This window comes from Ruegeria sp. BC5 (assembly GCF_056539205.1).
The window spans coordinates 1-57,671 of the sequence record NZ_JBQFUN010000006.1 but is presented as its reverse complement, the minus strand read 5'-3'; the positions used below and the strand labels follow the sequence as shown (position 1 = coordinate 57,671).

50 protein-coding genes (1 of these 50 running past the window's edge) are annotated in these 57,671 nt (G+C 58.3%); 20 read left to right on the top strand and 30 right to left on the bottom strand.

Features of this window, described 5'->3' with window-relative positions; translation table 11 throughout:
• The 3 genes in view from glcF to ACR0LY_RS14440 are tightly spaced (at most 25 nt apart) and all read right to left on the bottom strand, a layout consistent with a single transcriptional unit that may run on beyond the window.
• On the bottom strand, window positions 1-29 hold the 5' end (the start) of the coding sequence (gene glcF / locus ACR0LY_RS14450; protein WP_170351867.1) for a glycolate oxidase subunit GlcF. 1,288 nt of this gene lie to the left of the window's left edge; only the first 29 of its 1,317 coding nucleotides appear in the window; the start codon lies at window positions 27-29; its stop codon lies off the left edge, out of view.
• A 4-nt stretch (window positions 30-33) separates the two neighbouring features.
• Window positions 34-1,134 (bottom strand): FAD-binding protein, encoded by a 1,101-nt coding sequence (locus tag ACR0LY_RS14445; protein WP_170351866.1) that lies wholly within the window; start codon window positions 1,132-1,134, stop codon window positions 34-36.
• A 25-nt stretch (window positions 1,135-1,159) separates the two neighbouring features.
• Window positions 1,160-2,608, bottom strand: coding sequence for an FAD-linked oxidase C-terminal domain-containing protein (locus ACR0LY_RS14440; RefSeq protein ID WP_480567500.1), 1,449 nt, complete (start codon window positions 2,606-2,608; stop codon window positions 1,160-1,162).
• Window positions 2,609-2,690: 82 nt separating this feature from the next.
• On the opposite strand from ACR0LY_RS14440, the gene ACR0LY_RS14435 reads away from it, so the two are divergent.
• Both ACR0LY_RS14435 and ACR0LY_RS14430 read left to right on the top strand, forming a co-directional pair.
• Window positions 2,691-3,401 (top strand): DUF599 domain-containing protein, encoded by a 711-nt coding sequence (locus ACR0LY_RS14435; RefSeq protein ID WP_170351864.1) that lies wholly within the window; start codon window positions 2,691-2,693, stop codon window positions 3,399-3,401.
• Between the two features lie 35 nt (window positions 3,402-3,436).
• The gene (locus ACR0LY_RS14430; protein WP_170351863.1) at window positions 3,437-3,784 is read left to right on the top strand and encodes a hypothetical protein; all 348 of its coding nucleotides are present in this window, start codon (window positions 3,437-3,439) and stop codon (window positions 3,782-3,784) included.
• Window positions 3,785-3,787: 3 nt separating this feature from the next.
• On the opposite strand, the gene ACR0LY_RS14425 is transcribed toward ACR0LY_RS14430, so the two are convergent.
• The 4 genes from ACR0LY_RS14425 to ACR0LY_RS14410 all read right to left on the bottom strand — a co-directional run bounded on the left by ACR0LY_RS14425 (window position 3,788) and on the right by ACR0LY_RS14410 (window position 6,663).
• Window positions 3,788-4,273, bottom strand: coding sequence for a flavodoxin family protein (locus tag ACR0LY_RS14425; RefSeq protein ID WP_170351862.1), 486 nt, complete (start codon window positions 4,271-4,273; stop codon window positions 3,788-3,790).
• 1 nt (window position 4,274) lies between these two features.
• A complete protein-coding gene (gene rlmH / locus ACR0LY_RS14420) occupies window positions 4,275-4,745 on the bottom strand; it encodes a 23S rRNA (pseudouridine(1915)-N(3))-methyltransferase RlmH (RefSeq protein WP_170351861.1) in 471 nt (156 codons plus the stop codon).
• Window positions 4,746-4,789: 44 nt separating this feature from the next.
• Complete coding sequence (rsfS, locus tag ACR0LY_RS14415; RefSeq protein WP_058276550.1) at window positions 4,790-5,149, bottom strand: ribosome silencing factor; 360 nt, start codon at window positions 5,147-5,149, stop codon at window positions 4,790-4,792.
• A gap of 164 nt (window positions 5,150-5,313) precedes the next feature.
• Window positions 5,314-6,663: a mechanosensitive ion channel family protein gene (locus ACR0LY_RS14410; protein WP_170351860.1), complete on the bottom strand. Its 1,350-nt coding sequence runs from the start codon at window positions 6,661-6,663 to the stop codon at window positions 5,314-5,316.
• 90 nt (window positions 6,664-6,753) lie between these two features.
• Between ACR0LY_RS14410 and ACR0LY_RS14405 the strand changes: the two genes are divergently transcribed.
• From ACR0LY_RS14405 to ACR0LY_RS14375, 7 genes are all read left to right on the top strand, one after another.
• Window positions 6,754-6,852, top strand: a complete 99-nt coding sequence (locus tag ACR0LY_RS14405; RefSeq protein WP_170351859.1) for an isopropylmalate isomerase — start codon at window positions 6,754-6,756, stop codon at window positions 6,850-6,852.
• 53 nt (window positions 6,853-6,905) lie between these two features.
• Window positions 6,906-8,309, top strand: coding sequence for a 3-isopropylmalate dehydratase large subunit (gene leuC, locus ACR0LY_RS14400; protein WP_170351858.1), 1,404 nt, complete (start codon window positions 6,906-6,908; stop codon window positions 8,307-8,309).
• A 37-nt stretch (window positions 8,310-8,346) separates the two neighbouring features.
• Complete coding sequence (locus tag ACR0LY_RS14395) at window positions 8,347-8,901, top strand: HdeD family acid-resistance protein (RefSeq protein ID WP_170351857.1); 555 nt, start codon at window positions 8,347-8,349, stop codon at window positions 8,899-8,901.
• A gap of 42 nt (window positions 8,902-8,943) precedes the next feature.
• On the top strand, window positions 8,944-9,549 hold the full coding sequence (leuD, locus tag ACR0LY_RS14390) for a 3-isopropylmalate dehydratase small subunit (protein WP_170351856.1): 606 nt from the start codon (window positions 8,944-8,946) through the stop codon (window positions 9,547-9,549).
• Window positions 9,550-9,880: 331 nt separating this feature from the next.
• Window positions 9,881-10,711, top strand: a complete 831-nt coding sequence (locus ACR0LY_RS14385) for a hypothetical protein (RefSeq protein ID WP_170351855.1) — start codon at window positions 9,881-9,883, stop codon at window positions 10,709-10,711.
• Entirely contained in the window at window positions 10,708-11,751 is a 1,044-nt protein-coding gene (locus tag ACR0LY_RS14380) for an endonuclease/exonuclease/phosphatase family protein (protein WP_170351854.1), read from the top strand. The genes ACR0LY_RS14385 and ACR0LY_RS14380 overlap by 4 nt, the downstream gene beginning before the upstream one ends.
• Window positions 11,752-11,808: 57 nt before the next feature.
• Window positions 11,809-12,702 (top strand): LysR family transcriptional regulator, encoded by an 894-nt coding sequence (locus tag ACR0LY_RS14375; RefSeq protein ID WP_170351853.1) that lies wholly within the window; start codon window positions 11,809-11,811, stop codon window positions 12,700-12,702.
• Here the strand turns inward: ACR0LY_RS14375 and ACR0LY_RS14370 are convergent.
• Entirely contained in the window at window positions 12,699-13,226 is a 528-nt protein-coding gene (locus tag ACR0LY_RS14370; RefSeq protein ID WP_170351852.1) for a redoxin domain-containing protein, read from the bottom strand. The two genes, ACR0LY_RS14375 and ACR0LY_RS14370, sit on opposite strands and share 4 nt — an antisense overlap.
• Window positions 13,227-13,317: 91 nt before the next feature.
• Between ACR0LY_RS14370 and leuB the strand changes: the two genes are divergently transcribed.
• Window positions 13,318-14,421, top strand: coding sequence for a 3-isopropylmalate dehydrogenase (leuB, locus tag ACR0LY_RS14365; RefSeq protein WP_170351851.1), 1,104 nt, complete (start codon window positions 13,318-13,320; stop codon window positions 14,419-14,421).
• Window positions 14,422-14,483: 62 nt separating this feature from the next.
• Here the strand turns inward: leuB and ACR0LY_RS14360 are convergent, their stop codons facing one another.
• Entirely contained in the window at window positions 14,484-16,667 is a 2,184-nt protein-coding gene (locus ACR0LY_RS14360; RefSeq protein ID WP_170351850.1) for a transglycosylase domain-containing protein, read from the bottom strand.
• A 250-nt stretch (window positions 16,668-16,917) separates the two neighbouring features.
• Here ACR0LY_RS14360 and ACR0LY_RS14355 point away from each other — a divergent pair, with 250 nt between their 5' ends.
• Both ACR0LY_RS14355 and ACR0LY_RS14350 read left to right on the top strand, forming a co-directional pair.
• On the top strand, window positions 16,918-17,256 hold the full coding sequence (locus tag ACR0LY_RS14355; protein WP_170351849.1) for a P-II family nitrogen regulator: 339 nt from the start codon (window positions 16,918-16,920) through the stop codon (window positions 17,254-17,256).
• Window positions 17,257-17,289: 33 nt separating this feature from the next.
• Window positions 17,290-18,618, top strand: coding sequence for an ammonium transporter (locus ACR0LY_RS14350; RefSeq protein WP_170351848.1), 1,329 nt, complete (start codon window positions 17,290-17,292; stop codon window positions 18,616-18,618).
• Window positions 18,619-18,689: 71 nt separating this feature from the next.
• Here ACR0LY_RS14350 and ACR0LY_RS14345 read toward each other — a convergent pair whose 3' ends face one another.
• The 4 genes from ACR0LY_RS14345 to ACR0LY_RS14330 form a co-directional block, all read right to left on the bottom strand.
• Complete coding sequence (locus ACR0LY_RS14345; RefSeq protein WP_170351847.1) at window positions 18,690-19,874, bottom strand: amino acid aminotransferase; 1,185 nt, start codon at window positions 19,872-19,874, stop codon at window positions 18,690-18,692.
• On the bottom strand, window positions 19,874-20,728 hold the full coding sequence (sseA, locus tag ACR0LY_RS14340; protein ID WP_170351846.1) for a 3-mercaptopyruvate sulfurtransferase: 855 nt from the start codon (window positions 20,726-20,728) through the stop codon (window positions 19,874-19,876). The genes ACR0LY_RS14345 and sseA overlap by 1 nt, the downstream gene beginning before the upstream one ends.
• Before the next feature lie 80 nt (window positions 20,729-20,808).
• Window positions 20,809-21,078: a CBU_0592 family membrane protein gene (locus ACR0LY_RS14335; protein WP_170351845.1), complete on the bottom strand. Its 270-nt coding sequence runs from the start codon at window positions 21,076-21,078 to the stop codon at window positions 20,809-20,811.
• A 29-nt stretch (window positions 21,079-21,107) separates the two neighbouring features.
• A complete protein-coding gene (locus tag ACR0LY_RS14330; protein ID WP_170351940.1) occupies window positions 21,108-21,671 on the bottom strand; it encodes a helix-turn-helix domain-containing protein in 564 nt (187 codons plus the stop codon).
• Window positions 21,672-21,777: 106 nt separating this feature from the next.
• On the opposite strand from ACR0LY_RS14330, the gene ilvD reads away from it, so the two are divergent.
• Both ilvD and ACR0LY_RS14320 read left to right on the top strand, forming a co-directional pair.
• Entirely contained in the window at window positions 21,778-23,610 is a 1,833-nt protein-coding gene (ilvD, locus tag ACR0LY_RS14325; protein WP_170351844.1) for a dihydroxy-acid dehydratase, read from the top strand.
• Window positions 23,611-23,702: 92 nt separating this feature from the next.
• The gene (locus ACR0LY_RS14320; protein WP_170351843.1) at window positions 23,703-24,155 is read left to right on the top strand and encodes an NUDIX hydrolase; all 453 of its coding nucleotides are present in this window, start codon (window positions 23,703-23,705) and stop codon (window positions 24,153-24,155) included.
• A gap of 164 nt (window positions 24,156-24,319) precedes the next feature.
• Here the strand turns inward: ACR0LY_RS14320 and ACR0LY_RS14315 are convergent, their stop codons facing one another.
• On the bottom strand, window positions 24,320-25,138 hold the full coding sequence (locus ACR0LY_RS14315; protein ID WP_170351842.1) for a sulfotransferase family protein: 819 nt from the start codon (window positions 25,136-25,138) through the stop codon (window positions 24,320-24,322).
• Window positions 25,139-25,278: 140 nt separating this feature from the next.
• On the opposite strand from ACR0LY_RS14315, the gene ACR0LY_RS14310 reads away from it, so the two are divergent.
• Window positions 25,279-26,856 (top strand): DUF5928 domain-containing protein, encoded by a 1,578-nt coding sequence (locus ACR0LY_RS14310; protein ID WP_170351841.1) that lies wholly within the window; start codon window positions 25,279-25,281, stop codon window positions 26,854-26,856.
• Window positions 26,857-26,892: 36 nt separating this feature from the next.
• Here ACR0LY_RS14310 and amaB read toward each other — a convergent pair whose 3' ends face one another.
• Together amaB and ACR0LY_RS14300 are read right to left on the bottom strand one after the other, a co-directional pair.
• Window positions 26,893-28,404: an L-piperidine-6-carboxylate dehydrogenase gene (gene amaB / locus ACR0LY_RS14305; RefSeq protein WP_170351840.1), complete on the bottom strand. Its 1,512-nt coding sequence runs from the start codon at window positions 28,402-28,404 to the stop codon at window positions 26,893-26,895.
• A 3-nt stretch (window positions 28,405-28,407) separates the two neighbouring features.
• Window positions 28,408-29,514 (bottom strand): saccharopine dehydrogenase family protein, encoded by a 1,107-nt coding sequence (locus ACR0LY_RS14300; protein WP_170351839.1) that lies wholly within the window; start codon window positions 29,512-29,514, stop codon window positions 28,408-28,410.
• A gap of 401 nt (window positions 29,515-29,915) precedes the next feature.
• Between ACR0LY_RS14300 and ACR0LY_RS14295 the strand changes: the two genes are divergently transcribed.
• Window positions 29,916-33,506 (top strand): flavoprotein, encoded by a 3,591-nt coding sequence (locus tag ACR0LY_RS14295; RefSeq protein ID WP_170351838.1) that lies wholly within the window; start codon window positions 29,916-29,918, stop codon window positions 33,504-33,506.
• On the opposite strand, the gene ACR0LY_RS14290 is transcribed toward ACR0LY_RS14295, so the two are convergent.
• The 8 genes from ACR0LY_RS14290 to ACR0LY_RS14255 form a co-directional block, all read right to left on the bottom strand.
• Window positions 33,503-34,666: a hypothetical protein gene (locus ACR0LY_RS14290; RefSeq protein WP_170351837.1), complete on the bottom strand. Its 1,164-nt coding sequence runs from the start codon at window positions 34,664-34,666 to the stop codon at window positions 33,503-33,505. The two genes, ACR0LY_RS14295 and ACR0LY_RS14290, sit on opposite strands and share 4 nt — an antisense overlap.
• A gap of 16 nt (window positions 34,667-34,682) precedes the next feature.
• Window positions 34,683-37,946: an adenylate/guanylate cyclase domain-containing protein gene (locus tag ACR0LY_RS14285; RefSeq protein ID WP_170351836.1), complete on the bottom strand. Its 3,264-nt coding sequence runs from the start codon at window positions 37,944-37,946 to the stop codon at window positions 34,683-34,685.
• 196 nt (window positions 37,947-38,142) lie between these two features.
• Window positions 38,143-39,429: an amidohydrolase family protein gene (locus ACR0LY_RS14280; RefSeq protein ID WP_170351835.1), complete on the bottom strand. Its 1,287-nt coding sequence runs from the start codon at window positions 39,427-39,429 to the stop codon at window positions 38,143-38,145.
• Between the two features lie 8 nt (window positions 39,430-39,437).
• Window positions 39,438-40,379, bottom strand: a complete 942-nt coding sequence (locus ACR0LY_RS14275) for an ABC transporter permease (RefSeq protein ID WP_170351939.1) — start codon at window positions 40,377-40,379, stop codon at window positions 39,438-39,440.
• Complete coding sequence (locus ACR0LY_RS14270; RefSeq protein WP_170351834.1) at window positions 40,379-41,452, bottom strand: ABC transporter permease; 1,074 nt, start codon at window positions 41,450-41,452, stop codon at window positions 40,379-40,381. Before ACR0LY_RS14270 ends, ACR0LY_RS14275 begins: the two co-directional genes overlap by 1 nt.
• A complete protein-coding gene (locus tag ACR0LY_RS14265) occupies window positions 41,449-42,966 on the bottom strand; it encodes an ABC transporter ATP-binding protein (protein ID WP_170351833.1) in 1,518 nt (505 codons plus the stop codon). The genes ACR0LY_RS14270 and ACR0LY_RS14265 overlap by 4 nt, the downstream gene beginning before the upstream one ends.
• A 39-nt stretch (window positions 42,967-43,005) precedes the next feature.
• The gene (locus ACR0LY_RS14260) at window positions 43,006-43,995 is read right to left on the bottom strand and encodes a BMP family protein (RefSeq protein ID WP_170351832.1); all 990 of its coding nucleotides are present in this window, start codon (window positions 43,993-43,995) and stop codon (window positions 43,006-43,008) included.
• Between the two features lie 351 nt (window positions 43,996-44,346).
• A complete protein-coding gene (locus tag ACR0LY_RS14255) occupies window positions 44,347-44,622 on the bottom strand; it encodes a hypothetical protein (RefSeq protein ID WP_170351938.1) in 276 nt (91 codons plus the stop codon).
• A gap of 399 nt (window positions 44,623-45,021) precedes the next feature.
• On the opposite strand from ACR0LY_RS14255, the gene ACR0LY_RS14250 reads away from it, so the two are divergent.
• The 4 genes from ACR0LY_RS14250 to ACR0LY_RS14235 all read left to right on the top strand — a co-directional run bounded on the left by ACR0LY_RS14250 (window position 45,022) and on the right by ACR0LY_RS14235 (window position 50,437).
• The gene (locus tag ACR0LY_RS14250; protein ID WP_170352136.1) at window positions 45,022-47,052 is read left to right on the top strand and encodes a YjbH domain-containing protein; all 2,031 of its coding nucleotides are present in this window, start codon (window positions 45,022-45,024) and stop codon (window positions 47,050-47,052) included.
• Window positions 47,049-47,702, top strand: a complete 654-nt coding sequence (locus tag ACR0LY_RS14245; RefSeq protein ID WP_170352133.1) for a YjbF family lipoprotein — start codon at window positions 47,049-47,051, stop codon at window positions 47,700-47,702. Before ACR0LY_RS14250 ends, ACR0LY_RS14245 begins: the two co-directional genes overlap by 4 nt.
• On the top strand, window positions 47,692-49,107 hold the full coding sequence (locus ACR0LY_RS14240) for a polysaccharide biosynthesis/export family protein (protein ID WP_170352134.1): 1,416 nt from the start codon (window positions 47,692-47,694) through the stop codon (window positions 49,105-49,107). The genes ACR0LY_RS14245 and ACR0LY_RS14240 overlap by 11 nt, the downstream gene beginning before the upstream one ends.
• A gap of 163 nt (window positions 49,108-49,270) precedes the next feature.
• Window positions 49,271-50,437, top strand: coding sequence for a nucleotide sugar dehydrogenase (locus ACR0LY_RS14235; protein WP_170352135.1), 1,167 nt, complete (start codon window positions 49,271-49,273; stop codon window positions 50,435-50,437).
• An 85-nt stretch (window positions 50,438-50,522) separates the two neighbouring features.
• On the opposite strand, the gene ACR0LY_RS14230 is transcribed toward ACR0LY_RS14235, so the two are convergent.
• The 6 genes from ACR0LY_RS14230 to ACR0LY_RS14205 form a co-directional block, all read right to left on the bottom strand.
• Window positions 50,523-50,792, bottom strand: coding sequence for a spike base protein, RCAP_Rcc01079 family (locus ACR0LY_RS14230; RefSeq protein ID WP_226689899.1), 270 nt, complete (start codon window positions 50,790-50,792; stop codon window positions 50,523-50,525).
• Between the two features lie 181 nt (window positions 50,793-50,973).
• Complete coding sequence (locus tag ACR0LY_RS14225; protein WP_170352129.1) at window positions 50,974-52,422, bottom strand: mannose-1-phosphate guanylyltransferase/mannose-6-phosphate isomerase; 1,449 nt, start codon at window positions 52,420-52,422, stop codon at window positions 50,974-50,976.
• Window positions 52,423-52,551: 129 nt separating this feature from the next.
• Entirely contained in the window at window positions 52,552-53,283 is a 732-nt protein-coding gene (locus ACR0LY_RS14220; RefSeq protein ID WP_368040156.1) for a metallophosphoesterase family protein, read from the bottom strand.
• A gap of 113 nt (window positions 53,284-53,396) precedes the next feature.
• Complete coding sequence (locus tag ACR0LY_RS14215) at window positions 53,397-53,918, bottom strand: hypothetical protein (RefSeq protein ID WP_254440294.1); 522 nt, start codon at window positions 53,916-53,918, stop codon at window positions 53,397-53,399.
• A 445-nt stretch (window positions 53,919-54,363) separates the two neighbouring features.
• Window positions 54,364-55,188 (bottom strand): hypothetical protein, encoded by an 825-nt coding sequence (locus ACR0LY_RS14210; RefSeq protein WP_170352130.1) that lies wholly within the window; start codon window positions 55,186-55,188, stop codon window positions 54,364-54,366.
• Between the two features lie 73 nt (window positions 55,189-55,261).
• Window positions 55,262-57,037, bottom strand: a complete 1,776-nt coding sequence (locus ACR0LY_RS14205; RefSeq protein ID WP_480641051.1) for a galactosyltransferase-related protein — start codon at window positions 57,035-57,037, stop codon at window positions 55,262-55,264.
• Window positions 57,038-57,671: the final 634 nt, after the last annotated feature.

Sequence of the window (57,671 nt, the reverse complement as noted above, 5' to 3'; positions counted from 1 at the left end):
AGCTGTTCTTCGGTAAATGTCGTCTGCATCAATTTATCCCATCAGGCCCGGATTGAAGAGGCCGCGTGGATCAAAACGCTGTCTTAATCCCTGTGTTAGAGCCTTAACTTCGACAGGTTCAGGCTGAAATTGACCCAAAGTTTCTATTGTATCTGCTCCAGCCCGTACCAGTGTTGCGTGGCCGTCAAATGCACCCAAACGTGCGCGCAGATCGGTTCCTTGTGAGACCCGCGCCCAGATCAAACCCCCGCCCCAATCGAACAAAAGCTGGTCCGCCGCCAGACTCCTCGAAACTTCGGGCGCGTCGCTTGGCTTGACCGAAATCCGCCAGACGTCGCCGTCTAGACCCTGAAACGGCTTAACATCACGCAGACCTTGCCACAGGTCCGCAGAATCCGGGATTTCTGTGACCTCACCAAATCTGGTCAATACTGATCTCAGCTGGCCAAAGCGATAGGACACCGAATCGGAAAACCCCTCGATCCGCAAATAGGTGCGCCCATCTTGAGGGTCATACGCGGCCCCGTTGACCTCAAATGGAGATTTCAGCGCTGCGGACATGGCTTGCACTGCGTCTTCAGCATCCGCGACCTGTACAGCCAAGGTCGCGGTGGATTCGGGCTTTGGCAGCACTTTCAGCGACACTTCGGTTAATATCCCCAACGTGCCCCAGGACCCTGCCATCAGTTTGACCACATCGTATCCGGTGACGTTTTTCATCACCCGGCCACCGTTCTTGATCACCTGCCCATTGCCATCGACATACCGCACACCCAGCAGGAAATCCCGGCAGGCACCGGCTTGAATACGCCGTGGGCCCGAGATATTGGCCGCCACGACACCGCCGATGGTGGGCTCTCCGCCCGTGCCCAGCAGACCACGATGATCCATAGGCTCAAACGGCAATTGCTGGCCTTCTGCTTCCAGAGCGGCCTCAATTTCGGCCAAGGGTGTACCGGCCTGCGCCACAAGGGTCAGAGCGCCGGGTTCATACAGGTTTATGCCGCTTAAGCCCACGGTGTGAATGGTTGCGTTTGGCCCGCCAATACCACGGGTGCCACCACCGGCAATACGCACCGGATGGCTCAGTCCGGCCACCATCTCGGCCAGTTCGGTTTCCGTCTTGGGTTTCATCGCATATCTTTTGTGTTAGAGCCTATTATTCCGCAGCCAGACGCACATCGCGCCGGGATGCTGACGCGTCCAGAGGGAACACTTTGGCGGGGTTCAGCAACCATTTCGGATCAAACACATCCTTGATCGACATCTGTGCTTCCAGGTCTTGCGGCGCGTATTGATGTGTCATCAAATCCCTCTTTTCCACGCCTACCCCGTGTTCACCCGTCAGGCAGCCGCCTACATCGACGCATAGCCGCAGAATGTCGGCGCCAAACGCCTCGCATTTCTCAAGATCACCGGGTTTGTTGGCGTCGAACAGGATCAGAGGGTGCATGTTACCATCACCCGCATGAAACACATTACCGACGGGCAGGCCGTAGTCTTGGCTCATCTCGCCGATCCGGCGCAACACTTCGGGCAGGGACGAGACCGGGATCGTACCGTCCAGACACATATAGTCGTTCATCTGCCCCATGGCCCCAAAGGCCGATTTCCGGCCCAACCAAATCTTGGCGCTTTCCTCGGGCGATTGGCTTTCGCGAATTTCCACCGGGTTATGGCGTTTGGCAATCTCGACGATCTTCGACAGCTGATAGTCGATCTCAGCCTCGGACCCTTCGACCTCGATGATCAGCAGCGCCGTGCAATCGGGATAGCCTGCTTTGGCAAAATTCTCACAAGCCCTGATGCACAGCGTGTCCATAAACTCGATCGCGACGGGCAGAATGCCCGATTTGATAATATCCGAGACACAGTGCCCGGCGACTTCGTTGTCGTCGAAACCAATCAGAACCGGCCGAGCGCCCTCGGGTTTGCGCAGTATGCGAAGCGTTGCTTCGGTCACGACACCCAATTGCCCTTCCGAGCCGCAAATCACCCCCAGCAGGTCCAATCCACCTGCATCCAGATGCGCGCCGCCGATCTCAACCACACTGCCGTCCATCAATACCATGGTCACGCCCAACAAGTTGTTGGTCGTCACACCGTATTTCAGGCAATGCGCCCCGCCGGAATTCATCGCGACATTGCCCGCGATGGCGCAGGCCAGTTGTGACGAAGGATCGGGGGCGTAAAAGAAATCCTCTTCCTCAACGGCCCCGGTCACGCTCAGATTGGTGCGGCCGCTCTGAACGCGGATAAAGCGATTGTCATAATCGGTCTCCAACACCTCGTTCATGCGGGCGATGCCCAGAATGACGCAATCCGCCGTCGGCAATGCCCCGCCCGCCAGAGACGTGCCCGAACCGCGCGGCACAACCGGCACGCCTTCGGCATGGCAGATGCGCAGCACGTCCGAGACCTGTTGCGTGGTCGCCGGCAGCACCGCCAGCATCGGAGGACATTTATACGCCGTCAGCGCATCGCATTCATACGCGAGGGTTTCAGCAGCATCATGGATCACAGCATCTTGGGGCAAAACCTCCAGCAATTGCTGCAAAACGGCGTCCCTGCGGCGTAGAATTTCTGGGTTTGGCGTTGGTATATCCATGGCGAGCCCTCCGGTTTGGTAAATTAATATTACCAATTTCAACCACTGGCAAGTTCTCTTGGCCGCGCGTAGTGTCGCGATCATGACCTGGATTGAACGTGCCTTGGTGTTTTCACCGCTCGACTATGCGGCCATTGTGATGCTGTTTTGTGCGTGGCAATGGATCGGCTGGCGGATCGACAACCCTTCACCGCGCAAAAACTCCGTCACGATGATGATGGATGATTTTCGCCGCAACTGGATGCACGAGATGGTAACGCGCCAACCGCGCATGTTTGATGCGCAGATGGTTGGCACCATGCGGCAGGGCAGCACGTTTTTCGCCTCGACCACGATGATTGCCATTGGCGGCGGGCTGGCCTTGCTGGGCAATACCGAACGTCTGGCCGGGGTGGCGCAGGATCTGGCCATAGGCAGCGCCCCGGCCTTGGTCTGGGAGATCAAGATTCTGATTGTACTGGCATTTCTGTCCAACGCGTTTCTGAAATATGTCTGGGCGCACCGCCTGTTCGGCTATTGCGGGGTGCTGATGGCCGCCGTGCCCAATGACCCCGAAGATCCGCAGGCCTATCCCCGCGCTGCGCAAGCCGCCGAGATTTGCGTCACCGCCGCACGCAGCTTCAACCGTGCCCTTCGGGCGACCTATTTTGCGCTGGCCTCGGTGACATGGATATTGGGGCCGGTTGCCCTGATCATCGGCACCACCGTCACCTTTGGCGTGTTGTACCGGCGGGAATTTGCCTCGCATTCACGATCGATCCTGATGGACCTGCCACCCAACACAGGTTCGTGATGACGCGGGTGCGTCGCACACCCTATGGTCAGCGCATGCGATACCTGATTCTCAGTGCCTTTCTGGCCAGCCCTGCCCTTGCCGATCCGTCGGTGATCGAGAATGTCTCGGCCCGTCAGAGCGGTGATACCTGGCGATTCGACGTGACGATCCGCCATCCCGATACCGGCTGGGATCATTACGCCGATGGCTGGCGCGTGCTGGATATGGACGGCAACGAGCTGGGCATGCGCGTGTTGCACCATCCACATGAGAATGAGCAGCCCTTTACCCGGTCGCTAAGCGGTGTGGCCATTCCCGAAGGTGCCACACAGGTTCAGATTCAGGCACGCTGCAATGTTGATGGTTGGAACGAAGACACTGCGGTCGTTGATCTGAACTGAGGCTTAGAACACGCCCAGAGTCAGACCCGCAGCCAATGCAGCACCAATCTCGCGGCATTGGTCCAGTTGGTCGTCTGGAACAGTCTTTTCCGCCAAAATCGCCTCGGGCGTTTGCGCATGGGTGCAGATGATCAGTGGCGGTTGCACCTCTTTCAACCGCCAGCCGGTTGCGATCCGGGCGATTTGGCGCGCGGCGTTCTCGCCATCGGACCCGGCGCACACCATCTGGGCATAGGGACGGCCTTCGATCTTGCCCAGTACGGGATAATAGCTGCGGTCGAAAAACTCTTTCATCAAACCCGAAATCGCGGCCAGATTCTCGGGCGCGCAGAACAGGTAGCCATCGGCGCGAAGGAGATCGTCCGGTCCGGCCTGATCGGCGGGTTTCAGGATGGTTTCGGCCTCATCCTGCGCGGCCTCAGCCGCGGCTTCGGCCATTTGCCGGGCGCCGCCGGTGCGCGAATGGTAGACGATCAAAAGCTGCGCCATGTCAGACCCGGTGGTAAGGGCCGCCCGACAGGATGGTTGCGGCCCGGTACAGTTGCTCGGCCAGCATCACACGGACCAGCATATGGGGCCAGACCATTGACCCGAAGGAAATAGAAAAATCGGCCTCGTCCTGCAGATTAGGGTCTATTCCGTCCGCCCCGCCAATGATCAGCGCCAAATCCTGACGCCCGGCATCGCGCCATCCGCCCAGTTTCTTGGCAAAATCCGGCGAGGACATCACCCGCCCCCGCTCGTCCAGTGTGCAGATCACTGCGCCCTTGGGCAGAGCCTTACGCAGCAGCGCGGCTTCCGCCCCCATGCCTGCGTTTTTCTTGTCCTCAACCTCGATCACCCGCGCAGGACCAAGGCCCAGCGCGCGGCCGGTCCGGTCAAATCGGGTCAGGTAATCATCAAGCAGGGACTTCTCCGGTCCGGCACGCAATCGCCCGACCGCACAAATGCTTATACGCATATTTCTCTCGCCGCCGACCTGTTAATGCAGGCCGGGATGGCGCCTCAGTTCGCCGAGGCGCTGCCGCCCTGAGGCAGCCACATCTTTTCCAGCTGATAGAATTCACGCACTTCGGGGCGGAAGATATGGACGATCACGTCGCCCGTATCGATCAACACCCAGTCGCCGGCATCCTTGCCTTCGACCTTCGAGGTGAAACCGAATTCCTGCTTGATGCGATCCGTCAACTTTTCCGCCATGGCCGAGACCTGACGGGTCGACCGACCCGAGGCAATCACCATGTGATCCGCAACCGAGGACTTGCCTTGCAGGTTGATCTGCACGACATCTTCGGCCTTGTCATCGGAAAGTGAGGAAAGGATACGTTCAAGCAGCTTGTCGCTGATTGACTGAGAGTGAGCCATTACATTGGCCCGGTCATCGGCGGGCAAACCCGCCTGGGTATGTAGAGACAGAACATAGTCCTCCTTTGCTGCGCGCCGTAAAACCCCGGCGCCGGGGTACTAATAAGGTAACAAGGGGAATGCAACATTTCAATGAAACGCCGCTATGCGGGGCGCACAGGGGATCACTCTTTGGCGACCTGTTGCGTGGCTGCGTCGGACAACAACCGAACCTCGCGCTGTGGGAAAGGGATGGAAATACCTTTGGATTTAAACGCATCCCACAGGGCCAGATAGACATTGCCGCGTATATTGGTCAGGCCCTTGGTCGGGTCACTGATCCAGAACCGCAGGACGTAATCCACGCTGCTGTCACCAAACCCGGTGATGTGGCAGACCGGCTCGTGCTTACCGCCACTTAACACGCGCGTCACGGATTTGACCGCACCGATGGCCGTTGCACGGACATTATGCGGGTCGTCGTCGTAGCTGGTGCCGAACTCCAGGTCCAATCGCACGAATTTGTCGGAATGCGACCAGTTCACCACCTGATTGGTGATCAGATCCTCGTTCGGAATCAGGTATTCCCGCCCGTCCCGCGTCACGACCGAGACATAACGCGCGCCCAGCGCATTGATCCAGCCGAACGTGTCGCCCAACGAGATCACGTCGCCCGGCTTGATCGACCGGTCCATCAGGATGATGATCCCGGATATCAGGTTGGACACCACCTTTTGCAGCCCGAACCCGATCCCCACACCAATCGCACCGGACAGCAGCGCAATACCGGTCAGGTCAAACCCAAGCGTGCGGATGGCTGCCAGAAAGACAGCGCCATACAGCAGCACCTGAATGCCCTTGGCCAACAACACCTGCATGGATGGGGTGATATCGTCATTGTTCATCAGCCCCCGCTCAGCCGCGCGGGTGCCAATACGGGCCAGCGTCAGCAAAATACCGATCAGCAGAACCGCCTTGATGATCCCCAGCGCCGAGATGTGCAGATCGCCAATGGAAATCGCTACCCCGTCCAGAAAATCGGCCACGTCATCGGTCAGATTCAGCGCAATCAGTGTTGCATAGACCCACATGGCCCATTTGAATATCCGCCGCAGGGTCCGGTTGCGCACCAGCCGCGCCACCAGGGCAATGGCCAGCCATGCCAAGGCCAAAGTCGCAAACACACCGATAATGTAACTGCGCGACGGCCAGGTGACTTGCTGCATCAACAGATACAACGCCCAGGACATCACCACGAAATAAACCAGCGTCAGGCGCTGCATTAACTGTACCAATGTACGAAGCCGCCATTTTGGCCAGCCCGAGCGGGACCGGGCCCAGGTCTCCCACCGGCCTTGCGTTGCCAATTTCAAAAGGAGGGCCAACCCCCAAAGAACAACAATGATGACCAACTGGTGCTGTCGCCAACCGGGGGTGACAATCAGTTCGACAAGGTTTTCGAATTGCACGGAAAAGCCCGCGACCATGTTTTCATAAAGGTCCGACAGCGAGCTGGGGATCAGGTCCTGATTCATGGTTCCAGCTTGGACAGCGTTGCACAATGATGCAAGTCTGACACCGGATTGAACCTTGATTGACAGCAAAGCCCGATATATCTGGTGCGCATGAGACTCAATCTGGCCCCTGCACCGACGTTGCAAGACCGCACGCGCCTGCGTGAACGGTTCTTTGGGGCCGCCCGCACGGTTCTGGCCCGCCTATAAGGCGCGTCCAGCCACTCGCCAGCTATTTCTCATTTAAATACGGGAGAGGACCAATGTCCCCCAAAACACTCTATGACAAAATCTGGGACGCCCATGTCGCGCACGAAGCCGATGATGGCACCTGCCTGCTGTATATCGACCGCCACCTGGTCCACGAAGTGACCAGCCCGCAGGCGTTCGAAGGCCTGCGCATGGCGGGCCGCAAGGTGCGCGCCCCGGAAAAAACCATCGCCGTGCCGGATCATAACGTTCCGACTACACCGGACCGCGTGAACGGGATCGAAAACCCGGAATCGCGCATTCAGGTCGAAGCGTTGGACAAGAACGCCAAGGATTTCGGCATTCACTATTACCCGGTGCATGACGTCCGTCAGGGCATCGTGCATATCGTCGGCCCGGAACAGGGCTGGACCCTGCCCGGCATGACCGTTGTGTGCGGCGACAGCCACACCGCCACCCATGGCGCGTTTGGCGCGCTGGCCCACGGTATCGGCACGTCTGAGGTCGAGCATGTTCTGGCCACACAGACTCTGATCCAGAAGAAATCCAAGAACATGAAGGTCGAGATCACCGGCAAATTGCAGCCAGGCGTGACCGCCAAGGACATCACTCTGGCCGTGATTGGTGACACCGGCACCGCCGGTGGCACCGGCTATGTCATCGAGTATTGTGGCGAAGCGATCCGTGATCTGTCGATGGAAGGTCGCATGACCGTCTGCAACATGGCCATCGAGGGTGGCGCGCGTGCCGGCCTGATCGCGCCGGACGAGACCACATATGAATATGTCAAAGGACGCCCCCACGCGCCGAAGGGTGCGCAATGGGAAGCGGCTTTGAACTGGTGGAAAACGCTCTACACCGACGAAGACGCGCATTTTGACAAGGTTATCACTCTGCGCGGCGAAGATATTGCGCCAGTCGTCACATGGGGCACCAGCCCCGAAGACGTCCTGCCGATCACCGCGACCGTGCCGAACCCCGAGGATTTCGAAGGCGGCAAGGTCGAGGCGGCCCGTCGTTCGATCGAATATATGGGCCTGGAAGCGGGCCAAAAGCTGAGCGATGTGGAAATTGACACCGTCTTTATCGGGTCCTGCACCAATGGCCGGATCGAAGACCTGCGCGCTGCCGCCGAAATTCTGAAGGGCAAAAAGATCAAAGATGGTCTGCGGGCCATGATCGTTCCCGGCTCGGGCCTGGTGCGCGCGCAGGCCGAAGAAGAGGGTCTGGCGGATATCTTCAAAGCAGCAGGCTTTGAATGGCGTCTGGCTGGGTGTTCGATGTGCCTGGCGATGAATCCGGATCAGCTGGCACCGGGGGAACGCTGTGCCGCAACCTCGAACCGCAACTTCGAAGGACGTCAGGGCCGGGGCGGACGCACCCACCTGCTGAGCCCGGCAATGGCTGCCGCTGCGGCAATTACGGGACGGCTGACAGACGTCCGTGAATTGATGTAAAGTCTCCTCATATCTAGATATTTGAGGGATTGAACACATGAGTGACTGGATCAAATGGTTCCTGCTGGGGCTGCTGTCGATAGCATTTGGCGTCTTTGCGCTGGGCAATGCGATTGCAGCTTCAGTTGCGGTGACGGTGGTGACCGGGGTGTTGCTGCTGATTGCAGGCGCGTTGCAGGTTGTCGGCGGGTTCACCGTCGAAGGCACCGGCAACAAGATCCTGTCTCTCATCATGGGTGTGGTGATGCTGTTTCTGGGCTGGTCTTTCCTGGATCACCCGCTGCAGGGGACCTTGACCTTGGCGACGGTGATGCTGGTTCTGTTTATGGCAGGCGGCATCGCGCGGGTCATTCTGTCGTTCCAAATGAAAGGAACGCAGTTTTTCTGGCCCACGATGATCTCGGGCATCTTGTCGATCGTCCTCGCCGCTATCATCTGGACGTATGTGGGCAAGGAACCCCAGGCTCTGCTGAGCATTTTGGGGATCTTCCTGGGCATTGAGATGCTGTTCAACGGGTTCGGATTGGTCTTCATGGCGCTCTTCATCAAGAACGCACCCAAAGACGAAACAATAGAAGCGAAACAGGCTTAAACGCGGGGCACGGGCGCAGCCTTCTCCCGCAGGAGTGTGAACATGGAAAAGTTTGACAAAGTCCACGGGGTGGCTGCCCCAATGCCACTGATCAATATCGACACCGATATGATCATTCCGAAAGTGCATCTGAAAACCATTAAACGGTCCGGCCTTGGCGTCGTGCTGTTTGATGAGATGCGCTATCACGATGACGGGCAGGAGAACGAAGAATTCGTCCTGAACCAACCCGCCTATCGTGAAACCGAGATTCTGGTGGCAGGCGACAATTTTGGCTGCGGTTCGTCCCGCGAGCACGCGCCCTGGGCAATCAAGGATTTCGGCATCAAGGTGGTGATCTCGACCAGCTTTGCCGACATCTTCTATAACAACTGCTTCAAGAACGGCATTCTGCCGATCGTGGTCGAAGAAGAACATCACGCGCTGCTGATGGAAGATGCCCATAAGGGTCAGAACGCCCGCATGACCGTGCATCTGGAAGATCAGCAAATCACAACATCGGATGGCGTCGTGATCGAGTTTGACGTCGACCCACACCGCAAACACTGCCTGCTGAACGGTTTGGACGATATTGGCCTGACGATGGAAAAAGACCATCACATCGACAAATTCGAGGATCACGCAGGCCAGGCCCGCCCCTGGGTGTGATTCTGTGGATGAATCTGTGAATACTCAACCTAATGGGGTTGCCTCGGCGGCCCCATTCGCATTCTTGGGGTCAAAAGCCTAGCTACCACAAGATATAGGTATCAATTTGAGATACACGTCGGATTTGCGTCGAAAATGATGCAATCCCGCACCAGTTGCGCCATCATTTTGCCCGAAATTACGTGTTTTCTGCACCTTGGCTTGAGCGAAATGTCGCTTATCGTCAAAGTTGGCGAGACAGAGGCATCCGTCAAAAAATTACGCGGCGGGCACAAGTTGGAACGTAAGTCGGCACAGAATCGGCTACTCCGGTTTGGAAAGGGTTCGGATAGTGATTGCGCGCACAACTGGGGCGGCAATTCGGGGAATAATGGTTGCACTGATGGTGCTAACCCCCGCGTTGTACTTGCCCGTATCGTCAACGAATGGCACCGAGATTGTCGTCTTTCTCGCCATTCTCGCATTCTTTCTGACGTTTGCTGAATATAACTCGGCCTTTCCCAGCTTTATCGAATTCCGCGACGCACCACCTGTGAACCGCCTGCGTTTTGTCGGGTTGATGTCGATGATCACTTTCCTGACGCTGATCTGCAAAAACGCCTATGCGCCCAGCGATCTGACCGGGCTTTTCTATGCGTTGGGGCTGGGCATCGCCAATGTTGTCGATTTCCCTTATTCGCCGGTTCGGCTGGTTGTGCTGGTGCTGCCCGCTGATGCCAACGCGCCGCTGATCGAATTGGTGCGTATCTCAGCCAGTGTGGCTTATGTTGCCGCGCTAGTGACCATTGCCAGCTTTGCCTATGCGGTGAAGATGCGCGGCTGGCCTACCGGCAACGGTGCGTTCAACGTCTGGACCAACCTGCCTCTGTTTGACCCGACCAAGGGCGGGGACGTCGTCACCCGCCTGCAACGGGACGGGCGCCTGAATATCTCGATCGGGGTGCTGCTGCCATTCCTGATTCCAGCGCTGATCAAGTTGCTGACCGACTTTGCCAACCCGATCTCGCTGAGCAATCCTCAGACCATGATCTGGACCATGAGCGCCTGGGCCTTCCTGCCCGCCTCAATGATCATGCGCGGCATGGCGACATTGCGCATCGCCAATCTGATCGTTGAAAAGCGCCGCGCCTATTCCACGGCTGAGTCCACACAGGCCGCATGATCCGCATTCTTCTTCTGTTGCTGTTGCCGGTTATGGCACAGGCAGAAACGCTGCGCATTGCCACCTTCAACACCGAGCTGAACCGCGACGGGCCGGGTCTGTTGCTGCGCGATATCCGGCGCGGCGATCCACAGGTACAGGCGGTGGTCGACGTTCTGGTCGCCGCCCGACCAGATATCGTCAGCTTGCAAGGCATCGACTGGGATATGGACGGGCAGGCTTTGACTGCTTTGGCCGATCTGTTGCGGACCGCTGGACTGGACTATCCCCATCACTTTGCCGCCCAGCCCAATGCGGGGCTTGAGACCGCTTTGGACCTGAACGGAGACGGGCGCACCCATGGTCCGGCAGACGCGCAGGGCTGGGGTCGTTTCACCGGTCAGGGTGGGCTTGCGGTGCTGTCACGGCACCCTATCCGCACCGACACTGTGCAGCAGTTTACGGATCTGCTGTGGCGCGATCTGCCGGGCGCGCAATTGCCAGTGACGGAAGACGGCCCCTTCCCATCGGAACAGGCCCAGCGCATTCAGCGCCTGTCCGCTGTTGCCCATTGGATCGTACCTGTGGACACACCCATTGGTTCGCTGGATCTGATGACATTTCACGCGGCCCCACCAGTGTTTGACGGCCCCGAGGACCGCAACGGGTTGCGCAACCGCGACGAAATCCGCCTTTGGTCCGCAGTTCTGGACGGAGAATTGGGGCATAGGCCCCAAGGCCCCTTCGTGATCGCCGGAGATGCCAATCTGGACCCGACACGCGGCGATGGGCGGAAAGAGGCAATACAGGCGCTGCTGGCCGATCCGCGCTTGCAGGACCCACACACAGATCAACCATTGGAGTCCCAGACTACTGTGGTCTGGAAGGCGGTGGGCGAAATGCGGGTGGATTACGTGCTGCCCTCGGCCGACCTGCAAGTTACCGCAGCGGGGGTGTTCTTTCCCAAACCGGGCACGCCTCTGCGCATCGCCGCCGAACAGGCCAGCAGACACCGGTTGGTCTGGGTCGACATTGCTGCGCCCAAGCAGCTTTCGCACTGATCCATTCATTTAACTTCTGTTATTGCCGCCAGACTCGGAACGTGTATTCATTTATGAATGGACAAATCTCTTACTCATGCCGACTGGTCTTTGATCCAAAGCTTTCTGGCCGTGGCTCAGACCGGCTCGCTTTCGGCAGCAGCGCGGCAGCTGGACCGAAGCCAACCTACGCTGGGCCGCCAAATCCACGCGCTTGAGGATGAGCTGGGCGTGTCCTTGTTCGACCGGCATGCCCGCGGCCTGAAGCTCAGCGATGTTGGGGCGCAACTGCTGCCGATGGCGCAACAGATGCATTCAGCGATGACGTCATTCAGCCTGACGGCGGCAGGTCAGGCACAGCAACTGGAGGGGACGGTGCGCATCACCGCCTCGGTCTTTGCATCGCATCATCTGCTGCCACCAATTCTGGCACAGATCAGGGCCCAGGAGCCGGCCATTCAACTGGAACTGGTGGCAACGGATACCATCGAAAACCTGCTGTATCGCGAGGCCGACATTGCCGTGCGCATGTATCGCCCGGAACAGATGGACCTGATCTCGCGCTATCTTGGGGATGTGCATCTGTGTTTTTGCGCGGCCCGCACTTATCTGGATCGCGCCGGGCGGCCAACACGCCCCGAAGAACTGTTCGACCACGATCTGGTAGGCTTTGACGCCAATGAACAGATCATCACTAAGATGCGCGCGCGAGGGTGGCCCGCCAGCAGGGACAGCTTCGCCACTCGCTGTGACCTGCAAAGCGCCTATTGGCAACTGGTCCGTGCGGGATGCGGAATCGGCTTTACCCAGATCGAAGTGGCAAAGGCTGATCCGGATGTCGAAATAATACCGCTGGATGTTGATGTTCAGACATTGCCAGTCTGGCTGGCCGCACCGCAGGCCATGCGTCAGACCCCGCGCATTCGCAGGGTCTGGGATTTGCTGGCGGACGGGTTGAAGGCCAGCCTTTAAAGCGCGCCGGTATAGGTGCCGCGCGGCGGGTAGTTGTTGCCCAGAGTGAATTTCAGACCGCCAACAATGTCGGACATGGCAGGTCGGGCAAAGGGCGTGGTCTGTTGCCACGCATAATAAAGCATTCGATTCGGGGCGATGAAGAAATGACCTGGTTCGGCGAACAGGTCAGGTTCGGCGCTGCCTTCGCGCGCGGTTGAGATGTTCAGCCCCCAATCATCCCGCGCCGCAGCCATTGGCAGGCTGTGCCCCACACGCAGCCGCGAAACACCGGCCTTCTCGGCCGTTTCCGCGGCGCGCTCGGCCGTGTCTGTGGTGATCATGATCACTTCGATACCAAGCTCGGCAAACTCATCCAGCGCCGCTTCGACCTCGGCCATCTGCTTGATACAGATCGGGCAGTGCAGGCCGCGATACTGAATCACCAACGTGCCATTTTCGCCCTTATCGGTATCCAGATCGAAACGTCCATGGCTCACCGTTTCAATTTTCAGCTCAGGAACGGGGTTTCCCGGTATCAACATGTGTTTTCCTCGTGAATTGGCCGGATCGTCTCATTGACCCGATGCGGCGCAGACGCTAGGGCCTTTGCGACGAAACGCAAGGAGATCCTTCATGTCCAACCCCTCGCTCCTCATCCTGCCCGGAGACGGAATTGGCCCCGAAGTCATGGCCGAAGTGCGCAGAGTAATCGATTGGTTCGGCGAAAAGCGCGGCCTTCACTTTGACGTGAGCGAGGATCTGGTGGGCGGTGCGGCCTATGACGCGCACGGCAAGCCACTGTCGGACGAGACCATGGCCAAGGCGCAGGAAGTTGACGCCGTTCTGCTGGGCGCTGTTGGTGGTCCGAAATACGACGATCTGGATTTCAGCCTCAAGCCCGAACGCGGGTTGCTGCGTCTGCGCAAGGAAATGGACCTGTATTCCAACCTGCGCCCTGCGCAGTGCTTTGACGCGCTGGCCGATTTCTCGTCGCTGAAAAAAGACATCGTCGCCGGTCTTGATATCATGATCGTGCGCGAGCTGACCTCGGGCGTCTATTTCGGCGAACCCCGGGGAATCTTCGAAGAAGGCAATGAGCGCGTCGGTATCAACACCCAGCGCTATACCGAATCCGAGATCGAACGCGCCGCGCGCTCGGCCTTTGAACTGGCGATGCGCCGGAACAGAAAGGTCTGCTCGATGGAGAAGGCCAATGTCATGGAATCGGGCATCCTGTGGCGCGAGGTCGTGGACCGTGTGGCCAAGGAATACCCCGAGGTCGAGCTGTCGCACATGTATGCCGACAACGGCGCGATGCAGCTGGTGCGCGCACCCAAACAATTTGACGTGATCCTGACCGACAACCTGTTCGGCGACATCCTGTCGGATTGTGCCGCGATGCTGACCGGCTCGCTGGGCATGTTGCCGTCGGCGTCCTTGGGCGCACCGATGGCCAATGGCCGCCCTAAGGCGATGTACGAACCGGTTCACGGCTCGGCCCCTGATATCACGGGTCAGGGTAAAGCCAACCCGATCGCCTGTATCCTCAGCTTTGCCATGGCGCTGCGCTATAGCTTTGATCAGGGCGAAGAGGCGGATCGACTGGAGGCCGCGATCGAGAAGGTTCTGGCAGACGGTGTCCGCACCGGTGACTTGCTGGCCGATGAGGGCGTTCAACCAGTCTCGACCACCGAAATGGGTGACGCGATTCTGGCAGCGCTGGACAGCAGCCTCTGATCCGCTTTCACATCAGACAAATAAAAGGCGGTGCCACGCGCACCGCCTTTCTTATTGGTGCATCAGTTGCCGAATATATTGTTCAGCAGATTGTTGATTGCATTTTCAAACCCACCCTGCCTGCGGCGTTGTCGCTGCGGCTGTGCCACCTGTTTAGGTGGATCCGGGGCCAGCATCGGCAGCGGTGTGGGTGTCATACCTTCGGTCACGCGCAGCATGGTTTCTTTCCAGATCTCTGCGGGCAGCCCACCCCCGGTCACGCCGGACAGGGGTGTGTTGTCGTCATAACCCATCCAGACACCGGCCACGTAATCCGCTGTAAATCCGATAAACCACGCATCCCGCGCCGCCTGCGTCGTGCCTGTCTTACCGGCCACCTGCCAGCCCGGCAGTTGCGCCCGTGCGCCGGTCCCCTCGGACACCACACGCTGCATCATCCAGGTCAGCTGTTTGGCGGCCTTGTCGTTGATCACCCGCTCACCAATGCCCGAGCTGGTCACCATCACCGGCGTATCATCCTCCAGCAGCTTCAACTCTGACAGGCCATAGGGTTCCACGGCCGAGCCACCATTGAGGATACCGGCATAGGCACCGGTCATCTCGATCAGCGTGCTTTCCGACGCGCCCAGCGCCAAGGCCGGCCCCTGCGCCAGATCGCTGTCGATGCCGAACTCACTGGCGACCGTGCGGACATTGTCCAGACCGGCAACTTCGGCCACTTTCACCGCCGGGATGTTCAGCGAATTCTTCAGTGCATCTGCCAACGTGACCCGACCATAGAACTTATGGGTATAGTTCTTGGGACACCACTGACCGGACCCTGGAATGTTGACGCAATAGGGCTCATCCACAACCGTATCCAGTGGTGAATAGCCCAGCTCCAAAGCAGTGGCATAGACAAACGGCTTGAAGGACGATCCGGTCTGGCGCAATGCCTGCGTGGCGCGGTTGAACGCACCCGAGACCCGCGTTTGGCGCCCGCCGACCATGGCGCGTACGGCGCCGTCTGCCGACATCACCACAATTGCGGCCTGCGCCTTGGACCCTTCGCGGACCTTCTCCTGAAAGATGTACTTCAGCGCTTCTTCTGCCGATTTCTGCAAGCGCTGGTCCAGCGTGGTCTTGATCACCACATCATCCGTAGTGTCGGCGCCAAAATAGCTGGGCAGTTCGGTGATGACCCAATCGGCGAAATACCCACCTGCCCGTGCCGCTGCGGCCTCGGACAATTGCGCCGGGTTGCTGCGGGCACTGCTGGCCTGCGCGGTTGTCAGATAGCCCTGCGCCTCCATCAGCCCCAGCACCAGACGCCCCCGATCCTGCGAGCGTTGCAGGTTGTTCGTGGGCGCATAACGCGTGGGGGCCACCAGCAGACCGGCCAGCATCGCCGCCTGCGCCGGGTTCACCTCGGCTGCAGAGATACCGAAATAGCGCTGGCTTGCGGCCTCGAACCCGCGGGCACCGGCACCAAGGAACGCGCGGTTGAGATAGATGGTCAGAATCTCATCCTTGGAATATTTGACCTCCATCGCAATCGCATAGACCGCTTCCTTGGCCTTGCGCCACAGCGACCCCTGACGGCAATCGGATTCATACGCAGCCTCGGACTCCCACTCGCTGGGCACATACGGCACGCCCAAGCAGAGCAGCTTGGCGGTCTGCTGCGTGATGGTTGATCCGCCATGGCCTGACAGCGGCCCGCGCCCCTCGCTCAGGTTGATGCGCACAGCACTGGCCACACCTCGGGGGCTGACGCCGAAATGGCGATAAAACCGCTTATCCTCGGTGGCGACGACAGCGTTTTTGAGGTGCGGTGAAACAGTGCCCGCCGTGATCACCCCGCCGAACTGATCCCCGCGCCAGGCAAAGACCTTGCCGTTGCGGTCCAACAGCGTGACCGACCCCCGCGCCCGACCGTCCAGCAGTTCATTCACATCTGGCAGTGTGGTGTAGACAACTCCAACAGCCAGCGCCAACAGCATCGCAACCACCGCGCCGACACGCCAGGTTATGCCCCAGATCAACCGCCAGACCCACCGGAAGAAACGGCGGAAAATACCCCCACCACCGCCACCGGATTTCCGGCGCGTTTTCTTACGCGTGGTCTTGCGCGTCGTCGTTTTGCGCGCGGCCGCCTTCTTGCCCGCGGGTTTCGCGGTGCGCTTGGTCGCCGCGGGCTTGCGCCCTTTCGACGGGTACCTTTTATCCGCGACAAGCGGTGCCTTTCGGCGCCTGGACTCAGTCATGCTCAAACTCTGCCCGGTTATCGTTTTGAGGCACAATACAATGCCACGCCGGTGAAGTAGAGGTCTGAAATTCCGGCAATCACCCTCTATAGCGTGCCTATTTATTACTCAATTGTCACTTTTTGTGCAAAAATTGTGCACTTCGCCACGCATTCACCCGGCGTCGTCCCTCATTACCCGTTCCTTACTGCGGTCAGGCACGCTCTTTTTTCTGCAGGTGCAAACAGACCGGACCGCAGAGGGGACCAACGTGAAACTGATTATTGCGACAATCAAGCCGTTCAAGCTTGAAGAGGTGCGCGAGGCACTGACCGACGCAGGCCTGCAAGGCATGATGGTGACCGAGATCAAGGGCTTTGGCTCTCAATCTGGTCACACAGAAATCTATCGCGGCGCTGAATACGCAGTGAATTTCGTGCCCAAAATCAAGTTGGAGATTGTGGTGCCTGCCACGATGGCCGACCAGATCGTCGAAACCATCACCAAAACCGCCCGAACCGGCAAGATCGGCGACGGCAAGATTTTCGTCCTCGATGTTGAGCAGGCCCTGCGCGTGCGGACCGGGGAAATGAACGAAGAGGCGCTTTAAGTGCCCTCCATTCCAAAAATTCGAGGACTGAACATGAACCTGATGAAATCTCTCATCCCTGCCGTCGCGACCATCGCGCTGCCGCAGATGGGTCTGGCGCAAGAGGCTGCCGTCGAAGGCGAGGCCGCGCTGCACACCCAGTATATCTTTACCACTCTGCTGTTCCTGATGGGCGGCTTCCTCGTTTTCTTCATGGCTGCTGGCTTTGCCATGCTGGAAGGCGGGTTGGTGCGTTCCAAGAACGTGGCCATGCAGATGATCAAGAATGTGGCGTTATTTTCGATTGCCGCGATCATGTACTGGCTGATCGGCTTCAACCTGATGTATCCGGGCGATGGCTGGTTCATCTCCGGCTGGCTGGGTCCGTTCTTCTCAACCACCGTGCTTGATCCCGTTGGCGTCGGCGCCGATGCAGCGGCTCTGGATTATGCCTCAATCGGTTCGGATTTCTTCTTCCAACTGGTCTTCGTTGCCGCAACCGCGTCGATCGTCTCGGGTGCCGTGGCCGAACGTATCAAGCTGTGGCCCTTCCTGGCCTTCGTTGTGGTGCTAACCGGTATCATGTACCCGATCACAGGCTCGTGGCAGTGGGGCGGCGGCTGGTTGTCCGAAGCCGGATTCTCGGACTTCGCTGGCTCGACCGTGGTGCATTCGGTCGGCGGCTGGGCGGCTTTGGCCGGGGCCATCATCTTGGGCCCGCGCATAGGCAAGTATAACAAAGACGGCAAGGTCCACCCGATCCCGGGCTCGAACCTGGCGCTGGCAACCTTGGGAACGTTCATCCTGTGGCTGGGCTGGTTCGGCTTCAACGGTGGTTCGCAACTGGCGATGGGCACCGTGGGGGACGTATCCGACGTGTCGCGCATCTTTGCCAACACCAACATGGCCGCTGCTTCGGGTGCTGTCGCAGCGCTGATCATGACCCAGCTTCTGTACAAAAAGCCGGACCTGACCATGGTGCTGAACGGCGCACTGGCCGGTTTGGTGTCGATCACGGCCGAGCCTCTGGCCCCGACCCTGTTCGGCGCCCTGTGGATCGGTGCCGTTGGCGGTATCATCGTGGTCTTTGCGGTTCCGATGCTGGACAAGTTCAAGATCGACGACGTGGTCGGTGCCATCCCGGTTCACCTGTTCTGCGGTATCTGGGGCACCATCGCCGTCATCTTCTACGGTGAAGCCAACCTGATCACGCAGCTGACAGGCATCATTGCTTACGGTGTGTTCACCTTTGTCGGCGCAATGATCTTGTGGATGATCCTGAAAGCCACCGTCGGCATCCGCGTCAACGAAGAAGACGAGATCAACGGCCTCGACATGGCGGAACTGGGTATGGAAGCGTATCCCGAGTTTTCAAAAGGCTAAGAGTCAACCACTCTCAAACAAAAAACCCGGGCGTTCGCGTCCGGGTTTTCATTGATTAAAACTGCGGAACTTCAAACCCCGACGTCGACAATCGCCTTGGCCAGAATTGGCACGGTGGTCGCATTCAGGCCGGCGATGTTCAGGCGGCTGTCGCCGACCATGTAGATACCGTGATCGTCGCGCAGTTTCTCGACCAGTTCCGGAGCCGCACCCAGGCGCGAGAACATGCCGCGGTGCTGAGCAATGAAACCAAAGCGGTCCGAGCCGCTGAGTCGTTGCAACTCATCCGACAGTTGCTGACGCAGGCCCAGCATGGACAGGCGCACATCTTCGAGCTCGGCAGCCCAATCGGCGCGCAGGGCGTCGTCATTCAAGATGGTGGTCACCACGCGTGCACCGTGATCGGGCGGGAAGGAATAGTTCTGGCGGTTCAGGAAGGCCAGCGTAGCCTGGTTCAAGGCTGTCTGCGCCGCATCATCACTGATCGCCATCAACAGGCCGGTACGTTCGCGGTAGATGCCGAAATTCTTCGAGCACGACGCCGCGATCAGGCAGCGCTTGACCGACGAGGCTACCAGACGGGCCGCCTGCGCGTCCGCCTCCAGACCATCGCCAAAGCCCTGATAGGCAATGTCGATCATCGCTACCAGACCACGTTCGTTGATCAGGTTCACGACCTCTTGCCACTGCACCATGTTCAGGTTGGCGCCGGTCGGGTTGTGGCAGCAGCCGTGCAACAGCACCACGTCACCCGCCTTGGCCGTCTTGAGATCCTCGATCATGCCATCGAAATCGACGCCACGGGTATCGCCATCGAAATAGCGATAGGGGACCATCTCCATTCCCAGATAGTTCAGAATCGACAGGTGGTTCGGCCATGTCGGGTTCGACACGAAAACGCGCGCCGATGGGTTGGCCATGCGGATCAATTCGAACGCCTGACGGCAGGCTCCGGTGCCGCCCGGGGTGGCCACGGCAGCGATGTTACCGCGCGGCACAGACGTGCCGAGGATCAGGCCGATCATCGCATCCGCATAAGCCGGATCACCGGCCAGACCTGTATAGGCTTTGCTTTCCTGCTCTTCCAGAATGCGCTTTTCGGCGGCCTTCACCGCGCGCATCACCGGGGTCACGCCTTCGGCATTCTTGTAGACGCCGACGCCCAAGTCGATCTTCTGATCGCGCGGGTCTTCGCGGTACATCTGCACCAGTGCCAGAATTTTGTCAGCAGGCTGCGGTTTGAGGTTCTCGAACATCAGTTCTCTCCGGTTGAGACGGGCAGGGTCGGGAAGGCACCCCATTCAGCCCAGGAGCCGTCATAAAGCGAATGATCTTTCTTGCCCAAGCGTTCCAACGCCAGGCTGAGGATGGCGGCGGTCACGCCCGACCCGCAGGATGTGATCGCGGGCTTTGACAGGTCCACACCTGCGGCTTCGAACACAGCGCGGCAATCATCAGGCGATTTCATCGTGCCGTTCTTGTTCAGCAGTAGGTCAAAGGGCACGTTGCGCGACCCCGGAATATGCCCCGACCGCAAACCTTCGCGCGGCTCAGCCGCAGTTCCGGCAAAGCGGGCGGCGGACCGGGCATCGATAATCTCATGATCGGCGAGTTTGGCTGCGGCCGAAACCTGCGTCACATCCCGTACCAAATGGTTTTGCACTCGTACGGTCATATGGCGATCCCGAATGATCGGCGGCAGGTCTTCGATTTCGCGACCCTCAGCCTGCCATTTCGGCAAGCCGCCGTCCAAAACGGCGACGTTTTCCTGACCCATCAGGCGAAACAGCCACCAGACCCGCGCCGCAGACATCAGCCCGGCACCGTCATAGACCACGACCTGATGTCCATCCCCCACACCCATCGCCCGCAAGCGCGACATGAATTTTTCGACCGGTGGTGCCATATGCGGCAAGTCCGAACGCTGATCGGAAATATCATCGATATCGAAGAACCGCGCGCCAGGAATATGGGCGGCATCATATTCCGCCTTAGCATCCCGCCCCTGTTGCGGCAGATACCATGACCCGTCCAGAATCCGTAAATCAGGATCCTTGATATGGGCGGCAAGCCATTCGGTGGAAACGAGTGTTTTCGGATCGTCCTGCATCAAAGCCTCCCCTAAGCGAGCTTGAGTTTTCCCTATACGCGCACGCATTCGGGTTCAAGACTGGATGGGGCCTAGCCCGCCTAACGCGCGCGCCTGAGACGGAAAAACTGAACGATCCCGATCATACTGATCAGAATCCAGAAGGATTCGATCAACATCGACGCCAGATTGAAATTCTGAAGCAGCGAATAGACGATCAGGATCGACCCGGCGAGGTTTAGCACCGGGAATGCCAGATCGTCCGAATTCATCATCCGCATCTGAGTGGCAAAATACGCAGCCACCACGACCAAAGCACCGATTGAGCCAATCGCGTCCGCCAGTGTTAGAGTTTCCAGAAAAGCGCCCATATCTTGCCTTTTACTATGTGGGGTCAGGTTCAGCCGATCGCGGGCAGCGCATCCAATTGTGCATAATGGTGCATGTTCAAAAAAACAGCCCCTTGATCACCGGCGCGATAGCCATGCGGCAGGTCCGCCGCAAATCGCAGGCCCTGTCCCGCCTCAAGCGCCACCCACTTCCCATCACGCAAAATCTCAAGCGCGCCGTTCAGGACAAAGACCTCTTCCGTCACGCCAGTCGCGTGGGCGGCGGATTCGTGGCTTTGGTTCGGCGCAAGTTCCACATGAAATGTCTCGGCCCGCAGGGCGGGGTCAAAGGGAAAGACGATCTTAACTTCGATGCTGCCTGGAAAGGTCACCGTGCGAAACACGTCAGGCGTTGTCGTATCGCGCAGTGCCGCCGTGCCGATCAATGCACTGAGGGGCAGTTGAAACCCTTTGGCAATCTTCCACAGCGTCGCGATGGTCGGGCTGGATTCGCCACGCTCGATCTGGCCCAGCATGGCTTTGCTAACGCCGGTCATCTCAGCCACCTTCGACAGACTCAGCCCCGAGGCCGCCCGCACATCCCGCAGTTTCAGTGTAATATCATCCGGTGCCATCTGATCGTCTTTCGAATCCTCTTGTGCGTTATAGCGCACATGTGGTACGTGCGCTATAACGCACACATCCCGCATATCGCAACCGGGGCAAAAGGGAAACAGCATCATGCCAATGTACCGATCCAAAACCTCCACCCATGGCCGCAACATGGCCGGTGCCCGCGGCCTGTGGCGCGCAACTGGTATGCAGGATGACGATTTCGGCAAACCGATCATCGCCATCGTCAACTCGTTCACCCAGTTCGTTCCCGGCCACGTTCACCTGAAGGACTTGGGCCAGATGGTCGCGCGTGAGGTTGAGGCCGCAGGCGGCGTCGCCAAGGAGTTCAACACCATTGCGGTGGATGACGGCATCGCCATGGGCCATGACGGAATGCTGTATTCGCTGCCCTCGCGCGAAGTGATCGCGGATTCGGTCGAATATATGGTCAACGCGCACTGCGCCGATGCGATGGTCTGCATCTCGAACTGTGACAAGATCACCCCCGGCATGCTGATGGCCGCTATGCGCCTGAACATCCCGGCCATCTTCGTCTCGGGCGGTCCGATGGAAGCGGGCAAGATCGACATCGCTGATCTGGACGTCAAAAAGATCGACCTCGTCGACGCGATGGTTGCCGCCGCTGATGACAAATACACTGACGAACAGGTGCAGCATATCGAAGAAAATGCCTGCCCCACCTGCGGGTCATGCTCGGGCATGTTCACCGCCAACTCGATGAACTGCCTGGCCGAAGCGCTGGGTCTGGCGCTGCCGGGCAATGGCTCGACCCTGGCCACCCACGCTGATCGAAAAGATCTGTTCCTTGAAGCCGGTCGCCGCATCGTCGAGATCACAAAACGCCATTATGATCTGAACGAAAAAGGCTTCCTGCCGCGCGAAATCGCAACCTTTGAGGCGTTTGAAAACGCCATGAGCCTCGACATTGCCATGGGCGGATCGACCAACACGGTACTTCACCTGCTGGCCATCGCGCATGAAGGCGAGGTGCATTTCACCATGTCCGACATGGACCGCCTTAGCCGCAAAGTCCCCTGCCTGTGCAAGGTGGCACCAAACACTGAAAACGTACACATGGAAGACGTTCACCGCGCCGGGGGTATCTTCTCGATCCTGGGCGAGCTTGGCCGAGCGGGGCTGCTGCACGAAGATTGCGCCACCGTGCATTCCGCCACGATGGGTGAGGCAATCGCGAATTGGGACATCAAGGTCGCCAACAACCCCAAGGCGCAAGAGCTGTTCAAGGCCGCCCCGGGGGGCGTGCGCACCACCCAAGCCTTCAGCCAATCGAACCGGTACAAGGAACTGGATATCGACCGCGAAGGCGGTGTAATCCGGTCGAAAGAGCATGCCTTCAGCCAGGATGGCGGTCTGGCGGTTCTGTTTGGCAATATCGCTCGGGACGGCTGTATCGTGAAAACTGCAGGCGTTGATCCCGCCAGCCTGACCTTCACCGGATCGGCCTATGTCTGCGAAAGTCAGGATCAGGCGGTCAATGACATTCTGACCGGCAAAGTCGAAGCGGGCGACGTCGTGGTGATCCGCTATGAAGGCCCGCGCGGCGGTCCGGGGATGCAGGAAATGCTGTATCCGACCTCGTATCTGAAATCCAAAGGTCTGGGCAAAGCCTGCGCCCTGCTGACTGATGGTCGGTTCTCGGGCGGTACATCGGGCCTTTCGATTGGCCACGTTTCACCCGAAGCCGCCGAGGGCGGTGAGATCGGACTGGTGCGCCCGGGCGACAAGATCGAGATCGACATCCCCAACCGCAGCATCCATCTGGCCGTGTCTGACGAGGAACTTTCAGCACGGCGCGAAGAGCAGGACGAAAAGGGCTGGGTGCCAGCCGAGCCGCGCAAGCGTAAGGTGTCGACCGCACTGAAGGCCTATGCCAAGCTGACAACCAGCGCGGCGAAAGGAGCCGTGCGTCAGGTCTGAACCGGGTTGCGGTATGTAGATTATAGGCCTCGCTGTATTGCACAGCGGGGCCTTTTCATTTTTGAATGCCAACTTGATCAAAAGGAGCTCTGATGACGATTTGGCGTCCGTATCAAGGCATTCGGGTCAAGGCGATCGGCTTGCTATGGAGAGGTCCCAGTCTCTTGGTCGCCGACGTCCATGACGACAGTGGCAATCTGAAAGGTGTCCGTCCGCTTGGCGGTACAGTTGAGTTCGGCGAAACTTGGCAGGACGCGCTGAAACGCGAATTTCACGAAGAGCTTGGCGTTGACATTCAGATTTCCGGCGCGCCTTTGGTTTTGGAGAACATTTATCGCCACGAAGGCCAACTGGGGCATGAGATAATTTTCGCCACAGAAGTGACTCTATCAAATCCATCTGCCCTACCAAAACATGCGATCACCTTTGCCGAGGACAATGGACTCATGTGCAGAGCCAGTTGGCGCGACCTCAGTGAACTCGATACGGATTGCGGACCAAATTTGTACCCGATCGGTCTGAAACGCGAACTGATCGCTACCTGAATCATCTCAGACAGCCTCCCGCGCCCGACCCGCACTATCGGCTACGCCGATGCTACGTTCGGCCTTGGGCCCGGCGCCGCGCAGTGCGCAGCGCCGGGCCCAACTAGAGGAGATGTCTCGTCAGAGACATTGACGACAGGCGGAAGTGCCTGCCTTATGGCAAGTCAATCGCCTAGTTTGGCGTGAACTTCGTCCAGATCAATCTCACCGATCGGCATCTTATTCGCCGGGTTCTCAAAATCGTATCGGAACAGTTCGAAATCCTGTTTGTAGATTTCGTAGACCAAATGCATGGACAGATCGTCGAAATAATCCTCGACCGGATGCGCACGTTTGGGGCCATGCCCTTCGGATTCGTTGAACCGTGGAATATCTGAAAGGCTGATCGCGTGAGGTGTGTCCAGATTGTCCAACACCCCCTGCATTCCGTCATTGAATTTCTCGGTCCAGAAAATGCGGTCGTAGCGTCCACCATTTACGATGAAAGTCGAGACATGCCCTGACACGGCCGACCAGTGAATGTCCGGATCCATCGGTCGGCGCCAGCGGATCGTATCCCGCGCAAACAGCAAAAAGCGGCGAAAACTGGCGATCTGGTCGAACTCACCCTTGCCATCATCGCCGCCCACTTCGATTCCGTAATTATAGATCAGCGTCGGGACCAGATTACCCCGATACCGGCTGCCATTGCGCTGAATACCGCAAATCTTGTCGAAGAAGGAGCTGAGTATCCGGGTGTACGGATTGCGCACACAGGTAAAAGAGTATGAGGCGTGTTTACGAATATTGCCGGAAATCCGGGCCTGGCTGTCGGCAAAGGCCCATTTGTGCATACCGTCCTTGGCGTCATGAATATCGCCGTCGAAAAACCGACCGTGGTCCGAGTAGTACATAATCTGCCCGATGGTCGAGCACGCACATTTCGGCACAACACGGTACACCATACTTTCACTCTCGGTCATCCATGTACCGGGAAAACCCATCTGCAATGCCTCCTCAGCGGGTCAAAATAACCACACGCGCCCGCCTAGGCTCATAAAGAACCAAAAATATTCTGTTTATTCAATCGCTCATCCTCAGTATCAGAGAGCAAACAGGCAGAAACGGACGTTACAGACGCAATATGGCAAAAATTGCCTATATTCTATTGTGCCACAAGGACCCTGACGCAATCATCGCGCAGGCCGAGCAACTGACAGCCGCAGGCGACTGCATGGCCATCCATTTTGACGCGCGCGCCAGCGCGGTGGCCTATGACCGTATTCGCAGCGCGTTGAAAGATAATCCAAATGTGGCTTTTGCCGCCAAGCGCATCAAATGCGGCTGGGGCGAGTGGTCTTTGGTGCAGGCGACCCTGAATGCCGTGCAGGCTGCGGTGGATGCGTTTCCACGGGTCACCCATTTCTACATGCTGTCTGGCGATTGCATGGCGATCAAAACCGCCGAGTACATCCATTGGTTTCTGGACGAAAACGACAAGGACTTTGTGGAAAGCCACGATTTCTTTGCCAGCAACTGGATCAAAACCGGTATGAAGGAAGACCGGCTAATTTACCGTCATTTCTTCAACGAACGCACCCAGAGCAAACGGTTCTATGCCGCATACAACCTACAAAAACGCTTTGACCTGACGCGCGATATCCCCGCAGACATCCAAGTTATGATCGGCAGTCAGTGGTGGTGCCTGCGCCGCCGCACGGTCGAGATGATCCTTGAGCTCCTGCAACAGCGCCCGGATGTGGTCCGCTTTTTCTCGACCACCTGGATCCCGGATGAGACATTTTTCCAGACCCTAGTCCGCCATCTGATCCCCAAGGAAGAGATTGAGAACCGCACCCCCACTTTCCTAATGTTCTCGGATTACGGGATGCCGGTGACCTTTTACAACGATCACTACGACATGCTGCTGGGGCAGGATTACATGTTTGCCCGCAAGATCAGCCCCGAGGCGCATGAGTTGAAAGAGAGGCTGGGCCAGCTCTATGCCAGCGAAGGGGTCGAGTTCCAAATCTCGGATGAAGGGCGGAACCTCTATGGGTTTCTAACCGGGCGCGGGCGCGTTGGCCGCCGCTTTGGGCAGCGCTTTTGGGAGGCCGGGAATACCTTGGGTCCCGAACGCGAACTATATCTAATTGCGTGCAAAAAATGGCACGTGGCCAAGCGTCTGGTCGATCAGATCACGTCCGAGACTGACATTCCTTGTGTCGAATACCTGTTCAATGAAGAAGACACCCTGCTGCCTAATCTTGGCGGTATCGAGACGACGCTAACCAAGCGCTCCCGCCACCGGCGCGCGGTCGTGCGGATGTTGTTCGATCATTTCCAGACCGACAAGCTGGTACTGTGTGTGGACCCGGCAAATCTGGATATCATTCAGGATTTCTGCTCGGACCAGGTCAGGACCCGGGTTCTTGAGATCGAATGCGACTATTCTGACGATTACCTGATCGGCCATGCGCGGCGGGTCGGTCTGGCCGGAGAAAACAGCCCATCGGAAACCGTGGCGCGCCTTGTGCCGGCCTTGCGCAATTCGCTGGCCTATGAATCCGAGTTGATCCGGGGTGCGGGGTTCGAAGGATACTTGCGTATCCGCGAGGCCAATACGCGGGCTAAAAACGAAGAGGTAATGGCTGAATTTCTGAATGTCCCAGAAGACAAGGCGCAGGCCGTGATGAGACTGGATTATCTGTTTGCAGACTGATCCGGCGGCACCTGCCGATGCCGCCGGAAGGGTCAATCAGATGTCGAACTTGACGCCTTGGGCCAGCGGCAGTTCGGCTGAGTAGTTCACCGTATTGGTCTGACGCCGCATATAGGCCTTCCAGGCGTCCGAGCCGCTTTCGCGCCCGCCACCGGTTTCCTTCTCGCCGCCAAATGCGCCACCGATCTCGGCACCCGAAGGTCCGATATTTACGTTGGCAATTCCGCAATCCGACCCGGCTGCGGTCAAAAACTGCTCGGCCTCACGCATGTTCAGGGTGAACACGCACGACGACAGACCTTGCGGTACGTCATTCTGAATCTCGATCGCATCGTCAAAATCGTCATAACCCATGACATAGAGGATCGGAGCAAAGGTTTCGGTCTTCACCACATCGCTTTGGCCGGGCATTTCGACGATGGCGGGTGCCATATAGGCCCCGGCAGGCACGCCTTCGGTCACACGGTTGCCGCCGAATACGGTGCCGCCTTCGGCTTCTGCAGCTTTCAGGGCTGCGGTCATTGCCGCACCCGAGGCTTCGTCGATCAGCGGGCCAATCAAGGTGCCTTCAGCCAGCGGGTTGCCAATGGGCAAACCAGCGTAGGCCTTTTTCAAACGGCTCACCAATTCTTCACGGATCGAGTTATGCACAATCAGACGGCGCAGTGTGGTACAACGCTGACCTGCGGTGCCCACAGCCGAAAAGACAATCGCCCGCACTGCCATTTCCAAGTCAGCCGACGGACCGACAATCATTGCGTTGTTGCCGCCCAGTTCCAGAATGCACTTGCCAAACCGCTGCGCCACGATGGGGGCCACTGCGCGGCCCATACGGGTTGAACCCGTGGCCGAGATCACCGGCACATCCTCGCTGGCCACCAGCGTCTCGCCCAGCGCGGCGCCGCCGATCAGGGTTTGCAACAAGCCTTCGGGCGCGTCGCCGAACCGGGCCAGTGCACGTTCAAAGATTTTCTGACAGGCCATTGCCGTCAGCGGGGACTTCTCGGACGGCTTCCAGATCACCGGATCGCCACACACGATCGCAAGCGCTGCGTTCCACGACCAGACTGCGACGGGGAAGTTGAAGGCCGAGATTACGCCCACCGGACCCGCCGGGTGCCATGTCTCCATCATCCGGTGGCCGGGCCGTTCCGAGGCAATGGTCAGACCGTATAGCTGGCGCGACAGACCAACGGCAAAATCGCAGATGTCGATCATCTCCTGCACTTCGCCCAGACCTTCCGAGGTGATCTTGCCAGCCTCCCAGCTGACCAGCGCGCCCAGATCGCCCTTGGCGGCGCGCAATTCCTCGCCCAGCAGACGGATCAACTCGCCCCGGCGCGGCGCGGGCACGGTGCGCCATGCCTTGAAGGCCATTTTCGAACGGGCAAGGATGGCCTCCATGTCGGAAGCTGGGGTCTCATGCACCTCGGCCAGCAGGCTACCGTCAATCGGCGAGGTCACCTTGAGCGTGCCGCCGGTCAGTTCGGCCTCGGTCAGGTCCAGATTTGCCAGGGTGGTTTGCGCAGTCATCACGATGTCTTTCATATCTCAGGCCGCCTTGTTCTGTTCAGTTACGTCGCCGGCGCGATAGAGTCGGCCAAATTCAGTGTTGAGGAAATCGGACAGGTTCACCTGTTCCTGCCGGATAAATCCTTTTGCGGGCAGTCCCCCGGTGCGCATCAGGTCGACCACGCCAAGAACGCCTGCGGCGGTGGTGACCTGAATGGCGCTCCAGACCTGTCCGTTGAGGGTGCGGGCAAAGCTTTTGTTGATCAGGGATTTCTCGCGCAGCGCTCCGTCAATCAGGCCCTTGGCAGTGCAATAGACCAGCACCACATCCTGATCGGTGCGCGGCAGCGCGGTCTCGAAGATGTCCTTCAGCAGGTCGCGGCGACGTTCCAGCCCCAGATCCTTGAGCAGCAGCTTCAGGATATCGCAATGGCCGGGATAGCGGATCGAGCGATAGGATACCGCCCGCGCCTTACCCTCAAGCGTTTCGGGCAGCGTGCCCAACCCGCCGGAGGTGTTGAAGCATTCGTATTCCACCCCGTCATGGCCCAGCACTTCGTAATCTTCCAGCGGCGCGGTTTTCACGCGCTCGCCATTCACGATGGCATCGCAGGGGTTGCAGTACTCGTTGATCAGCCCGTCGGTCGACCAGGTCAGATTGTATTTCATCGCGTTGGTCGGATAGAGCGGCAAAGCCCCAACCCGCATATGCAGGCTGTCCAACTCGTCAAATTCGGCCGCCAGCGACGCGCCAGCAATGCCTACGAACCCCGGTGCCAGACCGCATTGCGGCATGAAGGCGGTATCGCTGTCTTCGGCCAATTCGCGCACGGCACTGGTGGCTGCGACGTCTTCGGTCAGGTCAAAGTAGTGTGCCCCGGCGGTCTTGGCCGCCTTGGCAATCTTCGGCGTCAAAAAGAACGGAGCGGCCGAGATCACGGCATCAAACCCAGACAGTCCTTGGGTCAGTTGTGCCTCATCCTCCACATCGATCTGCCGGGTCGCAATCCCCTGTTTATTAAGCACCGATAACGCCGCCAGATCGCGGTCGGCAACGGTGACCGAGTAATTCGACGATGCTTGCAGCAGGCTGGCGATCATCTGACCGATCTTACCTGCCCCTATGACACAAATGTTCCAGCTCAAAACGCGCCTCCTCTTTCGTTTAGGAAAAGTATGAGGGGTGGGCTGTTCGATCCGCAGGGGTATTCTTGACGAAAACGCGGAAAGTTGCGTCATTACGACGGTGATTTCGACATAATGTCAAAACCATGACTGACAGGAAGCGGGCAACAAAAGCTACAATCCGAACTCGTATAGTCAAATCAACAACATCGGTGATTTTTGTGTCCAAATGCGATACGGTACGCGCAATTGGGCCCATTTGTTCGCGCTGAACGTGCGCATTCTGTTGGCCCGGCCAGTGCAGATTAACCGTCGGGCCGGTCCTTTATTTCTGTTTGACCATAAGACGCCTGACACATGCCACAAGACGCAGCACTGGTTCTTTGACGACATTCACGGCTTTAGTTCAGGGGGGAACAGACGTGCCTAAAGACCCGATTGAAAACACTATTTCCTATCATCCAACCGAATCCGAATGGGCGCTGATACAAGAAGTTCTGCCCGCCGATGATCCAACCGTAATCCAACCGCATTTTGAGTGTTTCGAAGTGGCTGAGGATACGATCCTGCCATCGCAGGGCATGTATGTGGTGCTGGGGGGCGAGGTGCATCTGCGACAGGACGAGACGGTTCTGGCAAAGGCCGACGCGGGCGACTATTTCTACGAGGAACATCTTGAAATCTTTGATATTCCCGTCAGCCTCGAAGCCTTGGCCACGCCCGGCACCAAGTTGGCTTATTTGTCCAGCAATCACTGGCTGGAAATTCCGACGGACATCCGCGAAGCCTGCTATGACACCCTGTTCGGTGATCTGGTCAGCGTGCATTTGCAGAACTTTCAGCAACCCATCAATTGCTGCAGCGTTACGGCAGCGGCGCTGAGCATGTCGGCGCTGGGGTTCAGTTGCGAGGTCAACGATATCTTTCGCGAATGTGCCCTGCCCACGTCTTTCGTGGTCAATGACGGTATTTCACTGGGTGAGCTTTACGACGTCGCCTGCACCTTCATCCACACCCAGGGCCTGCGCGACAAGGTGCAGGTTCAGGCCTATTTCATGGACGAGGCCACGACCTCGGTCGAAATTTTGCTGAAGGCGATCGACGAATCCAACCGCCTGGGTGGGGACAACGACATCCTGGTGGCAAATTTTCAGGTCGGTGTCGCCCATGGCAAACCGACCATGCCGGGGGGCCACTTTGCCATCATCGCCAAGTGCAATCCCAGCACCGGGCTGGTGCATATGATGGACGTCCACCCCGAGAAATACGGCAAGCTGTGGGTCACCACCATCGACCGGCTGTGGGCCGGAATGTCGGATCGCGACGGAACCTCGATGCGATCACGGGGCATCCTGCGGTTCTCAGCGCGTGAGGCTGTTAAGACCAACCTGCAGACCCTGCAGCAGGACTGCAACTATGTGGACAGCACATTGTATCTGGCCAAAGACCCCAAGAAACGCCGCAACCTGTTCCGGCGGGCCAGCCCGAATATGAACTCGCTGGGGGTGCTGGCCGAAAGCCTGGCGATCCTTGGGGATGAGCAGGTCGATGAAGACAAGCTGCTGATTGCCACGCAAACCGATTACACCGATGCCTTGAGCCGTGTGTCCACCGCCAAGGAAATGCACAGCCTTGCGCAGCGGTACCTGAGCCAATCGCCCGATGTGCATCTGGGCAGCACGTTCCACAGTTATGCCTTGCGACCTAATCCCGAGGAGATAACACCCGAGAAATGGTTCCAAGATCATTTGCGCTTGCTCAACAGCGATGATGATCGGCACCTGATGATCAACATCGACTTTAACCGCGTGCTGGGGTTTGAAGTCATCCGTCCGCCCGAGAACGTCTATCGTGAAACGGCCTTGCTTGAGGAGTTCTGGTGCCTCTGCATCGCCTATGACGAGGATACCGATCTGGTGACCGTGGTGGATATGAGCCCCGCGACCTCGCAGGTGTGGCAGGCCCCGCGCGGGCATATCTTCCGCGGCCTGCGTGATTTGAAAAACCCAGCGATGCTGGTGATCGAGGAACACGACCCCCCAGAAGACCCCACCGACGTGGCCCGCATTGTCGCGACCAACCCGCTTGTGCTGTTTTACGCCGATGAGGACCCGTGGTCCTATATGCTGCGTAGTATCCTGTCCAATATCGGCATCACCAGCATCAAGCTGATCGACATTGAAGGCCACGGGGCCAATGTGATGAAGATCCGGCGGCAACTGAATGTGCTGACCGGTAAGGAAAAACCGCCTTACCTGTTTTTCCAGAGCGAATGCCTGGGCAGGCGGTCGGACATTGTCGATATGATCCTGAAAGGTCGGTTGCAGGAACGGGTACACAAAGCCGGTCTACCGGTTCTGCTGCGCCATGAATCCCCCAGCCTGGACAAGAACATCTTTGGTTATCCCAAGGGCGGGTTGACCGATGCGCCGACCGAAAAGCGCAACGTATTGCTGTGCGCCTGCGGATCATCGGCAGCCGACAAGGTGCCGGAACTGGTGGAACGGATCACACAGGCCGGGCACAACGTGAAACTGATCCCCTCGGTCTCGGCCGAGAGGTTCTTTCGCGATTTCGGTGCCGAACGGATCGAACGATGCATCACCCATAACGACTATTACCGCGACGATGACGAGTGGAACTTTCGCTATATCGAGTTTGGAATGCCCCTGCGCGCCTCGCATCTGGCGCTGTGTGACTGGGCCGATTGCGTGATCGTGGCGCCGGTGACCTGCAACACAATGGGCAAGATCGCCAACGGAATTGCCGACAACCTGCTGACCTCGGTCTTTGTGGCGTGGCAATACCGGAACAAACCGGTGATCCTCTGCCCCGCTTGCAACACCAATATGTGGAACAACGTCACCACCCAGAACAATGTCGAAAAACTGCGCGATCTGGGTATTGATCTGGTCGGGCCGCGCAAGGGGCGGCTGTCTAACGGCATGATGGGCATCGGTATGATGGCCACCCCGGATCAGATCATGGAGGTTCTGGACGAGGCCTTCGAGGAACTGGCCGATCAGGAACACAACATCTGCAAATGGGCGCAAGAGGCCGCCGCCTCGGATGAGTTCGCGCAATGGGGCCGTGTATTTCAGGCCATCGACAACGGTATGGCTGGAATTGATATCGTTGATGACAGCAACGGTGACACCCTGTTGCACTACGCGGCAGGCGGCGAAGGCGAGATGAAAGAGAGCGGGATGGATCTGGGCAAGCCCGACCTTGAGGCGGCACAGGCGCTGATCGACCGTGGCATCAACGTCAACGCCAGCAACGACCACGGCTTTACCAGCCTGCATGTGGCGGTAATGAACAACTCGGTCGAGATGGTGAAAATCCTGCTGGCAGCTGATGGGATCGACGCCAGTTCGTGCATCCAGTTCCTGCAGAATCCCAAAAACGCCAGAGACGCCAAAGTCTCGGACGAAATCCAGGCAATGCTGGACGATTGGGCCAATACTCACACTCTGACTGAACTTGAGGATGAGGACGAAGACGATCTGATAGAAGACCGTGAAAAGACCCATCTCTACTTCACCTACGGATCGTTGAAGAAAGGCTTTCCCAATCACGATGCCCATGCCGAGGTGCTGGATGATTTTGTGGGCGAGGCGATCACCCGGCAACGCATGCCCCTGATCGTGCCCCACGAGCCGTTCTGCGATAATCCGAACTGTGGGTTTTTGCACCGGATGGCCACGCTGGTCGACCAGAAAGGCCGTGGCAAAGCGGTGCGGGGCGAGGTCTATCGCGTCTCATCCACCGGGATGAAAGAGCTGGACAAGCTTGAAGGCTATCACGGCCCCAACTCGCCCGAGAATGTCTATGTTCGCAAGCGGATCAACGTGTTGATCAACGGCGTCAAAAAACCCGCCTATACCTATGTGATCGCGCATCCCACCAAGTATCTGGATGAATGGGAACAAGGCACATCCGGGATCGTGGCGGAATACACGCTGGATATGGCCACCGGTACGCCAAAACCGGGGTTTCAACCGACAGCCTAATTGTGGGTTTCGATCACGGCCTCAACCTCGGGTCCGGCCTTGAGGTTGAGGTTGTAGCCCGTGATCGCCACCATGCACAGAAGGACAAAAGGCCAGAAAGCGGCCTTTGGGTACAGGTTGTCCTTGTAATGGATAAGCCGCAGGGACGGCGCAGCCTCGGATGCAAACAAGTAGGTGTTTACGGAAACCGCCAGCAACAGAAAATACATCAGGAAAAAGAACGACTCCATGTAGATCACCGGCGATCCGGCAAAGCCTTCACGCAGCTGTACATGGGCCAGCAGGATCACGAAAAACAAGACCGAGCATGTGCCGATCACGCTGGAGGTACTGAAATCATGCCGTTCGACCAATTCGGGGCGGCGGGTCACCGTCATTACCGCACCGAACAGCAGCATCGTCACCACGATCAACGGGATCATGTGGACAATGAAAGCGTTCCCGAAATTGCGCTTGATGACGAAGTTATAATGCAGTTCCGGCAGATTGGTCTGGAACTCGTTTTCGCCAATTCCCAGCGTTGTATCCAGATCGGACAAGCGATAGTCGAAATAGGTGTTCTCACGCTCCCACGTGCCCATGACGATGCGAGGATCTATGCCAAAAATATCATCCGGCCCGGTGGCGGGATAGGACGAAAAGTCAGGAATTAGAGCCACATTTACATCAAACTCACCGGGCCAAAACCGGACCCAGACGGTTTTATGGTCGAACGGATAGCTGGTGTAGTCAAAGCTCTGCCGCAGGGTCTGTTCAAAATACCAGCCAATCAGGGTCACGCCGTCCTGATCCATCCTATAGGCCTCTTCGATTACGCCATTCGCGGCATCGACGGCCTCGGGCAGGATGAACCCGACCTCCTTTTTGGTTGGCTTGATCGCGTCATGTACGCCGTCTTCGAAATGTTGCCAGACGTAGCCGCTCACGCGCACGTCGCTGGCGCCGGTAAAGCTGAAGGATTTGATGAAGATGCCGGTTTTGACCCGATAGTCGGGCAAATTGTCCAGCTTTTGCAGATACTCATCGACTGAGGCCTCATCTGGCAATTGCGTCGGGTCGCCCTCAAAATGGTTCAGCGCGACCAAAAGTTTGAACAGCACGACGGCCAGAGCAAGCGTCAGGGCACCGGAAATCAGCCAAACCTTCTTTTCGATGCTCATTCAGCCCCTCGCCCGCTCAATTCAACCGCCCGACCAGAGATTGCGTGATGCCCATCTCGGAAAAGCGCGCGCCCAGCGCTTCGAAATCTTCATGTGCTGACATGGGAATGCCCCAGCCCCCGCACGCGGCCAGAACCCTGGTGTGCTGTATCGACAGGTCGACCATTGGCAGGGGTTCCTCGGCGGTGAATTTTGCCAATGCGTCCGCATATTCAGTCGCCCGGTCCCATTCCTGCCGTGCCAGCATGACGGCGCTGGCATCGGGATAAAAATGCAGGTGGCTGTGGCCAACGCAACCCTCGGCAATGATCTGGGCGCCCAGTTTCAGGTGCTGATCCTGTTTATTAGGGTCTGTTTCCGCCATGGCCAGCGCCGACAACGCCTTGGGCCCCACGAAATTCCGACCATGTTCGAGCGCAATATCGACAGCCCGCTGACCGGTTTCCCGAGCATCGTCCATCTGCCCGGCGTAAACCTGTGTGCGGGCCAGATGCTCCAATGCCTGCGCCTCAAGCCGCTTTGCGCCTACGCGGCTGGCAATTTCGGCCGAAACTGCGAAGGTCTCCAGCGCCCGATCCAGCTCACCCAAAAACGTATGCGCAACGCCTAGGCAGGTCTGGGCCACGCATTCCGGCACAAAGGCAAAATACTTCTGGGACACCTCGATGGCCTCTTGTGCATCCAGCTTGCCCTGCGCCACATCGCCGGTATAGCTGCGCGCCACGCTGAGGTTGTGCAGGTTCGCTGCCAGATCACGCACTAACCCCTTTTCTCGTGCCCGTTCCACCGCCTGCGTATAGAACCCCGTGGCGGTCTGCATGGTCGCGTTCATGAAATTCGCATCGCCGAAACCGCTGAGCGCACCGACCTCAAGCCGCGCCGATTCCAGCTTTCTGGCCAGTGTTAGAGCCTTTTCATTGCTTTGCAGGGCGTCCTCGACCCGACCCAGAGGAAAATACACATTGCCACGGACATAGTTGATCTGGGCAATATCGCGTTCCGATCCACACCGCTCTGCAGCTATCTCGGCCGTACCCAGGCTTTGCAATGCGTCTTTGTACAAACTGGCCTGCCGTGCGGCCTGCGCCAACCCGATATGGGCGCGGGCGGTCTGTTCATCCGTTTCAGCCAGATCGGCCGCTTCCTTGAATTCGCGCAAGGCGTCATCCGACAGGCCCTGCAAACGGTGGGTTTCACCGCGCGCGCAAAACAGATCGAACCGTACCCCGGATGGCGCGGGCAATTCCAAGGCCCGTTCGATCAGCGGGCTGGCATCATCAAACTGGAACGCCTGAATCAATTTCTCGGCAGCTTCCAGATACGCTTGTGCCGCATTGGTGGCACCTGCCCGATCCAGATGTTGCGCCCGCAGGGTGGCATCGCGATCCTCGAACCATTTCGCGGCCTGACGATGCAGCCGCGCGCGTTCGGATTTCACCAGCGTCGCATAAGACCCGTCGCGGATCAGCGCGTGGGCAAACATCAGATCGGTTCCCGCCTCACGGATCAGGGCGGACCGGATCAGGGTCGAAGTGTCCAGATGCCCTTCACCCAAGACATAGTTCAGCACCTCGGGCGAGAACCTCTGACCCAACACCGAGGCCGCCTGAATCGCGGCCCGACTGCGCCGGTCCAGCGCATCCAGCCGCGACTGCACGATTCCCTGAATGCTGCCCGGCACGGATTCGCGTTTCAGCACATCGATATTGCGCAAGAGCTGTTCCAGAAACAGCGGGTTGCCCCCGGCGCGCTTTACGCAGGCATCCAGCAGTTCGGGGTCCACGCCGGTGAACTCCTGAACCAGCTGTCGGGCCTGCTCATCCCCCATCGGCGCCAGTTCCAGCTTCGAGATCAGCGCGCCTTCGGTGCCCATTTGCCATTCACGGTTGATCGGATCGCCCTCGACCCGGCTGGTCATCAACAGTACACAAGGCAAATCGCGCGTGGTCGCGGCAATATGGGCGCAGGCGGTCAGAATTTCGGGGGCGGCCCAGTGGATATCCTCGATCTGGATGAGCATCGGCGCGTCACGACTGCGTGCCGCGATCAGCTCGTCGATCACTTGCCGCCTTCCGCGTTGGCGGGTGGTGTTATCCATCACAGCATAAACTTCGGCCAGGCCAGGGTCCTGCTCCAGTTCCAAAAGCGCGTTCAGATGTGCCACGTTAGACGGCGACACCCAGCCCTTGGTCACCGCATCCTGCGCCATTGCAGCACCGGTGGCAGCGTCATCCGTCGGTTGCAGCCCCAGAATGCTGCGGGCAACGGACTGGATGGCCGAATGCCCCTCACGCGCGCCGAAATCCATGACCACGCCGTTGTGGATCGAGTATCCGAGCTCCGCAGCCATTTCGGCAACCTGTTCGGACAGATGAGTCTTGCCGATGCCCGGCTCGCCCAGAACGATATGCACCTCACCTTTGCCGTGCTGCTGGCAGCGATCGAACGTGGCCGAGAACAGCGACATCTCGCGCTCGCGACCGACAAATCGGTGCCGGCGTGACCGGATGTTGCGCGCCATTCGATCCAGCCGCCACAGTTCGACCGGTTCGCTCAGCCCCTTGATCGGCTTTTCACCCAGCGACTCGCCGACAAAAAGCGGCCCTAACGCGCGCTGAATGTCATGGGACACCAAAGTATCACCCGGCGTCGCCATATCGGTGATGCGCGACGCCAGATTAACGCCGTCGCCCGTCACCGTGTATTCTGTATGCGCCTGACTGCCGGTTGTGCTGGCGATCACCTGACCCGACGCGATGCCGATGTGACACGACAGAGGCGGGTTCAAAGCGGGCAGCACTGCATGGATTTCCAGCGCCGCCCGCGCGGCCCGCTCGGTATCGTTGGTGTGCGATATCGGCGCTCCAAACACCGCCATCACCGCGTCCCCGATATGCTTGTCGATCCGACCACCGAATTTTTCGACCACATGATCCACCTTGGCAAAAAACGCGTTCAGCAGTTCATGCATGTCCTCGGCGTCCAACTCGCTGGTCAGGCGGGTAAAGCCGGTTAGGTCGGCGAACATGACTGTGACTTGCCGCCTGGCGGGCTCCAGCGGGGTTTCGGGCTCATAGGGTTGAACGGTTTCGACAGTCTCAAGCTCAGCAATCGCGCGCAGCAGCCTGCGGCGGTCTCCGACAGCGGTCACTCCGATTTCGATCAGGTCTTCGCCCGTCAGATCGGGCAAAATTGCGAAATCAATTTTGTTATCCAAAAAGGCTTGCGCATAGTCAGATAGTCCAAGTGCGCTTAGCCAGTCCCTAAGGTCCTGAGACATGTCGCCCCTCTGAAGCCCCCAACTTCAGTCACAGACCTAGCACAGCAGACCCGTCTGAGTCTGCAATGGTTAACGAATTTAATGTTTATGTACGCCCATATGCACGAAACAGGAGCATCTGACCGCAGAGATTCAGGATGAGCTTATCGAGATTTGCCGCGTTCAAACCTGTAACACCGTGTGGCCTTGTCAGATTTCAGCTTATGAATGGCACGCGTGCCTCATCCAGAGATGTCTGCCCGCTGGGCAAAGTCAGATCATGGATCACCGGATTCGACCGGGCGATAACCCGGCCTTTGCGCACCACGGTCAGACGATGGGCGCGCAGGCGGATCGCCTCGATCTTGTCGCTGGCCTGCAGCAGAACGAAATTCGCGTCGCAACCCTTGGCCACGCCGTACCCCTGCAACCCCATGATCCGGGCCGAGTTTTCGGTCACCGCATCAAAACACCATGCCATATCAGCCCGGCTGGACAGCTGGCCCACATGCAGCCCCATAAAGGCCACGTCCAACATGTCGGCCTTACCCAGCGAATACCACGGGTCCATCATGCAATCCGATCCGAACCCCACGGTGATCCCCGCATCGCGTAATTCGCGCACGCGGGTCTGGCCGCGGCGTTTGGGATACGTGTCGTGGCGGCCCTGAAGCATAATGTTGATCAACGGGTTTGGGATTGCATGTACCCCGGCTTCGACCATCAGAGGGATCAGTTTCGATACATAGTAGTTGTCCATCGAATGCATTGAGGTCAGATGCGACCCCGCCACCCGTCCGTTTAGACCCAATCGTTGGGTTTCATAGGCCAACGTCTCGATATGGCGGCTTTGCGGGTCATCGCTTTCGTCACAATGTATGTCGACCATCAAGCCACGTTGGGCCGCGATTTCGCAAAGCTGACGTACAGAGTCGGCCCCGTCCGCCATGGTGCGTTCGAAATGCGGAATACCGCCCACCACATCCACACCCATATCTAGCGCGCGGATCGTGTTCTGCATCGCGGTAGGGTCGCGCAGAACACCGTCCTGCGGAAAGGCAACCAGTTGCAGATCCAGGTGGTCCTTCACCTGCTCGCGCACTTGCAGCAGGGCTTCAACACCCTTCAGCTCATCATCGCAGGTATCCACATGGCTGCGGATCGCGCCAATCCCCTTGGCCACGGCCAGCTCGCAATACCGCATTGCACGCGCAACGATGTCCTCGACCGTTTGGATCGGCTTCAGCTCTCCCCACAGCGCGATACCTTCCAGCAATGTGCCCGAGACATTCATGCGCGGATTACCCAGCGATAGAGTCGCATCCATATGAAAATGCGGGTCAACAAAAGGGGGAGAAACCAATTGGCCACCCGCATCGATTACTTCGCCAGCTTCGGCTGTGATCCCGGATTCAATCGCGGCGATCTTGCCATCCGCGCAGGCAATATCAATGCCAGTCTGGCCATCGGTCAGGGTGGCATTCTTGACGATCAGATCGAACATGACGTTTCCTATCGTTGGCCCTTGAACCAGGGGGTGAGCAATGCACGCGGATAATCCGCCGACCGCGCCGCAACCACAAGGGCGATGATCGAGAGGATATAAGGGGCCATCAGGAATACCTGACCTGGCACCAGCGCGCCGATCTCGGTTTGCAGCCGCACCTGCAACGCATCAAAGGCCCCGAACAACAACGCGCCCAACAGCGCCTTTCCAGGCCGCCAACTGGCAAAGATTACCAGCGCGATGCAAACCCAGCCGCGCCCGTTGACCATGCCGAAGAAGAAGGCATCAAAGGCGCTCATCGTGAGGAAAGCCCCGCCCAAAGCCATCAAGGCCGAGCCCGCGACAATGGCCCCGATCCGCAGCCCGTAAACCGATAGGCCCTGTGCATCGACACTGTCCGGGTTGTCTCCAACCGCCTGAATGGCCACGCCCAGGGCGGTGCGGTTCATCACATACCAGACCACCGCCACCATGAGCAGAGCCAGCCATGTCAGTGCGGTTTGCTGGAACAAAACAGTCCCTAAAAAGGGTAGATCTGACAGTACGGGCAAATCCAGCGGTTGAAATGGCTCGATCCGCGGCGGTGACGACACGTTCGGCAATGCGGTGCGATAGGTGTAATAACTGACGGAGGTTGCAAACAGAGTGATCCCCAGCCCCGAGACATGTTGCGACAGACCCAGAGGCACCGTTAGGATCGCGTGCAATAGGCCAAAAAAGGCCCCGGCCAGCGCCGCGACCAGCACGCCGCCCCACAGCCCCGCGCCCAACCAGACGGCCATCCAGCCGCACATCGCTCCGACGACAAATATCCCCTCGATCCCGAGGTTCAGCACGCCCGCCCGTTCGCAAATCAACGCACCCAGCACGCCAAAGATCAGCGGCGTAGCGATGCGCAAGGACGCGGCCCAGAAGCTTTCGGAGAGCAGGATATTAAGGATATCCATCATGACGTGCCCCCTGACGTGCTGGCCCGAACGATCCGGTAGCGGGCAAAGAACCCACCAACCAACACGCAAAGCAACGAAACCGACACCACCAGATCGGCCAGAAAAGACGACACGCCCATTGCGCGGCTCATACTGTCAGCCCCTACGAACACGGATGCGATGAACAACGCGGCGATCACCACGCCCACAGGTGACAGCCCCGCCAACATGGCGACCACGATGCCGGTATAGCCAAAGCCCGGCGACAGGTCCGAGGTCAGATACCCCTTGAGTCCGGCGACCTCGCTGACCCCGGCCAGCCCCGCAAGGCCACCAGACAAGATGGCCACGCCAAACAGCGAGCGGTTTACGTTGATCCCGGCATGGCGCGCAGCAGCAGCGTTTTCCCCCACCGCCCGCAAACGGAATCCCCAAACCGATCGGGCCAGCATGAATTGCGCCAATCCGGCCAGTATCAGAGCCACAATCAACCCTGAATGCACCCGCATCCGCTCGATCAAAGGCGGCAACATACCCTGATCCAGGATAGGGGCGGATTGCGGCCATCCCAGGCTCATTGGGTCCTGTAGGGCCCCTTCCAGCATCATCTGCACAAAGATCAGAATGATGAAATTCAACAGCAACGTAGTCACCACCTCATCCGCGCCAAAACGGATTTTCAGATAGGTCGGGGCAACCATCCCCGCCGCGCCCGCTGCAGCACCCAGCACGACGATCAGCGGTAATAACAAGATACCATGGACATCCAGCACCCCCGACCCAACCGCCACAGCCGCCATCGCACCCAGATACAGCTGCCCTTCGGCCCCGATATTCCACAGCTTGGCGCGGAACGCCAAAGCGGCGGCCAGACCGGTAAAGATCAGTGGCGTGGCGCGCGTCAGCACCTCGGAAAATGCGAAAACAGAACCAAATACGCCGCGAAACATCTCTTGATACGCCAGAATAGGGTTCGCCCCCGCGGCCAGCAATGGAATGGCGGCAAACCCCAGTGCAATTATGGCGGACAGGATTGGAACACCCAGGGTAAAGGCCCGCGACTGAGTCTGGCGCGGTTCTATGCGGATCATGCCGGTTCTCCTGCCATCATCAGCCCGATCTGTTCGCGGTCGCGGCCGGGGGCCTCGTGCAATTCGCCATCGCGGATCACCACGATGCGGTCGGCCAAACCCAGAATTTCATCAAGATCTTCTGAGATCAGAACTACTCCGGCTCCGCGCGCGCGCGCCTCAAGCAGGCGGCGTCCGACCTCGGCAGCAGCCCCCATGTCCAGACCACGCGTCGGTTGATTGGCCAGGATCAAACGCGGTGCCCGATCAAATACCCGCGCCAGAATAAGCTTTTGTATATTGCCACCCGACAGCAACCGCGCCGGGGCTTCGACACCCGGCCCACGCACGTCATAAGCCTTTGCAAGGCGCGCGGCGTTCTCTTCGATCGTCTCACGTCGCAGCAGGCCGCGCGATTGCACGTCGCTGTCACCCAATCGCTCGATCACCATGTTTTCAGCCACGCTCATCGCGCCAACGATGCCTTCGTGGTGGCGATCTTCGGGGATACGACCCACGCCCGCCCGTATCATCGCCGCGGGGTTGAGCGTGCCGATTTCAACTCCATCCACCTTTATTAGACCCTGTTCTGGCTGAACGAGACCAGAGATCACATTGGCCAACCCGCTTTGTCCGTTGCCCGAAACCCCAGCGATCCCGAGGATTTCATGCGCATGTACAGTTAGATCTACAGAACTGAGCGTATCGCGCTTGGACCGGCCAGGGACTGACACGCCGGACAGGCTGAGTACCGGAACGCCCGGCGCCATGGTGCCCCCGGCAAGTTCCGGCGTATCCGCCCCGACCATCATTCGGGCGATAGATTTCTCATCCGCTTCGGATGTAGCCATCTCACCAACTTTGCGCCCGTGGCGCAGCACCGCGATCCGATCAGAAAAGGCCAGAACCTCGCGCAGCTTGTGGCTGATGAAAATGACCGACAGCCCCTCATCCGTCATCATACGGATGTTTTCGAACAATGTGTCGGCCTCTTGCGGGGTCAGCACGGCGGTGGGTTCGTCCAGTACCAAAATTCGCGCCTGCCGATACAGGGCTTTCAGGATTTCAACCCGCTGCCGTTCACCCACAGACAGACGTCCCACGGGCGTATCCAGCGGCGCGGTCAGGCCACTTCGATCAATAATAGCCTGAATCTTTTCCCGGGCTTCCTGCCGATTGCGGCTTAGTGCAAGCAGGGGTTCCGAGCCCAACGTGATATTATCCAGGGCCGAGATATTCTCGGCCAGCGTGAAATGCTGATGCACCATGCCCACGCCTGCGGCCAGCGCCACCTGCGGGTGACCCAATGGCAAGGGCTGCAGAACACCCGCCTCGTCAGCAACGTCGATAGACCCTGAATCGGGCAAATAATGCCCGAATAACATATTCATCAGCGTGGTCTTGCCCGCGCCGTTCTCGCCCAGCAATGCCAGAACCTCGCCCTTGTCCAGGATCAGGCTGACATCGTCATTGGCGACGACGGGACCAAAGCGTTTGCTCAGCCCGTTGAGTTTCAGAACCGTGGAGTCTGTCATTGGAAACACGGGCCAGTTGCTGAACCGGCCCGAGCAGTATCAGTTATCCGAGACCGGGCGGTCATCGTTGACATTCACCCGGAACAGACCATCAAGAATCTCGGCCTGACGGGCATTCACCGCCTCAAGAACCTCGGCGGGTACCAGTTCCTCATCCAGAACCATTGACCCGCCGCCATAACCCATAAAGCTGTACTGGCCGTAATCCGCAGCCTCGAACGAGCCGCCCGCAACATTGGCGATGGCCTTGTCGATGGTCGGCTCCATATGCCACAGGGCTGAGGCCATGATCGTGCCGGGGTAGTCGCCCGACGTGTCGATGACGTTGCCTACGGCCTTTACACCACGCTCAACCGCCGCATCCGAGACACCAAAGCGTTCCGCGTACATGATATCCGCCCCCGCATCCATCATCGCGATGGCGCTTTCCTTGGCCTTGGGCGGATCGTACCAGCTGTCGATGAAGGTCACGAGGAATGTGACATCCGGGTTCACTTCACGCGCACCATCCATGAAAGCGTTCATCAGGCGATTTACCTCGGGGATGGCATATCCGCCGACCATGCCGATCACGTTCGATTCCGTGGCAGCCCCTGCCACCATGCCAGTCAGGTAAGACGGTTCGTGAATCCAGTTGTCGAAGACCGAGAAATTGGGCGCCACCGGCCCAAAGGAAGACCCCATCAAAAAGGCGGTGTCGGGATAATCCTTCGCCACCTTGCGCGCGGCGCGTTCCAGGCCAAACACCTCGCCCACAACCAGCTGTGCGCCCTGTTCGGCATATTCGCGCATCACACGTTCATAATCTGTGTTCGCCACATTTTCCGAGAACACGTATTCGATGTCACCACGCTCGGCTGCGGTGTTTAGGGCCTTGTGTATGCGGCTGATCCATTGCTGTTCCACCGGCAAGGTATAAATCGCCGCGACCTTGACGGTTTCCGCTGCCACCAGACCGGCGGAGAATAGGGTTGAGGCAGCCGCCACAGCGGCCAGCAGTACTCTTCTTGAAAATATTGTTTTTGTCATAACACTCTCCTGTCTGGCAGGATGGCAGCATTTTTTTACTGTTCAGTCAATTTTTTCATCCATGTCCCATGGGAACATGACTGTATCTCAGACAGTTTCGGCCGTGTTTCTAAGGTTGGGGTATGGTCAAGCGCTTAGGCCCAAAGCTCATGTTTTGGTGCAATAGGGCAAAGCGGCACGACACACGTTTTACGTGTGTCTGGCGTAAAAGTTTGTAAGCAGGTGTCTAAAGGATAATTCCGGTGTCACGACACATTACACCAATCTAAAAAACTAAAGACTGCCGCAATGGTTTTCCCGGTGACAGCGCGCCGTATTGGCGCACTACTATTCGTTTGTTTGAACAGCGGGTCAGTTGGTGCCCACTGTGCTTGTGGTGCTGTTTGACGACCCACCGCCGCCGCCGCCCGAGGCAGCCACACCTACTGCGGCCGCAGCCACGCCAAGTGCGGGCGCGACAAGAGGTACAAAACCAGTCACACCTTCAGCCGCAGCTGCAGCCGCCGCATCGTCCAATGGGGCTACACGAGTAGGATCTACAGGCTCCGGGGTCGTCCCGTCGGTCGCGTCCTGCGCAAAGGCGCTTGTGGTTGAAAGGGCCAGAACCAACACGGTCGCTCTGATCATCATGAATCTCCTAAAACAAGTCTTGGCCGGACGCTATCACACCCGTTCGGAGGTGAGAATGTCATTGCTGAAAAAATTTCTATAAACGTGCAGATAAAATTTGCTTTTTCAGAGGCTTGCCACAGATCTGCGCCCGCAGACCCCCCAGGCGCATTTCCTTAAATTCAAGGGTGGCCTGCAACGCTATCCGGCCCGGTCACACTGCCGTTAACTCTTCAATTGCAGAATTGCCACAAGGTGTTTTGTGGATATTTTTTTTGGCGGATTGTTTCGGGACGTTTGTTTTGAAAGTTGTTAGTGAGGCGCCGATCGAAAAAGCGATAGATTGACGTGAAGATTCGAGCGGTTTCTGTGAGGTTGAAAGGCCTGTTGGCGTTGGTATGTGCGGGTGCGGCGGGCATGGGTCAGGCGCAGTCTGTTTCGACCTATGGCACACCCGGCCTGCTTGAGATTCCGACCGCCGAGATGTTCGATGACGGGGCGCTGGTGTTCACCGCTGCGGGGTTGCGCAATAGCGGGCGAGGGACGATGACGTTCCAGATGCTGCCCTGGGTGCATGGCAGCTTCCGCTATGCGGTGATCGACAGGCTGGATGGGCCCGACACCACCCGGTATGACCGCAGCTTTGACATCCATTTCCGGTTGCGCGAGGAAAGCCGGCACAGCCCGGCCATCGTGATGGGGCTGCGCGATTTTGGCGGTACCGGCGTCTATGCGGCCGAGTATTTTGTGGCCACCAAGACCATTCAGGACCGGCTCAAGCTGACCGGTGGCATCGGCTGGGGCCGCATAGCGGGGCGGGGCGCGTTTTCGAACCCGCTGGGTGTGTTTGGCAGCCGGTTCGACACCCGGCCGCCGCCAAATTCGAACGGTCAGGGCGGTGAGCTGGAATTCGGCAACTGGTTCCGTGGCGATGCGGCGCTGTTTGGGGGCGCCAGCTGGCAATATAATGACCGGCTGACCTTTCTGGCCGAGTATTCCCCCGATCTGTACAGCCAGGAAGCGGTCAACGACAGTTTCCGGGTCAGATCCCCGATCAATGTCGGGGTCCAGTACCGGTTCGACAATGGCACGCAGCTGACCACATCTTTTCTTTATGGCTCCACGCTGGGGCTGACGCTGAGCTATTTCGTCGACCCGCGCAAATCGGTGGCGCCGGGCGGACAAGGTGCCGCGCCACCGCCGTTGCAGCCCAGATCCCAGACCGCTGCCGCAACAGCGGACCGCGCGACCGGCGACATCCGGTCCCGGATGCAGGCCGCGCTGGCGCAGGAAGGGTTGCGGCTGGTCTATCTGTCGGAGACCGGCGATACGGTTCAGGTCGGGGTCGAGAACACCACCTATGGTCAGGCCGCCCAGGCGTTGGGGCGCACCGCCCGTGTGCTGGCCAATGAAGAACCCGCCCAGACCGAGCATTTCGACATCGCTCTGATGTCGAACGGCGTGCCGCTGAGCGCGGTGCGGGTCAATCGCGACGACCTGTATGAGCTGGAACACGACCCCGACAATGCCTGGCGCAGCTTTGCCCGGGCCGAGGTGTCGGACACGCTGCCGCTGGTACAGGGCGGCATTCTTACGGATGCTTACCCGCATTTCTCCTACCGGTTCGGGCCGTATCTGAACTTTTCCTTCTTCGACCCCGACGACCCGCTGCGATACGAGGTGGGCGCCGCGCTGGGGCTGGATTACACGCTTTCGCCGGGCTTCACCCTGTCGACCGGGCTGCGGTTGCCGATCCTCAGCACGCTGGATGACAGCACCCGGGTCTCGGATTCGCCGCTGCCGCATGTGCGCTCAGACTGGGCGATCTATGCCCGCGAATCCAACCTGCGGATCGAACATATGACCGGCGAGTATCTGTGGCGGCCGGGCACGAACCTTTATGCCCGCACCACGCTGGGCTATCTCGAGACCATGTTCGGCGGGCTGTCGGCGGAACTGCTGTGGTATCCCACCAACAGCCGCCTGGCGTTGGGGGCCGAGGCCAATTATGCGGTGCAACGCGATTTCGACGTGCTGTTCGGCTTTCAGGATTATTCCGTCGCCACCGGGCATGTCTCGGCCTATTACGATCTGCCGGGCGAGTATCACGCGCAGGTCGATGTCGGGCGTTACCTGGCGGGCGATTATGGCGCCACCTTCACGCTGGATCGCGAGTTCAACAACGGCTTCAAGGTTGGTGCCTTCTTTACCCTGACCAATGTCAGCTCGGAAGAGTTTGGCGAAGGCTCGTTCGACAAGGGTATCCGGCTGGAAATCCCGGTCTCATGGCTGACCGGGCGTCCGTCGCGCAACAAGATCGCTCAGACCATCCGCCCCGTTCTGCGCGATGGCGGCGCGCGACTGCATGTGCGCAACCGGCTCTATGGCGTCACCCGCGAGGCCCGCGCGCAGGACCTGTCGCGCGGCTGGGGGAGGTTCTGGCGATGACAGCCCTGCGCCGCCCTGCCCTGCTGGCCCTGCTGGCCCTGATGCTGATCTCCTGCGGCGACGCGCAGGAAGATGTCGATCTGCTGAAGGGGGCGCTGTTTCCCAATGCGCCCCGGTTCCATCCGCGCGCGCAGGCGCTGGCCGCGCGCCGCCCGATCCCGCCGCGGCTTGAAGTCGGCTTTCCCGCCCGCGATCTGGCCGGGGTCATGTTGCTTGAGACCGAGCGCGCCGGGGTACAGACCTGGCTGAGTGCGGATGGCGCCACCATCACGCTGGATCAGGGGCTGCTGACCTCGGCCAAGGGGTTCGGCGGCGGTCTGGCCGGATCGGATGTCAGCCAGAGCGCGGCGCTGATCCTGAGCGGCGGTTCGGGCCGGGCCGAGCGGTTCCACAGCTTTCTCAACGGCAATGACGAGATCGAGCTGCACGCCTATCGCTGCCGGATCACCCCGTTGGGGTCTGACCCGGTGGTGTTGCAGGGCACGCCCGTTGCCGCGCAAAAGCGGCAAGAGGATTGCTATGGGGTGGCCGAGACCTTCAGCAACATTTACTGGGTGCAGGACAGCACCGGCCGCATCGTCCAGTCCTCGCAATGGACCGGCGATTTCCTGGGCAACATGGTCATAAAGGTGGTGCCCGATGAGAGTTGAGATTTTGAACAGCAAAGGACAGCGCGTGCGCCATTTCCCCCTTCTTCTCAGTGCGCTGGCCCTGAGCGGCCTGATCGCCGGATGTTCAACCATCTACCGCAGCCCCTCGGTGACCGCAGGCGTGTCGGATGCCGGCAAGGTCCGTGTCGTGCCGGTCACACCCGAGACCGTGCTGGCGGCCAACCGCTCGCCTTATGCGCCCAAAACCCTGCCTTCGGTGTTTGGTCTGTCGGCCGGATCGGGCTCCTCCACCAGCTTGCGCGGCACCGGCCCCCTGCCCGAGGCGCCCTCGACCCAGGACGGATCACGCGCCGGGCTGCAGCTGGACCCGCCACCGCAAGTGAACCCCGGCCCCTACACCATTGGCATCGGCGACGTGCTGGTGCTGTCCACGCCATCCACCCAAGGCACCGCCGGAGAGCTGTCGGGCCTGCTGGCCGCGCAGAACAGCCGCAACGGCTATACCGTGCAGGATGACGGCTCGATCAACATCCCCGATGTCGGCCGCGTGCGGCTGGTCGGCCTGACCGTGGATGAGGCCGAGGCGCTGCTGTTCCAGCGTCTGGTGGAAAACCAGATCGACCCCACCTTCAGCCTGGAAATTGCCGAGTTCAATTCCCGCCGCGTCTCGGTCGGCGGCGCCGTCGGCCAGCCCGGCATCCAGCCCATCACCCTGACCCAGCTGACCCTGGGCGAGGCGCTGTCGGCCGCCGGGTCGGTCTCGGTCAGCGATATCGACAATTCCTCGGTGCGCATCTACCGCGACGGGCAGATGTATCAGATCCCGCTGGAAGATCTGTATGCGCGCACCGCCTTGCAGAACCTCAACCTGATCGCCGATGACTCGGTCTTTGTCGATACCGACTATGATCTGGACCGGGCCGAGCGCTTCTTTGCCCAGCAGATCGCTCTGCGCGAGACCGTGCTGGAAGGCCGCCAGACCGCCCTGCAAGAGCTGAACGTGGCCGTCAACCTGCGCCGCGCCGATCTGGAGGAACGCCGCAACAACTTTGTTCAGTCCATCGAACTGGACGCGGTTGATCGCGATTACGTCTACCTGTCCGGCGAGGTCCGCACCCAGGGCCGCTATGCCCTGCCGTTCAACCACGCGGCCACCCTGGCCGATGCGCTGTTCGACACCGGCGGCGGCATCGCCAAGGAAACCGGCGACGCATCGGAGGTTTATGTGCTGCGCGCCGCAACCGACGCCCGCGAGTTCGGCGCCGTCACCGCCTGGCACCTTGATATCCGCAACGCCGCACAGCTGACCCTGGCCGCGCAATTCCAGCTGCGCTCAAACGACATCATTTTCATCGCGGAAAACCCTGTCACAAAATGGGGCCGCACCATCAGCCAGATCACCCCATCCCTTGTCACGACGCCAATCAATGCCGCGGTAAATTAAGACACCCACCCGGGCACCGCCATCGCGCCCAATCAACACAAGCGCGCGCTGGCCGCCCGGGCCGGATCATTGCCTTCACGTCTTTCAAAAGCTTATCACACACCAAAAACACGATTATGATCGCACCGGGCGTGCCGACCCTGGGTACACAAGGAACCAAGATATGAAGATCGCGATTGCCGGGATTGGCTATGTTGGCTTGTCCAACGCCGTGCTGCTGGCGCAAAACCACGACGTTGTTGCCCTGGATGTGTCCGCCGCGCGCGTGGACATGCTCAATCAGCGCGAAAGCCCGATCCAGGATGCCGATATCACCGACTTCCTGACCAACCGAACGCTGAACCTGGCCGCCACCACCGATCCCGAAGCCGCGTTTGGCGGGGCGGATTTTGTCGTTGTGGCCACCCCGACCAATTATGATCCGCGCAGCAACTATTTCGACACCAGCTCGGTCGATACGGTGATCGACCAGGTCACCAGAGTGAACCCCGATGCCGTCATCGTGATCAAATCCACCATCCCCGTGGGCTTTGTCACCGATGCCCGCGCGCGGTTTGGCACCGACAATGTGATCTTCTCGCCAGAGTTTCTGCGCGAGGGGCAGGCGCTGCACGACAACCTGCATCCCAGCCGGATCATCGTCGGCGAACGCTCGGACCGGGCCAAGGCCTTTGCCGAGCTGCTGCTGGAAGGAGCAGTCTCAAAAGATGCGCCGGTGTTGTTCACCGACCCCGACGAGGCCGAGGCGATCAAGCTGTTCGCCAATACCTACCTTGCCATGCGCGTGGCCTTTTTCAACGAGCTCGACAGCTACTCCCTGGCCGGCGGCATGGACCCGCGCCAGATCATCGAAGGCGTCAGCCTCGACCCGCGCATCGGCGCGCATTACAACAACCCCTCGTTCGGATATGGCGGCTATTGCCTGCCCAAAGATACCAAACAGCTGTTGGCCAATTACAACCATGTGCCGCAGAACCTGATCCGCGCCATCGTCGATGCCAACCGCACCCGCAAGGATTTCCTCAGCGATCAGATTCTGATGAAAGGGCCCAAAACCGTCGGCATCTACCGGCTGGTGATGAAAGAAGGCAGCGACAATTTCCGCCAAAGCTCGGTTCAGGGCATCATGAAGCGGATCAAGGCCAAGGGCATCCAGGTCATCGTCTATGAACCGGTTTTGAGCGAGGATCATTTCTTCCACTCACCGGTAATCCGCGATCTTGACGCCTTCAAGCAGCAGGCCGACCTGATCCTCGCCAACCGCATCTCGGACGAGATCCGCGATGTCAGCGACAAGGTCTTCACACGCGATCTGTTTGGCGCGGACTGATCCCGACAGAGGGGTTTTGAGGATACAAAAAACCCCGCCGCCGGAAGTCCGGTGGCAGGGCTGTGCGCCGTAAACGGCGGATACCTTACGTCAGCACAAGCGCATGAATGCCCGACGCCGTCGTGCCGGTCGCATGCACACGCGTAACCCCCACCGGCAGGATCGAAAAATCCGTCACCTGAACGGTGCGCGTCTCCCCTCGCACCGTGGTCATCACCACGGCCCCGCCCGCCTCAACATAAAGACCAATCGCCACATCCGACAAATCCGCCACATCCGACGGCGCAACAGGCAAAACATCACGCGCAGGCCCCGAAAGGCTGGAAACGCGATTGATAAAAGGGTTCATGCTCATCAGCCCAACCTCACTCAGTCATCTCAATCAGAAACACCATAAACAAAACACAACTAACACAACCAAAACACACCGAACGGAGCGGCTGCACCAAGCTTTCCGGGCAACAAAAAAGGCCCCCGTCCGGGGGCCTGATCAATGCGCCATACCTAGCTGCGTGGCGTCAGATGGGGCTGGAACGTCAGCCCTTTGCGCCCTGGCCGCGCGCATAAACATCCTCGTACCGGACGATATCATCCTCACCGAGATAGGTTCCGGTTTGAACTTCGATCAGAACCATCGGCACCTTGCCAGGGTTCTGCATCCGATGCACCGCCCCCAACGGGATGTAGACCGACTGGTTCTCGGTCACCAACTGTTCCTTGTCGTCGATCGTCACAAGGGCCGTGCCTTCGACAACGATCCAGTGTTCCGAGCGGTGGACATGGCTTTGCAGGCTCAGCGACGCGCCGGGGTGGACGTGAATACGCTTAACCTGGAACCGGTCGCCAACCACAAGGCTTTCGAACCAGCCCCAAGGGCGGTGATCCTTGGGGAAGGTGGTGGCCTGTGCAGCGCCTTTTTCCTTTAGCGCGCTCACCGCTTTCTTAACGTCCTGGGCCCGCGAGGCATCCGCAACCAGAACCGCATCATTCATCGCCACGGCGATGATGTTTTCAAGCCCGATGCCCACCAGCTCCAACTGGTCACTGTCCGAGCGCAACAGCGCGTTGTGGCAATCAATGGCTGTGGCTCCGCCGCTGGTCACCACGCCGTCAGAATCCGGCCCGCTTTCTCGCCAGACTGCATCCCATCCACCTAGATCGGACCAAGCCGCGTCAAACGGGACAACCGACAGGTTCGTCGCCTTCTCCATCACCGCGTAATCGATTGAGATATCTTCGGCCTTGCCCCAGGGTTCAGGGTTCAGGCGCAGAAAGCCCAGATCCGGCGTTGCCGTATCGACGGCTGCCTCGACGGGCGATATCAGTTCGGGCGCATGAGCCCGGAAGGCCGCAATCATATCCGATGCACGGAAAAGAAAGATCCCGGCATTCCATTTGAAATTGCCCGCTTCGAGCATTTCAGTTGCGCGAGCCAGATTTGGTTTTTCCACGAACTTTTTCAGCGGAACGGGTGATCCGCCGCTGTTCGATGCGCTCGCCAATTCGAGATAACCATAAGCCGTTTCCGGATGCGTTGGGGTGATCCCGAATGTTACCAGTTGCCCTTGCTCGACAGCCTCCAACCCGCGGGCAACCGCATTCTGGAACGCCGCCACATCAGGCACTACGTGGTCGGACGGCGCAACCAACAGCACCGCGTCCGGATCCTCGGCATGGGCGCGCAGCGCGGCAGCGAGGACCGCTGGGGCCGTATTCCGCCCTTCGGGCTCAATCAAAATGGCACCGGGATCAATGCCGACGGCCTGCAATTGCTCGGCCACGATGAAGCGGAAATCCGAATTGGTCAGAACCACCGGAGCAGCGAATTCCAACCCCGCCGCCGCGCCGGACAAACGCCGAGCTGAGGCCTGGAAAAGTGTCTCATCCCCAACAAGCGGCACAAATTGTTTGGGGTAACTCTGCCGCGACAACGGCCAAAGACGCGTCCCGGACCCGCCGCAAAGAAGAATAGGGGTGATCAACATGATAAGCTCGAAACCTGATTTAATTTAAACAGGTCCTATTAGATGTGAATTAGCGTGACAAGATTTTGCTCAGCTTCAACAGGAAAAAGCAAGTGCAACCGCGGATTTGCGCCTGTACGGGCTCAGTCTTCAGCCTTGTGCCGTCAAAAATCTGGGCTCCCCACCATCCAGGCAAACTGCACTTAACACACCAGTTGCAAAAGCGCCGGTATCAATGGAAATTCGTCCCTTTTGCGCGCCAGCCTCACCGACAATCGTATGCCCGTGTACAACCCAAACACCGTCGCGCCTGATTGTTTTTAGAAATGACGGATGACCCCAGATAAGGGTCTTTTCCGACTGGTCGGTGGGCGGAACATTGGGGTCAGCACCGGCATGCACCACAAGGACGTTGCCCGACATTTCCCAGGTCTTCAGCCCGGTCACCCATTGATACAACGTGTCGCCCATCGCCACTTGAAACCTGTCCCGGCACTCTGTCAGCTCATCACCGGTCATCTCAGCCCGGACCCCGCGCACATCAAACGAGGCCAAAGTCTGCAACCCGCCGTAACGCAGCCACCGCGGACCCTGTTCCAAGGGGTCTTTCAGGAACCGCAGCATCATCTCTTCATGATTGCCTTTCAGGCAGGTTATATCGGGGCGCGCACTGATCAGACGCAAGACCTCGGCGCTGCATTCTCCGCGGTCGACATAATCGCCCACCAGAATGATCCGATGGTCCTGCGGCACCTTGTTCAGTAGCTTTTCCAACTGCACGACACAGCCATGCACGTCACCGATGACGCATATTGGAGTATCTGGGGTTGGTGGCAGAAACGGGGCACGCCGCCTGAATCGTCCAAAAAGCGATGACAGCACGATGAACTTTTCTCCTGCCCGGTTAGCCGTGAAAGGAGCCGATACAGGAAATCCGGCACCGGCCTTTGATCCAAACGTGATACCCGGCGACCTGACTGCGGGCAAGACCGGGTTCAGGCGGTTCGGCAGGCGGGCACGCCCATCTGTATGATCTCGCGGCCTTTGACCTTATAGAGCCCGTTGATCCGGTTCCGGGCTTTGGTCATGAACCAGGATTTCAGCGGTTCCGGATAATAAGCAGCCATGATCTGACTGAAATAGTCGAAATCTTCTTGCGCAAGCCGACGACCGCTTCGGGAAGGGCCGTGAAACCCAAAGGTGGTATCGGGATCAACGCAGGTTCCGGGCAACCCCAGAAACATCGTGCATGTCGAATAGCAGATACGGCCCCTGATCTCGACCAGAACTCCGTTGCGCTTGAGGTTTTCCAACTCGATCAAACGGTCATGCAGATAGCCGCCGCGATCGCTTCCCACGACCAGCAACTGCTGTGCCTGGGCGCGTGTTGGCGCAAGGGTCACCGGTGTCAATGTCGCGACACTCAGCAAGACGGTAAAAAACCGGACAATGCTACAAGCAGAGCGCTGTCCTGTATGCGAAAACGCTTTGAAACAACAGTCGATGAAACTCGGCATGGTTCTATCTCCGTTTCCAGTAATGATCTGGATCAGGGCTAGAGAACCGCGATGCCTCAGCTATGCGCTGCCTGTGGCGAAACTTGGCCTTAAATCAATGTTTTAATAGGCTTTTTACGTAAACTTTCCATGTCCAATACGCACGCAGCGTTGCGCGAATGACGCTTAGGGACATGGGACGGTCTTAGATTTAGTGTCGCCGGGCGAAACAGCGACAGATGCGTCTGCCCGATAGAACAAGCGCACAGAGATCAATACTCTCAGTCACTTGTAAACAAAACGCAGTATATCAGATCAAACACCCTTTACCAAACTGCCCCCAAGATTTGGACGTAGCCAAGCGTGCGGGCGCGGATGTTTTTTGTTGTTTACCAGAGACTTGAAGCCAAACAGGGCTTTTCGCCCGCATATTTGTTCAGCAGCTTTGGAATAAAGCGGACAAGTTCTAATTCGACCAGCGCTTGGTACGACGCTGGAGACGCCAAAGATCACACCAGTAAGAAATCCGCCAAGGTGAGCAAAGGGCGACCTTCCACCACTTCCGACTTTCCTGAAAAAGCTTTTGTTCATATTCCTTTTTGGAATAACGCTTGGGCAGCGCGATGTGGATTTTTGAACTGAATTCCTGAGGCGCGGCAGACGTATCGGTTGCGTTCAGCATCGCACTGGTTTGCAATGCCAGCTGACGTCTAAGCCCGACTTCAAAACTCGAGGGATGCACATAATCCACAACTATGTTGGCGCCGTCACCATCGCTATCTGTCCAATTGTCACCCAGCGCAGTATTGGCGAACACAACCGTGCTTTGCAGGTTGTCCCAATCGCTGTAGAAACTGTCCCATACCGCCGGGCGCACGATGTCCTGCAAAACGAACCCTTCGGCAAGAAACAGCAATGCCCAAAAGCTGGGCCATGAAATCAGCAAGTCCTGAACCTGTTGTTCAGCTACGGGAACCGGTGAGAATACTACAATATCAGCGTAACTCGTTAGCAGGTTTACGCTGTGTTCCGCTTCACTCAGGCTTGCCGCAGGAACGCCCTTAGTGACGTGAATGATACGAAGGCCACCATCAGTGACCTTCTGAGGAGAAACGGTCTTAGACAACGCGCTAAAGGAAGATTGAGTGACACGTGGAACACCGCTCTGCTCATAGGCCACGCACCAGTCCGTGTGCTTTCGGCCTTCCAGAACGATAATTTCACTTACATGTTGCTTGCACGCTGAAACAACCTTCTCAACGGCTAAGCTCCTTGTTTCACTGTCATTCATTCAGATTTACACTCTGGCGGGTTTAGTAGGTATTCATAAAGATTTGGACCGCTGTCCGGAATTTCGAGCCACATTAAAAATGCTGCCCAGATATCTCTAACCTCTGATTTTGAGACATTGAATGGGCGATTTCCGTAAACGAACTCCAGTTGCTTCCCAGCAAAAGCGGCGCACGCGACAGCAGGATTACATCTGCCAGCGCATATTTAAGCTGCACTTCAGATCGGTCATATACCGTTCTTGGCAGGCTGGTCACGCGATCTTGGTATTTCGCAGCGAAAGCACCATAGGATTCCGAGTTATCCGACGCCAGAAAAATCGTGGAATCGGCCTTGGCCTCCAGCAGTTGGTCCAGACGTTTGAAGAAGAACGCATAGTGGGATCTGCTGCGGGCACGTCTGGAAATCTCGTCTTCTGACCGCGACCAGTCTCCGGGAACGTCCCCATGAGGGTCCGTAGCCGCGCCGCCATTCATACGCACGTGTACGGCGATGTCGTTTTGGCTGCGGACGGACTCGATCATCTCTTGCACATCCGCACTCGGTTTCAGCTCACGCAGGAATTTCCGTTCAATGGGGTCGTAGGGTTTGCCGAATGTAAACCTGTAAGCCGATTGGATAACGATATCCCGCTGCGCCTTAACCAATGAGGCGGTGTCAAAGGCCTCCCGGAATGCCTTGCTCATCAGGTCGACCGTTAACGCGTTCTCCGGGTCGTTCTCTTTGGTATCCTCGACTGCCCCGTCAAAGTCGAACAATGACGCAAAGGTGCAATCGCAATGTTCGTCAGGCACCCAGCGAATGATCAGTTCGCGATCGTGGATTTGTGAAAATGAAAACCCCGAAGCAATTGCACGCAATCGGTTGCCCAAACCATGCTGCGCATCGACGACAAGTTTCGGCTTTTGCAGGCTATGCCCCAGCGGAACGGTAACTTCGCCTGTATTCTCTTCCGGTTGCAGCGACGTGTTGCTGATGGCTACTATGGCGTCTTCCAACGAGCGGGTCATCAACGCATAATCCACAGCTTCGCAGGAAACAGAGACCGCAACACCTTTGAACACATCATGTATTGCACTAACCGCTGCTTCGGCGCGTTCCATCCGCGTGCCAATAAGGTTTGTATCTACGCCGTAGGGGTGGCTGCGTCTTAACCGCACTATGTTCCCGGTTTCACTAAGCACCTGGAAACCCGTCATTGGGCAACTCACATCCCATGGGGCGCAGGACGACGCAGTTTGCCGGTTCAGCGCGATCCAGAACTGCGGATAAGATTGCACTTCATCCCATCCGGTGACCGGTGTGCTTTTGGGGCGCTCAACGCGTCTTACGTCGGAATGATCAATATGGCTGATGGTGTCGGGATCGACATCTTCTCTTTGCACGCCTGCGTTGGTCAGGCGTCCGTACAGGTCATCGTCATCCCAGCCATAGGTGACAATCCGTTCGTTGAAGCCGTTAACAGCCAAAAGATTTTCACGCCCAACGACGAAAAAGCCGTTCACGTGGCTTTGCCCGGATTTCGCCTGGCGCCAGTTCCCTGCAGTCAGTTGGTCAACACCTGTTGTGTTGCGGCTAAAGAACTCTGAATCGAGGATAATGTCACTGTCGACTTTGATAATCTTGTCTTTAGTCGCAGCGCGGAATCCCAGATTATACGCGTGGGACAAAATCCAGGATCCTTCATCCTCGACCCGAAGAATGCGTATACGTGGATCAGTTATCCCCGCTTTCCGAAGAGTGATCTCAACCGGAATTTCCGAACTCCAGTCCACGATGATAACTTCGCCAATTTCCTGATGCACAAGCCACGTTGGCAATGTCTGCGCCAGGTGGTCATTTCGGTTCATGCAGCATGTGACAGCAGCAAAACCGGGTTCCATGGCTGCATCGGGGTCATATTCTGCGCCAGCTTCTTCAAATTTTGGAAGGTTGCGCCAAACGTCAGGTTGCGTTCGTATCTCATTGTAGAGGGCAGAAACCGAAGTTGGTGATTTAGCGTTCCGCACCGAAAGCTGTGCTCGAATCAAACTGCGAAATGTGTCCCTGGCCTCAACTGTTGTGACGATGTCATCAGATGCGTTCGCATCGCAGAGGCTTGCAACTATATCTTTAGAAGATTGCATTTTCTCAGTTTGAACCCTTGGTATGCCAATGCCTTCGGTATCTTAATATTTTGGTCGTTCAATACATTCCACCTGGGATTGCGTTCAAACAACTTGAGCACCGAGTACCTGTTTGTTCAGGCGTGTCAATCACCAAAGACGGTATCTTTGAAGCAAGCCTCCAAGATTTCAACCTAGATGAGCGGTGATACGCCGGAATCATTGTTTTGACGCCCTTGTCAGGTCAGCTTGCTGTCTTGGTTGTGTCCCAGTTATCTGGAGTTTTAGTTTATTGGCCTCGCATCGCTGAGGTCTATTTGGTTTTCCGGCATTGAAGCTTTGTTTTGGATGAGGTTATTGCCTCTCACCCTATTGTTTT

Coding starts and splice junctions, on each gene's coding strand:
- ACR0LY_RS14350 (WP_170351848.1), top strand. CDS start 17,290: ATGAACCTGATGAAATCTCTCATCCCTGCCGTCGCGACCATCGCGCTG.
- ACR0LY_RS14405 (WP_170351859.1), top strand. CDS start 6,754: ATGAGACTCAATCTGGCCCCTGCACCGACGTTGCAAGACCGCACGCGC.
- ACR0LY_RS14280 (WP_170351835.1), bottom strand. CDS start 39,429: ATGTTCGATCTGATCGTCAAGAATGCCACCCTGACCGATGGCCAGACT.
- leuC (WP_170351858.1), top strand. CDS start 6,906: ATGTCCCCCAAAACACTCTATGACAAAATCTGGGACGCCCATGTCGCG.
- ACR0LY_RS14275 (WP_170351939.1), bottom strand. CDS start 40,379: ATGGATATCCTTAATATCCTGCTCTCCGAAAGCTTCTGGGCCGCGTCC.
- ACR0LY_RS14290 (WP_170351837.1), bottom strand. CDS start 34,666: ATGAGCATCGAAAAGAAGGTTTGGCTGATTTCCGGTGCCCTGACGCTT.
- rlmH (WP_170351861.1), bottom strand. CDS start 4,745: ATGCGTATAAGCATTTGTGCGGTCGGGCGATTGCGTGCCGGACCGGAG.
- ACR0LY_RS14240 (WP_170352134.1), top strand. CDS start 47,692: ATGAGAGTTGAGATTTTGAACAGCAAAGGACAGCGCGTGCGCCATTTC.
- ACR0LY_RS14430 (WP_170351863.1), top strand. CDS start 3,437: ATGCGATACCTGATTCTCAGTGCCTTTCTGGCCAGCCCTGCCCTTGCC.
- ACR0LY_RS14215 (WP_254440294.1), bottom strand. CDS start 53,918: ATGCCGAGTTTCATCGACTGTTGTTTCAAAGCGTTTTCGCATACAGGA.
- ACR0LY_RS14315 (WP_170351842.1), bottom strand. CDS start 25,138: ATGGGTTTTCCCGGTACATGGATGACCGAGAGTGAAAGTATGGTGTAC.
- ACR0LY_RS14210 (WP_170352130.1), bottom strand. CDS start 55,188: ATGAATGACAGTGAAACAAGGAGCTTAGCCGTTGAGAAGGTTGTTTCA.
- leuD (WP_170351856.1), top strand. CDS start 8,944: ATGGAAAAGTTTGACAAAGTCCACGGGGTGGCTGCCCCAATGCCACTG.
- ACR0LY_RS14245 (WP_170352133.1), top strand. CDS start 47,049: ATGACAGCCCTGCGCCGCCCTGCCCTGCTGGCCCTGCTGGCCCTGATG.
- ACR0LY_RS14330 (WP_170351940.1), bottom strand. CDS start 21,671: ATGGCACCGGATGATATTACACTGAAACTGCGGGATGTGCGGGCGGCC.
- ACR0LY_RS14360 (WP_170351850.1), bottom strand. CDS start 16,667: ATGACTGAGTCCAGGCGCCGAAAGGCACCGCTTGTCGCGGATAAAAGG.
- ACR0LY_RS14235 (WP_170352135.1), top strand. CDS start 49,271: ATGAAGATCGCGATTGCCGGGATTGGCTATGTTGGCTTGTCCAACGCC.
- ACR0LY_RS14310 (WP_170351841.1), top strand. CDS start 25,279: ATGGCAAAAATTGCCTATATTCTATTGTGCCACAAGGACCCTGACGCA.
- ACR0LY_RS14265 (WP_170351833.1), bottom strand. CDS start 42,966: ATGACAGACTCCACGGTTCTGAAACTCAACGGGCTGAGCAAACGCTTT.
- ACR0LY_RS14445 (WP_170351866.1), bottom strand. CDS start 1,134: ATGAAACCCAAGACGGAAACCGAACTGGCCGAGATGGTGGCCGGACTG.
- ACR0LY_RS14260 (WP_170351832.1), bottom strand. CDS start 43,995: ATGACAAAAACAATATTTTCAAGAAGAGTACTGCTGGCCGCTGTGGCG.
- amaB (WP_170351840.1), bottom strand. CDS start 28,404: ATGAAAGACATCGTGATGACTGCGCAAACCACCCTGGCAAATCTGGAC.
- ACR0LY_RS14205 (WP_480641051.1), bottom strand. CDS start 57,037: ATGAACCGAAATGACCACCTGGCGCAGACATTGCCAACGTGGCTTGTG.
- ACR0LY_RS14255 (WP_170351938.1), bottom strand. CDS start 44,622: ATGATCAGAGCGACCGTGTTGGTTCTGGCCCTTTCAACCACAAGCGCC.
- ACR0LY_RS14425 (WP_170351862.1), bottom strand. CDS start 4,273: ATGGCGCAGCTTTTGATCGTCTACCATTCGCGCACCGGCGGCGCCCGG.
- leuB (WP_170351851.1), top strand. CDS start 13,318: ATGTCCAACCCCTCGCTCCTCATCCTGCCCGGAGACGGAATTGGCCCC.
- ACR0LY_RS14285 (WP_170351836.1), bottom strand. CDS start 37,946: ATGTCTCAGGACCTTAGGGACTGGCTAAGCGCACTTGGACTATCTGAC.
- ACR0LY_RS14250 (WP_170352136.1), top strand. CDS start 45,022: ATGGGTCAGGCGCAGTCTGTTTCGACCTATGGCACACCCGGCCTGCTT.
- ACR0LY_RS14225 (WP_170352129.1), bottom strand. CDS start 52,422: ATGTTGATCACCCCTATTCTTCTTTGCGGCGGGTCCGGGACGCGTCTT.
- rsfS (WP_058276550.1), bottom strand. CDS start 5,149: ATGGCTCACTCTCAGTCAATCAGCGACAAGCTGCTTGAACGTATCCTT.
- ACR0LY_RS14370 (WP_170351852.1), bottom strand. CDS start 13,226: ATGTTGATACCGGGAAACCCCGTTCCTGAGCTGAAAATTGAAACGGTG.
- ACR0LY_RS14375 (WP_170351853.1), top strand. CDS start 11,809: ATGGACAAATCTCTTACTCATGCCGACTGGTCTTTGATCCAAAGCTTT.
- ACR0LY_RS14380 (WP_170351854.1), top strand. CDS start 10,708: ATGATCCGCATTCTTCTTCTGTTGCTGTTGCCGGTTATGGCACAGGCA.
- ACR0LY_RS14270 (WP_170351834.1), bottom strand. CDS start 41,452: ATGATCCGCATAGAACCGCGCCAGACTCAGTCGCGGGCCTTTACCCTG.
- ACR0LY_RS14230 (WP_226689899.1), bottom strand. CDS start 50,792: ATGAGCATGAACCCTTTTATCAATCGCGTTTCCAGCCTTTCGGGGCCT.
- ACR0LY_RS14435 (WP_170351864.1), top strand. CDS start 2,691: ATGACCTGGATTGAACGTGCCTTGGTGTTTTCACCGCTCGACTATGCG.
- ACR0LY_RS14410 (WP_170351860.1), bottom strand. CDS start 6,663: ATGAATCAGGACCTGATCCCCAGCTCGCTGTCGGACCTTTATGAAAAC.
- sseA (WP_170351846.1), bottom strand. CDS start 20,728: ATGCAGGACGATCCGAAAACACTCGTTTCCACCGAATGGCTTGCCGCC.
- ACR0LY_RS14395 (WP_170351857.1), top strand. CDS start 8,347: ATGAGTGACTGGATCAAATGGTTCCTGCTGGGGCTGCTGTCGATAGCA.
- ACR0LY_RS14320 (WP_170351843.1), top strand. CDS start 23,703: ATGACGATTTGGCGTCCGTATCAAGGCATTCGGGTCAAGGCGATCGGC.
- ilvD (WP_170351844.1), top strand. CDS start 21,778: ATGCCAATGTACCGATCCAAAACCTCCACCCATGGCCGCAACATGGCC.
- ACR0LY_RS14345 (WP_170351847.1), bottom strand. CDS start 19,874: ATGTTCGAGAACCTCAAACCGCAGCCTGCTGACAAAATTCTGGCACTG.
- ACR0LY_RS14440 (WP_480567500.1), bottom strand. CDS start 2,608: ATGGATATACCAACGCCAAACCCAGAAATTCTACGCCGCAGGGACGCC.
- ACR0LY_RS14335 (WP_170351845.1), bottom strand. CDS start 21,078: ATGGGCGCTTTTCTGGAAACTCTAACACTGGCGGACGCGATTGGCTCA.